The sequence below is a fragment of the Pleionea sp. CnH1-48 genome (assembly GCF_024124665.1).
GTDB lineage: Bacteria > Pseudomonadota > Gammaproteobacteria > Enterobacterales > Kangiellaceae > JAMXSB01.
Map to the genome: position 1 here is coordinate 115,343 of NZ_JAMXSB010000014.1, position 57,671 is coordinate 173,013.

Genomic DNA, 57,671 nt, shown 5'->3' on the forward strand with positions numbered 1-57,671 from the left:
GCCTTTAAAATGACCAGCGTCTAATACGCCATTAACAGTATGAGTAAAGTACAAAAAAGGTTTATCGAGTTTATCTTCCTCGATAACCATCATCAGCGAACCGGTTTTTTTGTCCTGATAAAAATCGACAAAACTATCGTAGGCTATTTTATCCTTGATAATTTCTTCATAAGTTTTGGGTTTAGATGGCTTATTCTTTTTGGCAGCAGCACTCACATCAGCACTGGCTACAGATGCCACAATGACACTCAAAGCGATTCCTTTAATAGAATCCGATAGCTTCATTCTTAGACTCCGCAATTAATAGAAAATAGAGATAATGGTAGTTTATAACCGTCTCGAGACTACAAAGACAACCTAAAAGGGTAACAAAGTATGACCTTTAGCAAACAATAGTTAAAAGGATAAGAATAGGTAGTTAAAAAAAGCCCCCTAAAAAAAGGGGGCTTTTGATACAAAAATGAGTCTACTAGAGATCTTCACTGATCCCCAGGTGGCTCAGAATGCCATCGAGCTCATCGAGGCTGTTATAGCTGATCTGCATTTTCCCTTTACCACGGGAAGAATGTTGCAGCACAACAGGCGCGCCGATTTTTTCTGAAACCTGTTGCTCCAATCTTTCTATATGGGGATCAATCGCTTTTACAGGATTTTTGAATTTTTCTGGCTCAAGGGTTTTTCTGACCAGTTTTTCGGTTTCACGAACAGTCATTTCTTTAGCCACAACAACTCTTGCTATCTCTGACTGCTGTTCTTTTTTGAGTCCAAGTAAAGCACGCGCATGGCCCATTTCCAGATCGCCTCGTTCTAGCAGAGTGCGGCAAGCTTCGCTCAATTGTTGTAGGCGCAGAAGATTGGTCACCGTGGTTCGGCTTTTTCCAACCGCATCGGCGGTTTGTTGGTGAGTTAAACCAAACTCATCCATCAAGCGTTGTAATGCCATGGACTCTTCGATGGCATTGAGGTCTTCACGCTGGATGTTTTCAATCAATGCCATGGCGATGGCAGCTTCGTCAGGGACTTCTTTTACCAACACAGGCACTTCAGGCAGCTGAGCGATCTGAGCTGCTCGCCAACGTCGCTCACCGGCAATAATTTCGTACTTTTTATCAGCGACACCGCGAACCACAATCGGCTGAATGATGCCTTGAGCCCGAATCGATTCGGCTAACTCTTCCAGAGCTTCATCCATCATGATTTTACGAGGCTGATACTGACCAGGCTGCAAAAACTCAATGGGTAATTTTCTTAATTCGCCTTTGACTGTGTCACCCGAACCAGAGCTGGTTACTTCGACTTTTTCTTCTTTATTTTCAGCTATTTTCTGGCTAATAAAAGCATCAAGACCGCGGCCTAATCGCTTTTTCATAAATGATTCCTGTGGTTCTTTATTAATTGACTTCTGCTACCGGTTGCACGTTTTGTTCTTCGCGTCGAATAATTTCGCCAGCTAATGCCAGGTAACATTTGGCTCCACGTGACAAACGATCATATTGTAGAGCAGGCATACCGTAGCTGGGTGCTTCTGCCAAACGGACGTTACGCGGAATAACGCTGCGATAGACCTTATCTCCAAAGTGTTCATGCAACTGATTAGATACCTCAGTTGCAAGACGATTACGAGGATCATACATGGTACGCAGAATACCTTCTATGTGCAGCGATGGATTAACTCGCTCAGAGATCTGATTAATGGTCTGAGTCAGCGCAGACAGTCCTTCTAGGGCATAGTATTCGCACTGCATCGGAATAATAATAGAACATGCCGCTACTAACGCATTGATCGTTAACATATTTAATGAAGGAGGGCAGTCGATAAAAATATAATCGTACTGATCTTTAACGGTATTAAGCGCGATACTCAGACGGTGCTCTTTCATATCCATTTGCAAGAGATGCACTTCGGCAGCTGAGAGGTCACCATTAGCAGGCAAGACATCAAATCCACCATGCTCAGACGCTACCAGCGCCTCTTCGACGGTTGCTTCTCCTGTTAGTACATCAAATACATTGGGCTCGGCCTCGTCTTTATCGATACCACTGCCACTGGTGGCATTGCCCTGTGGGTCCATATCGACCATTAAGACTCGACGTTTTGTCGCTACCAGAGAAGCAGCAAGATTAATACTGGTGGTTGTTTTACCAACCCCGCCTTTCTGGTTAGTTATTGCAATAATTTTTGCCACAATAAGCCTCAATATATTAGCTAGATGCTTTTTTCCTAAGAGTTACCAAGTGTCGCTCAGCGTTTAATTTTGGCACAGAAATCACGTCGACTTTTACCAATTCTACGTAATCAGGTAATGCAGCCAGTTCCTGTTCTGGATATTCACCCTTCATCGCTTGCCAGACGCCTGTTTCAGCCAACAAGTGGTGAGACAGAGAAACCATTTTTTCAAGAGAAGCAAAGGCACGGCTGACAATCACATCAAACAACGTATCAGGTTGCCACTCTTCGACTCTGGTGTCTACTACAGAAACCTGACTAAGCGACATATCATAGACTAGCTGCTTAAGATAACGGGTCTTTTTGCCATTGCTGTCTAATAAGGAATAGTCTCTTTTGGGCTCATAAATTGCCAAAGGTATACCCGGGAAGCCAGGCCCGGTGCCAATATCTAACAGACGGCCTTGAGCCATAAAAGGAGCGATCGCCAATGAATCCAGCAAGTGGGTAATGATCATTTGCTGAGGATCGCGTATGGCCGTTAAATTGTAGGCTTTATTCCATTTAATGAGTTGCTCAATGATACGTTCGAATTGCTGCAACTGCTCCTTGGTGACATCCAGTCCTAATTCTTGGATGCCACCCGAAATAGCTTGTGTTAATTCCATCAGGCGCTTTTTCTTAATAAGTTATGTTTTTTCATGTAAACCAAAATGAGTGAAATCGCTGCTGGAGTCACTCCAGAGATACGCGACGCCTGGCCAATGGTCTCGGGTCGGCTGTTTTTCAACTTCTGGGTAACTTCTGCTGATAACCCTTTGATATGTTCAAAGTCTAACTCCGCAGGTATACGGCTTTTTTCGTAGCGCTCAGTACGTGCAATCTCATCTTTCTGACGTTCAATATAGCCCGCATACTTGACCTGAACTTCAACCTGAAAAGCCACCTGCTCATCATCAATACCAGGGCCAATGCCGTCGATATCCATCAGGTTTTGGTAGGTCAACTCAGGACGCTTAAGCAAGTCTTTGAGGCTGGCTTCACGAGCCAGTGGACGCTCAAGTTTCGGCTCCAGCTGTTTGGCCTGTTCTGATCCTGCCTGAATAAACGTACGCTCAATACGCGCACTTTCCGCTTCGATGGTTTCCATTTTACGGCAAAAGTGCTCCCAGCGCTCATCGCTTATTAATCCAAGTTCTCGTGCTTGAGGTGTTAGTCGACGATCAGCATTATCCTCACGTAACAGCAGTCGGTACTCTGCGCGCGAGGTAAACATGCGATAAGGCTCTTTGGTACCGCTGGTGATTAAATCGTCCACCAAAACACCAATGTAAGCTTCATCACGACGAGGTGACCAGCTTTCCTTATCTTGCGCTCTTAATGCAGCATTGGTTCCTGCGAGCAAACCTTGCGCCGCAGCTTCTTCGTACCCGGTTGTGCCGTTAATTTGTCCAGCGAAATACAAGCCTTCAATAAATTGTGTCTCCAAAGAGCTCTTGAGATCACGAGGATCAAAGAAGTCGTATTCAATGGCATAACCAGGACGAGTTATATGAGCATTTTCGAACCCTTTAATGGATCGTACAAACTGCAACTGAACGTCAAACGGCAAGCTGGTTGAGATGCCATTAGGATAAATTTCGTGTGTATTAAGACCTTCTGGCTCAATAAAGATCTGATGCGATGACTTGTCGGCAAATCGCATGATCTTATCTTCAATCGAAGGGCAGTAACGCGGGCCAATCCCTTCAATCACTCCAGAATACATGGGGGACCGATCAAGTCCGCTGCGGATCAGATCATGGGTTTGTTCATTGGTATGAGTGATCCAGCAATTCACCTGTTGAGGATGATCCTCACGGCTACCCATAAACGAAAATACAGGGGTAGGGAAATCACCAGGCTGGGCTTCTAACTCACCAAAATCGATGGTTTTAGCATCAATGCGAGGAGGCGTTCCGGTTTTTAGGCGATCAACTCGGAAAGGCAACGCACGAAGGCGCTCGGCCAGAGCTATAGAAGGTGGATCTCCCGCTCGTCCACCAGAATAATTAGACAGACCGATATGAATTTGACCACCCAGGAAAGTCCCTGCGGTTAGCACAACCGTCTTAGCGGCAAATTCCAGTCCCATTTGGGTTTTTACACCAACGACCTTACCACCTTCAACGATAAGATCATCTGCTGCCTGCTGAAAAATACTGAGGTTTTGCTGGTTCTCGAGAGCCTCTCTAACGGCAGCTTTATATAAAGCACGATCCGCTTGTGCTCGAGTAGCCCGTACCGCCGGCCCTTTGCTGGCATTTAAAGTTCGAAACTGGATCCCACCTTTATCAATAGCCTGCGCCATGATGCCACCTAAGGCATCGACTTCTTTGACCAAATGACCTTTACCAATCCCGCCAATGGCTGGATTACAACTCATTTGTCCCAGAGTATCGATATTGTGAGTTAACAACAGGGTCTTCACGCCCATACGAGCCGCTGCAAGCGCAGCCTCGGTACCCGCGTGTCCACCACCAATCACTATTACGTCAAATTGCTCTGCAAACCGCATGTTCATCTATAACTTTTTTAAAAAAGGGCGCTGATCTTACCTGACTTTGCCTAAATTTTGAACGTCATCAATACAATTCCTCTATATATCTGCTATAAAGTGTTGTAAGTTATTGATATCTTCAAAAATTTATTGCGGATCAGGATCTATAAATATGGAACTGGTTCAGATAAAGAGACAATCAATCATCTATAATCCAGTGTCACTTTAAGGTAACAAGCAGAATATTATCATGGTCAGGAAGCTCTTTAGGTTATTTGTACTTTTACTTTTGCTGGTCGCGACCACTGCCTTTTATATTTGGTTCGAGCTGCAAAAAGGCATTTCGAAAGCAGTAGAAACGCTACCAGACAAGTATGTGCTTACTTATGACTATCATTATATCAACCATGAGGGGCAACTGATCATTGAGAGGCCTCGGCTTTTCCATCTCGACTTTGGCGATCTGGCTTACGCAAATCGTATGATCGTGCAGCTGGAACGGTGGCAGGATTACCATAAACTCGATGACAAGCTGACCTTGTTGCAGTATCCAGCCAAAGGAGAAATAAGCTTACAGCGTTTGGTGCTTCACGGCGATAAAATCAAACCTGCAACGGATTTTCTCTACTCTCTTAAACTATCCAAATTGATATTTCAGGGTTGCGAAAGCGTAAGCACCTTGACCGCTGCGGATTTCGAATCCCTCGATCTCTTGAGTATCGATTCCAACCTAACCCTCAATTATCACTACAATGTACTGGGGTCGTCACTGGAACTATCAAGTAAAGGCGAGTTTGATTCGTTATTCTCTTACGAATTCGATATTTCTTTAAGAGACATCCACCCAGGCGATCCTGTTTCTCCTTACTTGGTATCTTCTCAATGGGTCATGATCGATCCAGACATTCTTTCGAAACGCGATCAATTCTGTGCGCAAAAAACCGGAATGTCACCTCAAGACTTTGCTCAAAAACACCACAGTGATTTGTTGGAGCATTTAAAAGAGCAGGGAATTATCGTATCTGAACAATTTGTAAGTAGCTACAAAGCGTTTGCAGCTGACAAACAAAGTTTAGCCTTCACGGCAAAACCATCAACAGGTATTCGACTCTCCAGTTTTGCTAATAAAAGCTATTCCGAACTGCTCGACGCTCTCAATTTAACGGTGCACTTTAATGGTAAAGAAGTGACCCCCATTGTTGCTGCCATTGACTTTATGCAACAACCCAAAGTTAAAGAAGTCGATCCCAAAGAACAGCAACGACGAGCACTGGAGCGAAAACGAATACAACGTCCAAGTGTGAGTCGATTGCAGTCTTTTGTACAAAGAAAAGTTGAATTAATTCTGCAAAACGGCGACAGCTATAAAGGAACTATTTTGGAAGTTAATGGACGTAATTTGCGGCTTAAGATACGTATCAGGCGAGGCAATATAGAACGAAACTTCAAACCGGATGACATACGTTCCGTCTTATTGCTTGATTAATAAAAAGGCCAGCTTAGCCGCTGGCCTTTTTGATAGAGCTATTGATGCTTTACTGTTAAACATTGAAGAGAGTAATATCTTATCAACATTAAGGAAGCCATAAGCTACGTCAGAGATAACAAATATTATGAAATATCCACGCCCACTGGAAAAGGGCAGCCGCATTGCAGTCACCGCATTCTCTTCTGGAGTATGTGCGCCTTTTCATCAACGTTTAGACATAGTCAAAAGCCATCTTCTTAGCTTAGGTTTTGAGGTAGTTGAAGGTCAATGTTTACGTCACGATGCTGGCCATGTAAGCGCCTCGGCAGAACAGCGAGCACAAGAACTTATGCAGTTTTTGTGTGACGAAACAATTGCTGCAATCGCTCCCCCTTGGGGTGGGGAGTTTGCAATGGATGTTTTGCCATTACTGGATTATGAAAAATTAAAAACGGTAGAACCTAAGTGGTTGTTCGGCTTTTCTGACGTGAGTACTTTGTCCGTCGCTTTAACATCGAAGTTAGGTTGGTCGACCGCTCATAGTCCAAACCTTATGGAAATGCATCCCAGTGAAACCGACGCATTGACCGCAAAAACTCTGCATTGGTTAACACTGAGTGAAGGCTCTCACTTTTCTCAAAAGTCATCAGACTATTATCAACTGAGCGGTTCATCCTTTGCGACTCACCCCAACGCAACTTTGAATAAAACGGAGCCGAGTAGCTGGAAGATCCTAGGAACAGATAATGGATTAGTATTTAGCGGACGATTAGTTGGTGGATGCTTTGACACTTTGTTGCATCTTGTCGGTACAGACTATTTTGATATTGAAACATTGCGCAATCAGTATCGCGACGACGGGATCATTCTCTATCTTGAAAATGCAGAGATGTCGCCCACAGTACTCAAGCGTTCTTTACAAGGATTTAAAAACAAAGGCGTGTTTGATGACCTAAAGGGATTCTTGTTTGGCAGAAATGCCGTAACAGATAATTGCGGTAAAGACATCAGCTCAAGAGAAGCTTTTGTGGAAGTGGCCGAAAGCTTGAACATTCCAATCGTATATGATGTTGATATTGGCCATTTGCCACCCAATATGACACTGCTAAACGGGGCTTACGCCGAAGTAAGAGTGAATGCAGGGAAGGGGGAGATTAAACAAACTTTAAAGCCGTAAGCAAAGAGAGTGCGTATCTTGCTAAAAATACGCGCCTCTTACCGATTTTATTTTCCGATACAGAAACTGGAGAAAATTCTTCCAAGCAAATCGTCAGCGGTAAACTCTCCAGTAATTTCACTCAAGAAGTTTTGAGCCAAGCGTAACTCTTCAGCAACCAGCTCACCAGCGTTAAATTCTACCAACTGTTCCATTGCCTGCTTAACGTGATGCTTAGCCATCGCAATCGCCTCAATATGACGACGACGCGCCATAAAAACACCTTCATTACTGGACTGGTAGCCCATGCATTGTTTGAGATGTTCTTTAAGTAGCTCGACACCCTCACCACTTTTGGCACTGAGCTGTATTTGCAGATACTTCTGCTCAGACTGTTGAGGTGTAAGCCCTGCAATATCAGCTTTATTTTTAATAACCGTTACAGGAGGTAACTGACTAATAACCTGTCGCAAGGACTCAAGTACCTGCTCCTGCTGTTGTTCATGATCCGGTTCTGAGCTATCTGTTACCAAAAGAACTCGGTCAGCTTCTGATATTTCTTTCCACGCACGTTCAATGCCGATCTGCTCAACTTTGTCGCTGGCATCTCGTAATCCAGCCGTATCAATAATATGCAGTGGCATACCATCAATATGAATGTGCTCTTTTAAGATGTCTCGTGTTGTGCCAGGTATATCGGTCACAATGGCGCTGTCTTTACCTGCCAAGGCATTCATTAAACTCGACTTTCCAGCGTTAGGCTTTCCTGCCAGAACAACATTCATACCGTCCCGCAATATGGCACCCTGTTGAGCTTTTTTCTCTAGAGCGATAATACTTTGTTGAAGCTCTTGGAGATCCTTTTGCACTTTACCATCAGAGAGAAAGTCGATCTCTTCTTCCGGAAAATCGATTGCCGCTTCAACATATAAACGTAAGTGAATAAGTTCTTCTACCAAGCCATGAACCAGATCAGAAAACTCACCCTGCAGGCTTCTGAGCGCCGATTTTACCGCTTGCTCAGAAGAAGCATTAATCAAATCAGAAATCGCCTCTGCCTGAGCCAAATCCATCTTGTCATTTAGAAACGCCCGCTCACTGAACTCGCCAGGACGTGCTAATCGAGCACCCAGCTTTACCACTTCTTTAATTAAAATATCCAGCACAACAGGACCACCATGGCCTTGTAGCTCAACTACATCTTCACCAGTAAACGAATGAGGCGCTTTAAAATATATAGCGATGCCTTGATCGAGAGTCTGTTGCTCAGAAGAGTAAAAGGTAAGATAAGTAGCAAGTCGGGGAGCAAGGGAATGGTGGGTAATGGTTTGGCCAATAGATAAAGCGTCAGGCCCAGAAAGTCGAATAATCCCCACACCACCGCGACCCGGTGGTGTGGCTAAGGCTACAATCGTCTCGTTAGTAGCACTCATTGATTACTTCTTTTTGCTATTGTTTTTACCAGCAGCGTGTTCTTTCTCAATTTTCTTAGTAATGTAAACCTGTTGAGCAATCGACAATAGATTGTTCACTAACCAGTACAAAACCAGACCCGCAGGGAAGAAAATAAAGAACACAGTCATCATGACTGGCAACATCTGCATGATTTTAAGCTGCATAGGATCCATGGTAGGTGAGGTTGGCTGCATCTTCTGCATCAACCACATGCTGATCCCCATTAATATAGGCAGTACAAAATAAGGATCTTTTGCTGAAAGGTCTGTGATCCACAAGGCGAAGTCGGCCTGACGAATCTCGACACTTTCCATTAATACCCAATAGAGAGCCAGGAATACAGGCATCTGAATCAACAGCGGCAAACAACCACCCAGAGGATTCACTTTCTCTTTTTTGTACATCTCCATCATCGCTTGCGACATGCGCTGACGGTCTTCACCATAACGTTCTTTCAGCTGTTCTAACTTAGGTTGTAATAGGCGCATCTTAGCAAATGAACGGTATTGAGCATTTGCTAGAGGATAAAGAAATATCTTAACGGTTATGGTTACAAGAATAATGGCCACACCCCAGTTACTCACAAAACCCTGGAACATGGTTAGTAACCAGAAGATAGGCTGTCCTAACCACCAGAAAATACCGTAATCAACGGTCAGATCAAGCCCTGGAGCAAGAGAGGCCAACACATCCTGATCTTTAGGTCCCAAATACAATTTGGCATGAAACTCTTGAGTTTGACCTGCGGCAACCGCCAACTTATCTTGCTCGACGCCAACAATATAAACGCGTTTCGCTTTATCGTATTGAGTCGTAATTTTGTTAACACTTTCTTTGTTAGGTATCCAGGCAGAAATAAAGTAGTGCTGAATAAAAGAAATCCACCCACCCTGCGTAATAACTGCGAGCGGTGCGTCGTCCATATCATCAAAATCGTATTTTTCGAATTGAGACTCTTGAGTAGAGTAAGCCGCTCCAAGGTAGGTTTGCATACCAAAGCCGCTGGTGTCGGTGTCCAGCTCAATACGATCACGGATTAGCTGAGTAGTCAGCGTGTATTCGTGATTGGTGGCTGTCGTATTTTTTACTCGATAGAAGACATCAATATCGTATTGATTCTCATGCATCTTAAAGATCTTTTCGAATACGATGCCTTGCTCATTGGTCCACTCAAGAATCAGTTCAGGCTTGTCAGCCGTAGGTTTACTCGCCACACGATAGATCACCTGCTGCTTGGCATTTTCTGGAGCTCCAGCACCAGACAATTCACTGGCTGCAACATAAGTACGGTGCGCACGAGATGTTAATAACTGCACATGGTCATCGGGGTTTTCTTGAGTATTAGAAAACTGCGTTAGGATAGAGCTAACAACGGTCCCGCCCAATGTATTCACCTGTACGGTCAATACTTCATTGGATAAGGTGATAACCTCTGCAACAGTCGCATTGTTAGCAACAACGGCCTTGGAGTTATCAGCAGGTTGCTCTGTGACATTAGCAGCTACCGACTCATTGCTTTTAGGCTGCTCAACAATTTGCTCTGATGTAGTAGGCTGTGGCTTAGGGCCGTAATCTTCCTGCCATTTTTGAAACAGCAAGAAAGATATAAAAGCTAACGCTAAGACAAGAATACCTCTTGAAGACTCCATATAAATTTCTCTTTATTGGTGTATATCTATTAATGTTTGTGATTTGGCTGACAATTCCTACACTCAGGCACAGGATCAATCCCGCCCTCGTTTAAAGGATGGCACCGCCCAATTCGTTTGATAGCGAGCCAGCTTCCTTTGAGTGATCCATGCTTTAAAATAGCCTGTTCGGCATAAGCTGAGCAGGTAGGGTAGAAACGGCACTGGTTACCGATCAGATAACTCAAAGAGTTCTGATACAGTCGGATCATTAAAATCAGCAATCTTTGCATACTTTCTCTACTTTACGCCATATATGTGACAACGCTGATTCCATACTTTTTCTGTCCATCGAGTTAATGTCGCGACGAACCATAACAACGAAATCAAAGGATGGTAGAGTTGCCTGTCGGGTACGAAAAGATTCACGCAATTTGCGTTTAATGAGATTACGGTTAACCGCTAGTTTAACCTGCTTTTTTGCGATCGCAAGACCTAGTCGAGGAGATTGACTATGATTGGGAGTAGCCAGAATAGTAAAGGCTTTATTGGCGATTCTGACGGGTTTTTTGAAAACCTGAGCAAAATCTTTCGAGTCCAATAAACGAAGCTCCCGCGGAAACTTCGCGGGCGCTTTAGAAGCATCCGTTGTCATTTCAGCAAGAGCCTGTTTTTAAAAAGACGTTCGGCTGATTAAGCAGTAAGTTGCTTACGGCCTTTAGCGCGACGACGCTTAATGACCAGACGACCGTTTTTAGTAGCCATTCGAGCACGGAATCCGTGACGACGTTTACGCTTTAAGTTACTTGGTTGAAAAGTACGTTTCATTGCTCAAAACCCGCGATTAACTTTAGTAGAGTACAGCTTCAGCCCGCTACTAGCTGGGCAAAGGGTGCGAAATTCTAACTAATGAGCGCCCCGAGATCAATCATTAATCGAATAAAAAAGAGACAACCCCTCGGATTCTTTAATTTTTGTATTTTTCGATCACAAAATGATCTACTAGATATAGAAATGATCAGATCAGATCTCCACCAGATATAGTGATCACACCCGATCTTTGCTTGTGGAAAATTTTTTTTATTTTTTTTTAGATCATTTCTCAGAAAGTTACCGAAAACAGCGATATTTGCCTGTCTTAGCAAACATGCAGCAAAAAGGATAATCAAGTGATCTCAACAAAGTATTCACAAGACACATAATTTATATTTTTTAATAAAAATAAAAAGATCTTATAAGATCTATTATTAGATCCGTCGATCTTTGTGGATAAGTAGAAAAAGTTCTTATAAAACATAATTTAATAACATTTTTAACCCTGTTAATAACGTATTAAGATCTAGCTTATAATTAACGTATAAAACTTTGATAAAATGATCTCAGGATCTAAACTCAAATTTATACACAAGAAAAGAACAGTAAAGTGATCCAGATTGATCTAAATCGATCTAAAAAAGTTGAAAGCAGGCGACAAAATCATCAAGTACAAAAAATATCCAATGCGATCAAATTGGATCTCTAGATCTTTTTCTTGTGGAAAACTCTGGATCAATTTTTAGAATCGATCTAAAATTTTTAACCTTTCCATGAAGACAAAAAATAAATATTGGAGATATTTGGGTGGAAGAATCCTATTGGCGCTATTGCACCGATCGCTTGAGGGAAGAGCTGGCTCCAACTCAGTTTAATACCTGGATCCGACCCCTAAAAGTCGATGAAAGCCTCAATGAAATTGTTTTGGGAGCACCAAATCGATTCGTTCTTGATTGGGTTAGAGAAAATTATTTAAATAAAATTAACAAATTATTGGATGAAAATTCATCTGAAGGCAGTCGAAAAAAAGTCAGTTTGATCATCAACGACAACAAAAATCGACCTGCGTTTAGCAGCCCTAAGAACCAGCACCAACCACAAATGCCAGTCCGCCCACAGGTAGAAATGCCTCCTAAGGTGTTGCAGCCTCAAACTACTGCAAAAGTACAACCTGCGGTCTCCATTTCACATCGACCAAACTTAAACAGTTCATTTAGCTTTAACAAGTTCGTTGAAGGTAAGTCTAACCAGCTAGCAACAGCGGCAGCAAAGCAAGTAGCGGAAAATCCAGGTAAGGCTTACAACCCTTTGTTCATTTACGGTGGTGTGGGGCTTGGTAAAACCCACTTGATGCACGCTGTGGGTAATTTAATCCTTAAGAACAAGCCCAATGGTAAAGTCATTTACTTGCATTCTGAACGCTTTGTAGCGGATATGGTAAAGGCCCTTCAAACCAATACTATCGATGAATTTAAGCGGTTTTATCGGTCAGTTGATGCGTTGTTGATTGATGATATTCAGTTTTTTGCCAACAAAGAGCGTTCACAAGAAGAATTTTTTCACACATTTAATGCTTTATTAGAAGGTAATCAACAAGTTATATTAACTTGTGATCGATACCCCAAAGAAATCGATGGGGTAGAAGAACGATTAAAATCACGCTTTGGATGGGGATTGACCGTTGCAATCGAGCCTCCTGAGCTAGAAACGCGTGTTGCCATCTTGATCAGTAAAGCGGAAGAAACGGGGATCGACTTACCCAACGAAGTGGCGTTCTTTATCGCCAAGCGTATTCGCTCGAATGTTCGTGAATTAGAGGGGGCTTTAAAACGCGTTATAGCGAATGCTCAGTTCACAGGTAAGCCAATTACTATTGAGTTTGTGAAAGAAGCGTTGCGAGATTTGATTGCAGCACAAGACAAACAAATAAGTATCGATAATATTCAGAAAACCGTCGCCGAATATTATAAAATCAAAGTATCCGATTTATTGTCTAAGCGGAGAAGTCGATCAATAGCCAGACCTCGACAAATGGCCATGGCATTAGCTAAAGAGCTAACTAATCGAAGTTTACCTGAGATTGGTGATGCCTTTGGTGGGAAGGACCACACAACGGTTCTACATGCCTGTCGAAAGATTAAGGCCTTGAAAGAAGAAAATTTAGATATAGAAGAAGATTTTACTAACTTATTAAGAATATTAACTAGTTGATATTAAAGGGTTTTTTATGAAGCTGGCTATATCGCAGGATGACTTGATTGGTCCTCTGCAATTAGTAAGTGGAGCGGTGGAAAGAAGACAAACATTGCCTGTGTTGTCGAATATATTGATACAGGTTGATAACGGTCTTTTATCACTCACGGGAACAGATTTAGAAGTAGAAATGGTGGCTCGTATTCATTTAGAGGGTGAATATGAAAGCGGCGAAATTACTGTTCCAGCGAAAAAGTTTTTAGACATTTGTAAAAGTCTTGGTAGTGGTACTTTAATTCGCCTGGAGCAGGATGAAAATAAAGTTAAGTTAAAGACAAGTAAGAGCCGTTTTACATTATCTACACTGCCAGCTTCCGAGTTTCCTAATTTGGAGGAATCAGCTGGTCTGGTTGATATGCAGCTAAGTGTCGCCGCGTTAAAAGATTTGATCGATAAGACACAGTTTGCAATGGCTCAACAAGACGTACGTTATTATCTTAATGGTATGCTGTTTGAGTTTTCTCGCGAACGATTGAATTCTGTCGCGACAGATGGGCATCGTTTGGCGCTTTCGTCGACTCAGATTGAATCATCTTTTGAAGATAAGAACCAGGCCATAGTGCCGCGGAAGGGCGTATTAGAGCTAGCAAGATTTTTATCTACCGTTGGTGAGAATATCCATCTGCAGCTGAGCAGCAACCATGTGAGAGCTATTAGTGATCATTTTACTTTTACATCTAAGTTGGTTGATGGAAAGTATCCTGACTACGAAAAAGTATTACCGAAAGGTGGTGATAAGCTGGTTGTAGCAAATCGGGAAGTACTGAAAGAAGGCATGCAGAAGGCTGCTATTCTTTGTAATGAGAAGTTCCGCGGAGTTCGGGTGAACTTGGATAATGGTTCATTACGCATTAATTCAAACAACCCAGAGCAGGAGGAAGCTGAGGTTGAAATTGAAGTCGATTATATTGGTCCACATTTAGAGATCGGCTTTAATGTGAATTATATGTTAGATGTACTTAATACAGTGAAGTCAGAGAATGTGAAGCTTACTTTTTCAGATGCAAACAGCAGTTTGTTGATGGAAGAGGTCGATGGCTCAGACAGTATGTATGTGATTATGCCAATGCGCCTCTAGGCATTGGCATTTTATTTTTATGCTCTTCAAAGAAATTCGTCTTACGAATATCCGAAATATTCCCAGTGCAGTTTTACAACTTCGGTCCAAGTTGAATGTCGTTATCGGCGAAAACGGTGCCGGCAAGACGAGTCTGTTAGAGGGAATATCAGTTTTGGCCAATGGCCGATCCTTTCGCACCTCTAAGATCCCAAAGGTTATCACTCGCGATTCGGCGAATTTGACGGTGTTTGCTGAGGCGAATCAGCTTGATCAAACCTTTCGACTTGGACTGTTAAGGGATAGCCAAGGTAGTTTTCAGGCTAAGATTAACGGTCAGAAGTGTAATACGCTTTCCGAAATTTCGAAGATTCTTCCTGTTATTACGATAGCTCCTGGATATTACGACAATATTCTTACCCAAAGAAAAGAGCGATCTAAGCTGTTTGACTGGGGATTGTTCCACGTGGAACATTCCTTTCATCACTACTGGCTGCAGTACGGTAAGATTCTTAAACAACGAAATGCTTTGTTAAAGAAGATCAAGGATGCTCGTTTTACTGATAAAGCTCAGGAACCGGGGTTAATCAAACATCTAAGCCATTGGGATAGCCTTTTAGTCGACGCAGCAAAGCCGATTACGGAACAGCGCAAAAACTATGTGGCGCAGATGAATGAAATGCTAAGTGACTTCCAGCCGTTTCTAACTTCTCTCCAGGAGACTATTTCTCTTGTTTATCGAGATGGTTGGAGTTCCAAGAAGAGCTTGAAAGAGCATATTGAGAGTGGGCGAGAACGAGACATTCAGCTAGGTTATACCCGCTCGGGCCCTCATCGGTCCGATATCGATATATTGCTTGGAAATGAGCAAGCCGTTGAGATTGCATCGAGAGGCCAACAAAAGCTGATCGTCTCTACGCTTGTACTATCCATTATTAAGAAATTTATTAGCACCACTCAGAAGCATTGCTTTATAGCTATCGATGACTTACCTGCTGAGTTAGATAGCGTTAATCAAGCGACTTTAATTCGTCTCTTGATGTCTATGAAAAATGTACAAATTTTGTTAACTGCAATATCATTAGACTCCCTGAAAGAGGCCATTTCAGGGTATAATAGCCTAATGTTTCACGTGGAACATGGCCAATTTAGTCAGATGTCATTGGAATAAGAAAAGGTATTTATATGTCAGAAAACTCAGAATACGGCTCATCGAGCATTAAGGTTTTAAAAGGCCTGGATGCAGTAAGAAAGCGCCCTGGAATGTACATAGGCGATACTGATGATGGAACTGGGTTACATCACATGGTATTCGAAGTTGTCGATAACTCAATTGATGAGTCATTGGCTGGATATTGTAACGATATCAAAGTAACTATACATGCAGATAACTCCATAAGTGTCAGTGATGATGGCCGTGGTATTCCCGTCGATGTTCATGAAGAAGAAGGCGTATCGGCAGCAGAAGTTATTATGACGGTTCTTCATGCGGGCGGTAAGTTTGATGACAACTCTTATAAAGTTTCTGGTGGATTACACGGAGTAGGGGTGTCTGTTGTTAACGCTCTTTCCGATGAATTAAGGCTGACTATTCGACGCCAGGGCAAAATATATGAGCAGGTTTATCACTTAGGTGAACCGCAAAAACCATTAGAAGCGATCGGTGATTCTGAGACTACCGGTACTGAAATTCGCTTTAAGCCCAGTAAAGAAATCTTTTCTAACATCGAGTATCACTACGACATCTTGGCCAAACGTCTACGTGAACTGTCCTTTTTGAATTCTGGTGTTTCTATTCTACTGACAGATGAGAGAACAGGTAAGCATGACCACTTTAAATATGATGGTGGTATTCAGGCTTTTGTAGAATTCCTAAATCACAATAAAACACCTATCCATCAGCGTGTGTTCCATTTTGTTTATCATCGCGAAGAAGACGGCATCAGTGTAGAAGTATCGATGCAGTGGAATGATGGTTATCAAGAGAGCATCTATTGCTTCACTAACAATATTCCACAGCGCGACGGTGGTACTCACTTAGCGGGCTTCAGAGCAGCACTTACCCGAACTTTGAATAACTTCATGGAAAAAGAAGGGATGAATAAGTCAAAGGTAAATACCTCTGGTGATGATGCCCGTGAAGGTTTGACCGCTGTTGTATCGGTTAAAGTACCGGATCCTAAATTCTCTTCTCAAACCAAGGATAAGCTGGTTTCTTCTGAAGTAAAAAGCGCTGTAGAGACCGCCATGGGCGAAAAACTGGGTGAGTATCTTTTGGAGAATCCAGGTGAAGCAAAGACCATTGTTAATAAGATGGTTGATGCGGCTCGCGCAAGAGAAGCTGCGAGAAAAGCCCGTGAAATGACCCGCCGTAAAGGTGCCTTAGATATTGCTGGTCTGCCAGGTAAACTTGCTGACTGTCAGGAAAAAGATCCTGCTTTATCTGAACTTTACATAGTGGAGGGTGACTCTGCGGGTGGATCGGCTAAACAGGGTCGTAATCGTAAAAGCCAGGCGATTTTGCCTCTTAAAGGTAAGATCCTAAACGTAGAGAAAGCACGCTTTGATAAAATGCTTTCTTCGCAAGAAGTCGGCACACTGATTACCGCACTCGGTTGCGGTATTGGTCGAGATGAATTTGATCCAGAAAAGGTTCGCTATCACCGTATCATTATCATGACGGATGCGGACGTCGATGGTGCTCACATTCGTACACTGTTGCTGACTTTCTTCTATCGTCAAATGCCACAGCTAATAGAGAATGGCTATGTCTATATTGCTCAGCCGCCACTTTATAAACTGAAAAAAGGTAAACAAGAAACTTACCTTAAAGATGAAGCGGCACTGGAAGAATACCTAACAAGCCTTGCATTAGATGAAGCGTCTCTCTTTGTTAATCCTGATGCGCCTGCTTTATCGGGTGTTTCTCTTGAAGCTCTGGTATCTGAGCACCGAGAAGTGGTCTCAGTTATCCACAGGTTATCTAGAGTTTATCCATCAGAAATCCTCAACTCGATGATCTACCACGACAAACTTACGGTGGAGCAGCTGGCTGATGAGAGTGCTGTACAAAGCTGGGTTGATGGGCTTAACGAAAGCTTGAACGCCGAAGTAAAAGCCGGCTCAGTACGTTATGAATGCGTTGTAAAAGAAGACACTGAGCGCCATATCTATATTCCGGTAGTCAAAGTGATCAACCATGGATTAGAAAATGACTTTGTTCTGGATCATGAGTTCTTCTCCTCAAACGATTATCTAAAAATCGTTAATCTAGGTGCTCAGCTCACCGGTTTGATTGAAGAGGGTGCTTATATTAAGCGTGGAGAGCGTAAGCAAGAGGTCAGCAGCTTTGAAGAAGCGCTCAACTGGCTTATGGCTCAATCTAAACGTGGACTCAATACACAGCGTTACAAAGGTCTAGGCGAAATGAACCCTGAGCAGCTATGGGAAACGACTATGGACCCAGATACGCGTCGTATGCTGCGTGTAACGATTGAAGATGCTGTTGGTGCCGATCAGCTTTTCACTACGTTGATGGGTGATCATGTTGAGCCTCGACGTGAATTTATCGAAAGTAATGCTCTCGCTGTTGCGAATCTAGATGTATAGATAAAGCATACTGTGGGATCTCATAATTTATGCTCTGGCGTCTCATTTATGTGAACTGACGTCTCATAATTTATGAACTCAATTCATTAATTCGCATCATCGTTAAAATTTAAAGCAGGGTGTAGCAAATACAGCCTGCTTTTTTATGGGGTGTATTAGACATATAGTTGAGACCTGTAACTAATAAACCCGAGTTTAACTAATTTTCGGCCATTTAAGGAATTATGTTGAAGTGATTACTTACTTATTTTCTATTGATGAGTGGCTTGTTAACAAAGTAAAATTAGACTGCACAAAGTTATCTAGAAGAGAATTTTGATGGTATCTTTAAAAGGTATATTCAATACAGACGCTAACTATCCTGGTATTCAAATAAAAGTCGAGCTATCGGTAATTCAAAAATACCTGTCTTTAATTGAAACAGGTGTATCTTCTGTATGTAACAAGTATTTAAGAGAAGAAGAGAGCAAAATTGATGGGTTAGAGTATTCAGAGTTCAGTCATATCTATCAGATTGCTGAAGATGAAATTCCCAGACTAATTCGAACCCCCTACATAGTGACTATTTATACTCTATTTGAGAATTCTGTTACTCAGCTTCTCAATTATGCTCAGGAAAGAGAATGTAAATCGCTGGGACTAAAAGATATTAATGGAAAATCTTTGCAGTCGAAGTTTAATAAATATATGGCTCATATAGTACTTTATGAATTTGAATTCAATAACAATGAATAAGCTCTCAGAACTCACAAAACTAAGAAACTGTATCGCGCATGCAAATGGAAATTTAACCTCTTTGAGTGCAAGTAAAGCAAATGAAATAGTTGCTTTGACTAAAAAAAATCCAGATATAACTTTGAATATGAATCAGCTAGATGTTTCATATCAGTATCTTAATGAAACTATGAATTGTATATCTAGTGCGATTGAGGGGTTGATGTACTATATGGAAAAAAAGTATGGTTTCTATTGATACATGAATATCAAAATAATATTTAAAAAATCATTCATCTTCTAAACAATCTCTTGCTTCACTCCAACCTAATGGTGGGGAAGTTAATAAACCTTCAGAGTTTAAATCAATTGATTCTGAAGTATTTTCACTACACACTCTCTTAATTAATGAGTATTGCTCACTAGCGAACCATTTAGGCGACTGAAATTCACAAGCAATTCGTAGAAAGCTCAGTTCACTCACACGAAAAGTACCCTTCATTAAATCACTAGGATCAAGGCTTAGTTGAAATGAATGGTCACCATCCATTAAAGCTATAGGGTGCAATCCTAATTCATTGAAATGGTTTTTTATTACAGCTATATCAATCACAACAAGAAGTTGAATTTCTTCTTGTATAAATAACAAGGTATTTAATGGAGTCAAGGACAGCGTAAAGGGATAAAGTGGTAGATAGCTTGGTTCAGGAGTTAGAGTGACCATCATGCAAGTTTTAGAAGTTATGCTATTCACCTTTTTATTAAAACTATCTACGTTGGATGAATACCATTCTGAAGTAAGCGCTATGTACTTCAGGCCCTTCTCTGGTGAAACAGTAAAAAAGCCAAGTTGTATTGCTTGTCGAATGCATTCGTTTATTTCTGCAACATAGCAAACTTCTTCTCTTTCTAGACTAATCCTTTTCGTATTTACTGCTCCTCGAAAATTCCCTACATCATCATTTGTGAAGAATTTAGATAAAACTTCTAATTGTTCAAACTGTCGAGCGGTACGAGCATTGCGATTATTTGAAGATTTCATTTCAATAAGAAGAGGTTCTTCCGCTGCAAGGGCACAAAGATCCCCATGCCTTATTATGTTGGTTAGGTCTGACATTAATACGGGAACACCCATTCGAATACCAAGGACTAGAGCGCGAAATTCTTTACGAAAACCTAACTTATCGGAAATGAAACCGGAATCTTGCTTCGGTAAGTAATCAGAGTCGAAATATAGATGTTTTAAACTGTATTTTGATTGATAAATGTTGGCTATGCCGTCACCAATTGCCTTCCATAGAAAAAGTAGATGCTGACAGTTTTGGATTCTAGGCTGAACTTGCTTTAAAAGAATCTTTATGTCCCTTGCGGTATAACAAAGATTGTTCGGTCGAAACTTAGATTTTCTAGCTTTCAAGCGCTTCTTGATGAGCTTAAGTCGACGTATTCTCTGCTCAATTCTAACGATATTTCGAATTAGAAACTTTTGAAGTTCTAGCAGTTTTTTTTAAATCGTTAGAATCTTCTTTTATTAGATGTAAAAGTAATAGTGCTTGTGAATATCTAACTCTTTCTTCCGGGAACCTCATTTCGCGACCAATATGTTATTCAATAGGTACTGTCTGCCTGTTTTTAACGAGTCAGTTGATATCTTAGATCTTAAACAACTTACTATCTTGAGATAGTGAAATAACTTGATATTTATCTACATCAATATCTCTTGGTAACTTATCTTTTAATACCGGAAGAACGTACTGGCAATTAGTATTCTCAACTAGTTCAGTAAGAATGTTATTGATCTGATTGTCATGAATATTTTCTATCTGATCTTGTAAAATAAAATGAAGGCACTCGATTCCTATATCATCCGCAAACTTTATGTAAGATAAATCGAAAGCTGCCATTTCTCCTTTCTTTTTTCCTGTACCAGGATTACCCAATAATGTAGATATATTTAATTCATATCCCTTATCATTTTTGTCGGCACTTAATACGTATCTCTCTCCGTAAAGCTTATTTGAAACATCCGAAAAGTATATATTAAATGCAGACACACGTTCTTGAATTAAGTCATCCATTGAGTCTATACCTTCGTCTATTCCTTCAATATCTTCTTCAATAGACTCGAGCTTACCTAAACTGCTTTCCCAGAGCCGTTTCTGTTCTTCAAGTGTTCCTTTTGCTTCATGTGCTTGATTTAATGCTAAGACTATTCCTTGAAATTCGTCCATTGCTCCTGACTTGCTTATTTTACCTGTTAGCTCCTTTTCTTTATCAAGATATGACTTTAACTTTAAATTCAAGTCCTCTAGTTCAGTGTTAATTGATGGCAACTCACTAGTAATGAAGTTCTTTTTCTCTCTTACCATATTATTATGAAATTGTAGAGTTTCATCAAAAGTTCTTTGAATATCTGGTAAGAGCGCTTTCGCTTCTTCATAAAGTTTTCGTATTTTTTCTATACTTACGTTTGAATACTCTTCTTCTAGTTCTTGAATACTTTCTGTAATCAAATCTTTTCTAACTTCTAATCTTCCTATCTTTGTAGATGCTCTACTTATCTTAGATTTGATTTCATTTAAAGCATTAACATCTTCTTCATAGTCTTCGTTAATGTTAAAACTGTCTTTTTTAAGCTTTAGTTCTTCTATGTTATTTTCTACAAGTAACAGGGATTGTTTAACTTGAGATAAAGTATTCTCTTTAACTAATCTCTTCTGTAAATCTTCTTCTATCTTCTTTTCTCTGAATAGACGTTGTTTTCTGTCCGCAACATCTAGATCAACACCCAACCAAAATAGATATAGCGCTTCGTACTCTTCTTTAGTAGTCGAAGGGTGAAGAACTTTAACAGTATTTATTAGTCGACTTTTCTCATCTCTTACATTCTTGGAAACTATCTGTCTAAAGGTTGGTTTCTTGGGATTCGTATGAAAAATCAACTCCTTGAGATTTTCAGGGAAATCCTTAGACTTAACTTCAGTATCATTTACCTTAATAATTTTTTGTGATCTTTGTAGGAAGTTTCTTTTTATTACTATTTCTTTTGAATGTTCTACATCCAAATCTTCTTTTAGAGTCAAGGTAATTAGAACGTTGTTTTCAGTGAGAAATTTTTCAACAGTCAAATTGCTCTTATTCTTAAACTCAGGATCTACATATATATTCTTTCCACTGCTTCCGAGACAAAAATCAATCAATCTTAAAACAGTCGTTTTACCTACATTATTACCGGACTTTTTCTTGTCAGCTGTTTTTGTTTCATCAATAATTAAGTTAATTCCTTTCCTGAAAGAAATATCCCTGATTACTTGGGAACTATTTTCAATCTTTAAGTTTTTTAGAAACACTTTCTAATCTTCCCTTTATCATTATCGATAACACCTAAAATATACAACCAGTCTAAAGTAAGTGAAAAACTCTCTATTGAAATACCGTATTTTTCTTTGATATTCTCGTAGATGTTATAGTAATTATGATTGAGCTCCGTAGTATCATTTAAAAACTCAATAACCAGAGCACCCCAGTAGTACAATTTTTGTTCAGGATGAACATCCTTTCCCAGGATCATGACTTAGGGGGCTCCTCTAAAATTTTACAGCGCATGAAGGCATCGACCATTATAATTGATATTCCGAATGAAATATCTTCGTCGCACAAAGAATTATAAGAATCACAGGTATTTAGCAACTCTTCCTCTATATCTTCTATAATATTATCCGCATTTTTTTGTATATCAGAAAGTTGATTGTCGAAATTTGTAATGTATTTTCCTTTGACCTTTAAGTACAGACGTTCAATATTTCTTAAGAGTTTGTTCTTCCTAAAAGAACCGTTGGCCTCCAGCTCAGAATAGAGTGATGCTATTTTAATGTAGAATATTTTATATTCTTCAATTAGAGGTCGATTCCTAATTACAGAGTTGTATTGAATTTTATCTTCGATCTTAAAAGCAGCAATACTTTTGTTGTGACTCTCTTTTTCGGGAGATTCGCTTTCAAAATTGATCTCTGAAATAGCATTTATTGCGAGCTTTAAAAGAGAAGGTTTAGATTGAAGTCTAGATAAGATCTTTGCTTCATGCTCTTTCTTCCATTCCTGTAAAAGAGAAACAGGATACTTTTGTTCATTATCTAAATTGTCGATAATTTCATGGCATTCATCGCACATTAGTATGAGATTGTTGTAGTGCCGTCTCTCATCATCCGACATAGCTGGATTGAATCTCGGCCCATTTTTACTCGCTGCTTCTATATGGCATATTTTACTTATTATTGTTTCGCCATCACGAGCTATAAGTGCGCGAACACAATCTGGTGCAGCACATTCGTTTCCCGAAAGTGTATCCAACCTCCTTACATGGGAAGGTTTGTATTGCCTAGCTTTACTAGCCATAAATTCTCCCTCAGTTTCCTATTTTTTGCCTAACTGGATACATTTAGCTTTCATATATTATCTAACAAAAGATCTAAAATTCTGAGGGTTATACTACCTCATACACCGATATAAAGTCTCTACATATTAACAAAGGCAACTAATCCTATATTTAGTATTTTCTAGTTTGCATTGCACAATATGTAGTTCATCTTAAGAAAATCAATATATAGAGTAATTTGTATAAAACAAAGCTAGTAGAAATCAGATTTTTTCAAAATAAATTAGTATCCAGTAATTACTTATCTAAAAAGTTATGACTATCAAATTTTATACAGTTTTGTGTAAATACCAAACTTTTCCACAATTCCCTCAAAAGTAGTTATTGAACACCAAGCCACTCTGCCATATTTTGTAAAAAATAAATCCGTAATCGGTAACAATTTTATGACCCCGTTTGGACAATATCTCGAAGCATTACGAAGAAGTCGAAACTTGCAGCAGACTCAATTGGCCGATCTGTTAGGTGTTCATTCTTGTTACGTAAGTGCTATTGAAAATGGTAAGAAAGGTCCACCCACAAAGAAGGTCCTGGATAACCTAATAATATCTCTTCGACTTGATGAGAGCGAGCAGGTATTACTTTGGGATTACGTGGACCAATCGCAAAGAACTACGCGATTGCCAGATCATGCAACTGCTGATGAATACAGCATGATGCGGGACTTGAGGCAGTGTTTAGGTTCATTAAGCAGTGAACAAATAACAATCATTCGTAATGCTTTGAAGTTGGGAAACAAAAAACGATTGAAGCAAGGTCTTGATTTAAGAGGAATTTAGCTATGTAGAAAACAAAAACGGGAATTACCCAAGGGCTTTTCCCGCTCTGCTGCGTAAGATGATACCTACGACGTGACAATCAAAAGTATTACTTCTTCCTCAGAGCTAGTCAAGCCGACATTTCAAATATAACCATGAGCAGTAAATTTTATTACCGAAATTGGTAAGAGGTTTATATGTCTTCGAAAAATGTTGATGTATCTACAAGTAGTGGCGTGCAGGGGCGGTTATGCCTAAAAATTGCGCCTCAACCTGATGTAGTTAGAGCAAGAGAGCCGGTGCAAAGAACCAAGGGAAGAGTTGTTGGTTACTATCCGTCCGTGAAAAACAACAGGCAGATCGCGTGGGAATCTCAGTTAGAACAGAAAGCTTGTAATCTATTTGAGTTCTCATCAGTTGTAGCGAGTTATCGGGAGCAACCAATAACAATATATTTTCCAACAGGAAACGAGTTGTGCAAGTACACTCCTGACTTCGAATTAATCCTTACTAACGGACAAACGATATATGTAGAAGTTAAGCCGGCTGGAAAGTTAGCTAACAAACGAATCATAGAAAGACTTAAAGATATCTCCAATTTTTTGGAGAAAAAGAATCATAATTTTATTGTAATTACAGACGAAGAACTAAACCAACCAACTCGACAGAGAAACTTTAACCTTTTACGCCAATATCTTACTAAAGAAATAGAAGAGCAGTTCCAGCCTTTAATTCGACAAAAATACTCAAGTTGTTCTAAAGAAACTGTTGAGTCGCTGTCAAACTGCCTCGGATCTATAGGCCGAGTATATTCCTTGATGGCTAAAGGAATAATCACTTTTGATTTAGATACCCCCATCCAATTATCAACGCAATTGTATTTATCTGAGGAGAGTAAACATGAAACTTGCTTCTTTTCATACAGGGTTGCACCTAACTTTAAACGCCGTTCCCTATCGGATCGAACGAATCCTTGAAAATGGTGAATGTTACTTGGAACGATTAACTGACCTGGCAATTATTAAGCGAACCAAGTCTGACCTTTCAAAAGCTCTGACTGATGGAGAATTGATCTTACAAGGAAAAAATATCATAAATGAAAATAGTAACCATACCCCATCAGATTTATCGTCCTTTCCTGAAAAAGAACAGAAATCGATTATGCGAAAATACATCTATGTCGAGGAAGCATGTAAACAGTTAGGGAAAAATCCAACAAAGATCAACTTAGAGTGCGTAGTTAACTATGTAGCTAATTTAATTGAAGACAAACATAAGCCAAGCTTTCATAGTGTATATCGTTGGTGGAAGAAGTGGAAATTAGCGGAAAAGAATATTTCTGCATTAGCAGATAGAAAATCAGGTAAAAGAGGTTCAAAAAAATTCAAAGGGCATATACAGAGTGAGATCGATACGGTTATTGAACATGTGTTTTTAACTCGACAAAAAAACTCTATTCAATCTACATATGATGCTCTTTGTGCAAGAATAAATGAAATAAATATATTCAGAAATAACTCCTTACCAACTCCTAGCAGAGCAACGTTTTATCGAGTGATTGAAAAATTAAACAAATACGAAGTAATGCTTGCTCGTGAGGGAAAGCGTAAAGCAGATAACCATTTTTGTTCTTCAGGTAAAGGCCCCGATCCTCAATATATATTAGAACGAGTAGAAGTCGATCATACACCTCTCGATGTTATAGTTATTAATGAGATAACAGGACTGCCTGATGGTAGACCTAACTTAACAGTATTACTGGATATAAAATCAAGAATGCCGTTAGGGTTTGAAATCGGATTTGAGCCTCCATCAGAGCTTTCTGTCATGAGGGCTCTTCGTAACTCGATACTACACAAAGGTTATGTAGAAGAACTATACCCTGATATTAAAAATCAATGGCCAGCTTATGGCATTCTGAAAACACTGGTATGTGATAATGGATTGGAGTTTCACGCTCATCAATTGAGGAGGATGTGTGCGGAGCTCAACATCGAGTTACTTTTTTGTCCGAAGCAGCAACCGCAATATAAAGGTTCTGTTGAAAGATTTTTAGGGACTTTAAATCGACAAGTTTGTCATCGTCTTCCTGGAACAACGTTTTCAAATATTAAGCAACGAGGTGATTATAATTCCGAAGAACTTGCAAAATTGACTTTAAGCAAATTGAAGGAGCTGGTTCATGAATGGATAATTGACATTTACTCTCAAAGTACCCACCGTTCTACCCAAAGAACACCATCAAATTTATGGATAGAAGGCTTATCTCTAGTAGAGCCATTGTTACCAGAAAGTATCGACCATCTAAATTTAATATTAACTACCGAAAGTAAAAGAGTGCTAAGCCATAAGGGAATTGAGCTTGATGGTTTACTTTATAACAGCTCTGAACTTAATCTTTTGCGAATGAGGAGTAATGAAAACAAAATTACCAGGATACGTTTTGATAAAGAGTCAATTTCATACATTTGGGTATTTGATGAAATTAATGGAGATTATATACAAGTACCTTGTACAAACTTTGAGTATACAGAAGGACTTACAAGAAGGCAGCATTTAGACATTAGAAAAGATGCTAGAGCAAGAGGTGCAGGTGAATGTAGTAAAATTGAGTTATTAAAAAGTAAAGAACGATTCCGAAAGAAAATTGAAGAGTTAGGTAAGAATAAGTTTATAAGGGAGAGAAAGAAAGCTGCTCGTGACAGAAATGAGTGGGTAGATACCAAACAAAAGAATACTTGGTCTTCTAATAGCTTACCATCTAACAACAATAGTGATTTACAGAGTACGGTTGATTGGGACTTAGATGATATACCTGAATTCGAAACTTCTCATAAAAAGGTTTGCTAGTAATGAAAATAGCTCTTAACCAACAAAAAAAGATTGCTAGCGTTAGAAAACTGGTTATTAGTCATCCGCAATTTGAGTTAGCTTATCAAACTATCACTAATGCATATGAGCTAAATCGAAACGTTCGGGTTGCAGAAAACATTATTTGCGTGGGTATTTCGGGCACAGGTAAATCAACACTTAAGCAAAAAAAAAAGAAGAATATCCAAAAATTGAACACGATAACTTTACGGAAATACCGGTCTTAGTCGTTGATACACCACCTGTGCCAACCGTTAAAAACGTTGCTGAGGAAATGTTAGTTATCTTGGGAGATGAAAATTTTCATCGTGGTTCAGCTGTAGACAAAACTAATCGAATACTACATTTTATAAAGTCTTGTAAGGTAAAAATGCTTATCTTCGATGAATTACAGCATTTCATTGACCAGGGTAAAAAAAGAACACCCTATGAAGTATCTGATTGGTTGAAGACGATTATTGATAAAGCTAATGTTTCTACTGTTTTAATGGGATTAGAGCGAAGTGAACAAATATTGAGAATAAATGAACAATTACGACGTAGGTTTAGTAAAAGGATTAATATTGAGCCATTTGATATTGAAAATAAAAAGTCGCGAATAAACTTTATTGGTGTCGTAAAGAAAATTGATGAAAATTTGGACTTACCTTATAGATTGGATATTAAGGATAGAGAACTTATTTCGTCTTTGTTTTTTGCGACTAATGGAATAATTGACTATATGGTCAAACTGCTTATTGGAGCATATGAACAAACATGCATGTTAGAAAGAAAGTCAATAGACCGAGAGTGTTTAGAGTTAGCCTTTACTGAAAATATTTGGATTGAAGGGGTAGATAAATGGAATCCATTCAATAAAAAGTTTTGTTGGCAAAAGCTTGATAAACCAGGTATGCCATTTAACCAAATTGACGGACTTTCGACGGAGCGATTATCACGATGATACGTAACCAATATGAGTTGATTAAGCCACTAATTCGCCCAAACATATATGATGATGAAGCGCCTATTTCTTACATCATCAGATTGGCGGACTCTAACAAATACAAAAGTTTCAGATGGCTATTTAAATCGAAAACTAGAAGTGTATCGACTTTAAACCACAAAATATCCGAATTATTAAAAGCCAACAATTGGAGCGGATATCGTCCAGGCGAAGGAGATGCAAAGAAGTATAGGGATATTTCAGCCTTACACTTCATCTCAAATAAATCGCGATTTTGTCCACAATGCTTGGATGAGAATGGTTACTTTAAACATGTATGGCAATTAAAAGTAAGCTCATGTTGTAAAACTCATAATGTTTGGCTATTGGATAAGTGCAGTAGCTGCGGCGAAGAAGTGAGATTTAGTAGGAGTAAGTTACTTGAGTGTAAGTGTGGAGCTGACTTTCGAACTATGAAGTCAGAAGAGCCGTCTAAAAAAGTATTGATTATGCAGAGCTTCTTAGAAAACGAGATAGATAAGATATGGAGTGCTAATCAATTACTACCTAAAAATCATAACTTAAACTTAGATAATCGAATAAAATTAATAAGTATGTTTTCCGGATGGCTATCTAATAGAAAGTTAAGCCGTTCTGGACCTAGCGTTTCATTGTCTAATATGTCCTCAGCCAAGCTTTGTTTTAATAATATAGCGGAGGCAGTTTTTGGAGAAGAAACTGGTTTTAAAAATTTCTTATCAAACTTACAGAATGAGAAAGTCACTTCTAATAGCAAAGATAATCAATTAAAAAAGTTTTATCGGATATTTTACAATCGGTTTACTGATAAAGTTTATGATGAGTTTAAAGTTGCCTTAGAAAACTACTTGCACAAATCATGGAGGCAATCCTTAACTAGAAAAAACAAGCTGTTCAAATCTTCAACTATAGAGTCACATCCTTGGATACCATTCGAAAAAGCATGCAGAGACTTTGGCGTAAATAAAAGTGTTTTGAATAGATTGATAAGAAATAATGAAATACATTTTCATAGGGAATACAAAACACATAGAATTTTTGTCAATGTATATAAACCTGACTTGATAGAAAGACTTGATCATATTCAAGACATAATAACCGCTAAAGAAGCCGCTAATATTTTGGGACTAACGAAGGCTCAATTTAGTCAATTAAGAAAGTTTATTAAACTTAAAACAGCAATTGAACCGTGTGTTAGCTGCCAAACATGGATTTTTTCAAAAGTAGAAATTACTAATTATATAAACAACTATCTGGAAAAACTTAAAGAGGAAAGTATTGAACGTGCAAAAATATCTTTCTCCAGCATTCTTAAATACTATGGTGGTAATATTAGGAATCCATTAAAAACAGTTATTGAGGCTATAGACTCTAATGAGCTCAAACCTATAGCCAAAAAGAAAGGTTACGATGGCTTTAAGTCACTAATTTTCGAGAAGGATGATTTTCTAAATTGGTACAGCATAATACGAAAACGAGATAAATACATGTCTATTCCAGAAACAGCAAAGTTGCTGGGTATAAGCCAGGAGTTTACTTATCAATTGGTCAATAACTCAATATTAACAGTTTCTAGAAGAGGTAATGGACGTTGTATAGCTGAGAGCAATTTAAATAAATTTAAAAAAGAGTATGTAGTGCTTTCCAAGCTGGCTAAAGAATGTAAGATAGACTCTAAAACTTTGATTCGTTACCTGTCAGATAATGATATTTCCCCAGTTGATCAGGATTGGAAGAAAAAGATGCATCAAAAGGTGTATAGAAGAAGAGAGTTAAAATCTGTTTCAATATTAGAAGGTTTGATTTAAAAATAGCATTATGAGGTTTGTATGAAGTTATACGAAAACATAGTGATCGGCAACTTTCTTTATGCATTAGGATTTTGTATAAGATCAAAAAGCCACCTTGATGTTCAGCCTGGAATAATAAATCTACTTCAGCAGTCGCCAGCTGATACTTTGCTAGGTGATTTATTGGTAGAGTTCCAAGGAACAACGAAGCTCATAGAGTTTAAACAGATTTCAAATAAAAGTAAGAAAGAGCGAGAAAAACACCGAAAGATTAGAGGGGCTATTGTTGGAAGTGAAGCTCTTGAAGAAATATCTAGAGATATACATTGGTTTGTAGAAACATCGCCTGTTAATGATTCATTTACTTCCAGAATTGTTCCTTACCTAGATGCCTATCCCGAAGAGGAAACGATGTTTGAATTTCCAGAATTCGTAGAGCACATTGCTGATAGAGCAGTTGATGAAAACAATCAGTTTAGCGAAGATCAGTTGAAAAAATATTTGGATGTTATAAAGAATTTGAATGGACCAGATGATATAGGTACTGGTGGATTGTTGGTTCACATTGATAAAAAGGGGAACATTCGATATATGGAATTAGTAGATATGACTCAGCTTAGATTAACTCATAAGCTTTATTTAAGTGAAATGAAACTTTGGTATGAAAAAAAATATAGTTTAAATAAGGAGTTATCTTTAAATAAAGGAAAAAGTTTAGGTTTTAGCATGGGGTTATAAGATGAGTGATAAAGATTTTCAAATGATTTTTGACTGTTTAGGTCGACTCCTTAAAGTAGCTGATAGAGATCAGTCTACAGCAACAGAATTGCTTAAAAAACTAGACTTTCAAGTTAGAGAATACGAACTAAATCAACAAAGGTGTCAGAAAGCAATTGAACAAACAATCTATTCAACGATAAATACCTCTATCCAAAATGAAGTTAATCAAATATCGGCAAGTTTTAATGATGCTCAAAAACAAGCTGATGCCGCAGCTAAAAGATATGAAAAGTCATCGAACTGGGCCATATGGAAAGTCGCCGTGACTGGAGTCTTAATTGCTATCATCACTTTAAGTGTGTTCGTGGCCGCAGTATACATGGTAGTCCCTTCTTATGAAGAGATAACCGCTCGCATTTCTAAAATGAACGAGTTAGATAGTGCTATAAGAGATTTGGAAAGTCGAGGTGCGTTAGCTAAAACTAGCTATTGTGGTCAAGAGAGTCGTTTTTGTGTTCGCGTCGATGGCAAATTAGATTTCTATGGTGATGAAAAAGAAAAGTATATGATTATTCATGGGTACTAATAATAGTAGTTAAATGTTATGTATATTATTGCATTGACCTAGCTAAAACGAATAGAGAACATTGCTGGAGTAAATAGGTATGTCTTGCTTTGATCAGGTTTCATCTGAAGCAAAAGAGTTGCTTGTAACTTCATTCTACCAAGAGGAAGTATTCTTTTGGATCGGTTCTGGATTTTCCAGAAATTTTGGATGCCCAAGCTGGGCAGATGTCCTTAATGGTGTTGCAGAAGAGATTAGTTACGATGAAGAAATTAACACCGATGCGCCACTAAGAGCTGCTGAATTGCTATTTTCTTATTCAGTAATCGAGCATGGTTATGATGAATATCAATTTAACTCCCTTGTTTTGAAGGTGCTTCAAAATAAAACAACAAAAGTAGAGTGGCCTGACTGGGTTGATAATTTCAAAAAGATCTCCCCCAAATTAATTGTTACTACAAATTGGGATACTGTGCTTGAGGAGTTATTTGAATTTCTCCCAAACGTTGTTGTTCGAGGAGAAAAGAAGCCTAGAGTTTCAACAAATAGAAAAAATATTTTGAAAATTCATGGTGGAGCAGGAAGGCCAGAATCTGTAGTAATAACTAACTCCCAGTATAATTTCTTCCAGAGAGAAGATACTTATCTAAACAGGAAGTTATACACGCTTTTCACTGAAGGTATGCCCATTTTTATAGGGTATAGTTTGACAGATCCGAATATTGGTTTTCTATATGAGGAAGTATATGCTCACATTGGTGAGGAAAAATCACCTGCTTTTATGATTGTACGTCCTTCTGTAGATGAAGCTCAGTTCAAGGAAACTAAATTACTATTTTCTAATAAACAAGTGTATTTAATAAAAGCAGAAATAGGAGAGTTTGTATCTGATCTAATTGATGAAATTGAACAGTTTATAGAAGACAATAGGCAGTTTTGGATCGATCATGAAAACATAAAAGACAAAATCTACGAAATCGTAAGTAAAATAACCGATGGAGAAAGATTATCTGATAAGAAACTAATTAAGAAGTTTCCGGGGAGGGAATCTGGTCATCAAGCTATAGAGGCTTTAGTTAGTTTGATGGAGATGCCAAATTTGTATCAAGATGCTGGCGGAAACTTACTTTCACCTGATGGTCGTATTTCATATACAGAAACTAACAATCTTATACAGACTTTGATTAAGCTGCTAAATGAATACTCGTCTCCATCAGTTGATGTACGAAACAGATTCCACGCTTGCGTAGTAGATAACTCTACTACTGGACCAGGTATTTGGGATTTTTATCAAGCGAAGGTGCCTTTTGAAAATATCCTAGCTATTCATCCTAATAAAAAATCTAAATATTTTCTTTCAAGACTCAGGCATATAAGAGATGTTTTACAGTGGTCATCACCGACTCAGGTTGGAAAGTGTTGGTCAACTTGGAGTGTTTTTAAGAAGCGACTCGACTGGTTTAACTACGATGAAATATTTGCTTTAGTGAAGATGGTTGAAGATGAAGAGGATGGTCTAGTATCTAAAGATGATGTCCGTTGGATGAAAGCGATAAAGTCTGCATCAGCAATCACTGATGAAATTAAAGAAAAAATAGATGAAATAATCGCATGACTTTCCTATTTTACAAATATAGTAATTGGATTGGCCCTTCTTGAAATAGATTTATTTAAATGGGGTATGCTTCTTTGGATACTTTATTGACTCGAGTATTAAATTGATACCAATATGAGGATCGATATCTAATGCCTCGCAATAATCTACGAACTCTAGCAAATCTATCTTCCGACGACCGTCTTCAATTTTTCCTACAACCGAGTGGTGAACACCTAGCTTTGAGGCCAAAGCACGAATGGATAGATCCGCTTCATGGCGTTGCTTTTTCAGCCATTCACGTATCACTTCATACTGTGTGGAGTTTATCGAATACCTCATTGTCTCTATTTTAGAGACGCAATATAATGTCGCTAAATTCGAGACAAAAGCTCATATAGAGCCCTTACATGAGGAATAAGATAATGAAAATAATGGTGTTTTTGTTAGCCTGTTTTTATATAAGTAGCATATTGGCGATGGATAATAATTTAGGTGAAAGTAAAGCTGAGTATGAATTTAGTCTTACTAAAATAATCTCAAACCCAAAAGCTATTGATAAGGCAATCATTAGAACTTGGGGGGTACTCCAGGATCATGGTGCTTTTATGAAGCTTTATCTTGATAGGAGTTCTGCGAAACATTGGATATCGGCTAATTCCTTATTGATACGCAAAGGTGACTTCACAAGAAAGCATGAAAAAGAGCTTGAGTCTTTCGATGGAAAGTATGTGTTGTTAGAGTGTTTATATGACCCCAGTTTTAAAACTAACTTCTTATCAAAGAAAGAAGGCAAACCTTTAGTTGCGAATCCATCATGTAAAGAGCTAACGAGAGTTATGCTTTTAAAAAACTATCAGTAAGTTCTCTTTGAAGCTATCCTACTGATTTTAAAGAAAAATCAAGATAAATGAGATTTTAAGGGGCTGAGAGCATCAGTGATGAGATTTTCAACACAGCTCAAATTCTCACAATCCTTGCTCCGGCCAGTATTTATGGGGTATCTTCGAAGCATGCTTAATGAGATCCCACACATACGGGGTATCTATAAAAAGCTGGCTGTATTTATACCGCCAGCTTTTTTATGGGCGCTCTAAAAGTTAGCCCCTTTAATGCCAATGTCACAGTCATCAATCTAGTAGTAAGGAAAGCTATATATCGAGTACTAAGGAATAGGTACTTCCAATATAAAAAAATTCAAACTGGATGATTTATGAAAAAATTAATCGGATTTATTTTAGTGTTATGTTTATCTGGTCTTGCTGATGCGGCGAATGGTGATGCACCTGGAGGTAAAGTTGTCTCTATAAAGTCAGATGATGTAAATATATTTGGCATTCTATATGATGAAAGCAATAACAAAGAAAAGAAGAAACCTGCGCTGATATTTCTGCACGGGTGGGCACCTCAGAACGTCAGGGCAGGTGAGAGAGGAACCTACACGGCTAAAAAGTTCTCCAAATCAGGCTACATATCATTAGCTGTGACGATGAGAGGATGGCCTGATACGGGTGGATATAATCTTTGTGGCTGGAAGCAGCCGCAGGACATTTCTCGTGTTGTTGACTGGCTTAAGCATCAGAAAGGTGTTGATCCTGAGCGGATAGGCATTGTTGGTCATTCTCAGGGAGGGCAGGTTGCTTTGTTAACTGCGGCTACGAATCCATCAGTAAAAAGTGTTGTGGCTTATTACCCAGTCACTGACATCGCTTTATGGGCTGAAGCCACGGATCTGCCGAAGGAGGCCATTGAGGGATACATCAATGGTGTTTGTGCCTATAAAGCGTCGCAAAAGACGCGCTCTCCAGTGTTTAAAGCAAAAGAAATACAGGCCAATGTGTTATTGCTGCATGGAGATGATGATAAACGCGTACCCATTAAACACAGCGAAATAATGTTAAAAGCGCTTCTCGACAGTGATAAGGACGCAAGTTTGCACCGAGTTAAAAATGGGCATCATGGAGCTTACGGTAAGGTCTGGGAAGGTTCTGAACAACGTGTTCTAGATTATCTAAAAAAGAATCTGTGATAAATATTGGATACTAGCTGCCGCCTGCTAAGGAATTGCTTGGGTTAACTCCTGGCGATGCAGGGCGGCTAGCTAAACTGCTATCAGAACAACAGCGAATGCTATTCAGGCATAGCGGAGGAGTGGTGCTCAATGATAAGCCACTTCTCGCCGTTCCATTGATAAACAAAAGTATATCTAGCTTTTACAGTAGAACCGTCGTTAAAGCTGAAGTTGTATACGCCAGAGTTGATCGCAATCTTATTAAAAATACGAACATTAGGAGCTTCTAACTCGCCTTTTGGACCTTTTGCCAAAAATTGAACAAAATAGTCGGCTCTTTCTTCTTGAGTACGGCGGACTTGGTTCGAAATGGTTGGAAGCAAAATGGCGTTTTCGTCATACAAAGCCACTACTTTCTGTGGATCGCCTGTTTGTAGTGCCTGATTCCAATCGTCGAAAAGGCTTATAATTTCATTGTCGGTCACGCTGATCTCCTAAATCGGGTCGATACTTTTGGCGCACATTTTATAGTGATCGTAACGATATTTCTTTACCTTTTTGCTTATCGAGTAGATGTAAGACCATTAACCTCACAAATAACAAAAATTGTTGCTTATAGTCCGGGATCATACTTTCTTAATGAGTTGTTTTTATTTATTCTGTTTGTCTGAAAGACTAGCTAAATACATATATAGTTAGTAAGCACATACTATATTGGCACGATGAGCAAAATATCATAATAATGCGTTTTCAGGTGTATCACCTGTCGTATGGAGTGAGTATTTACTTATTATTAATTTAAGAAATTTATAAATATGCTTAATTTTAGATTTTCGCTCCGTCTGTTTGCGAATCTTGTTTTCTTATCTATCTGCTTATTTTCAACCCGAAATGTCGATGCAAGTTATCCTGACTATCGGTTTGAAACAATACAAGTCAATGGTGAAGCCTTCGACCTCGCCGTTAAAGCGATCATAACGGATCGCCATGGCTTTATTTGGTTAGCCACGACAAAAGGCTTAATGCGGTACGATGGATATTCAGTTAAAGAGTTTCGATATGATCCGAATGATCAAAACTCTATTTCCAGTAACTTCACAACAAGCATATTAGAAGACACCAACGGAATGCTATGGGTTGGCACCGCTGGTTCTGGTCTTAATCGGTTCGATCCTACAACAGAAATATCCGTCCGTTTTAAACCTATCGAAGACGACAGCAGTAGCCTCAGCCATAATGATGTTGAACATATTTATGAAGACAGCCAGGGCACGATATGGGTTTCTACCAGTGGTGGTGGTCTTAATAGGTATGACGCCAAAGGTAACCGGTTTAAGCGATACCTGCCCGACAAAAATAACCCGTTAAGTATTAGCCACTCTTATGTTAGAAAAATCATTGAAGATCCATCCGGCAACTTATGGATCGCTACTAATAATGGACTCAACTATTTTTATAGAGATGAAGAACGTTTTATCCACTTTGTCCATAACAAAGCGATACCATCGTCTTTGAGCAACAGTATTGTTCGTGATATTTTTTATGACAAAAAGGGAAATCTTTGGATCGCTACTTCAAATGGACTGAACCGTTTTATCTCGTTTAATGAAGGTTTTGTACATTACTATCCAAACGAAAGAGATAAACACCGACGTGTCGACGATAATGTCATTAGCTCTATTTATGAAGACAAATTGGATCGTCTTTGGCTCGGCACGAAAGGCGGTGGAGTAAAAGTATTCAACAGACAGAATAAAACGTTTTGGCACTACCGTAATGAACCCAATCGACCTTACAGCCTAGCGCATAACAAAATCAAAAAGTACGGTTTCTATGAAGACTCTCAGGGTCTGTTATGGATTTTAACGGGCAGCGGGCTTAATCGAGTCAATCCCATGGCTTCAACATTCAATCATCATCGCTATGCCAGTCACCATGATGGTGGCCTGATTGGAAATAGAGTTTGGGCGATATTTGAAGATGAACAAGAGCGCTTATGGATTGGAACGGATAAGCAGGGTATCAACATACTCGATCCTGTATCACAGAAGTTTACTCAACTAAAGCATGATCCCTCCCAGCCTAATGGTTTAAATAGCAACCGTATCTTTTCCATTCTCGTAGATAAAGAAGAAACTCTATGGATTGCCACCGACAAGGGGCTTAATAAGAGGGAGAAAGGACAAACTGATTTTACTCACTATCAGCATAATCCTGGCGATGCGAATACACCTAATAGCAACTTTATTTTCGAGTTACTGGAAGATCATCAAGGTAATATTATTCTAGGTACTGATGCAGGTATTGCCAAATATAACAAAGGCACCGACAAAATAGAAAGGTACAACGTTAGCAATCGCAGTCAAAGCGTGTTTGACTTTGTAAGCTTACAGGAGCTCTATGAAGACAAGCTTGGTCGACTTTGGGTTGCTACAACAGAAGGGATTATTATATTTGATGCCAATGGTAATTCCGTTGATCTCATCAATAAGAAACCCAGTTCGAAGTATCAACTGAGTGACAATGATGTTCATGCAATCTATGAGTCTGATGATGGTTATCTATGGATAGGCACTCGTGGTGGTGGCCTAAATCGATTCGACGTCGAGACCGGAGAAGCCAGATACTACCGTGAAAAAGACGGACTAGTCGATGACGTCGTTCTAGAAATTGCCGATGATAAACAGGGTAACTTATGGTTAGCAACAAGTAATGGATTAGCTCGTTTTAATATTGAGCAAGAGACTTTCCAGCACTATAGCGAAATTGATGGCGTTTATAAGCGAGTCGGTCAATGGGAAGGGATACAACGAAAAAATGGTGATATTGTCCTCAGTGGCCCAGATGGTTTTAATCTGTTTAATCCGGCTGAAATCAATATTACTTCTATAGCGCCCAAAGTTAGCTTTACTGGTATGTTGTTATTTAATCAACAGGTGCCTCTAAAAACGACAAGACCTAATGATGCTCCCTTACAAACCGATAACAATATTCATCAAACATCGGTCAGCAACTTTAAGCTAGAACAACCTATTCATTTAACAAAAGCCATAACATTAACCCATCAGGAAAGCCTGGTTTCATTTGAGTTTTCTGCACTTGACTACATTGAGCCCAAAAAGAATCTGTATGCTTACAAACTTGAAGGCTGGGATAAACACTGGATACACACAAACTATCAAAATCGAAGAGCGACTTATACCAATCTTCCTGCTGGTAATTACACGTTAAAAGTGATTGGCAGCAATCGACACGGAGTGTGGAACAAACAGGGAGCATCCATTGATATCACTGTTTTGCCACCAATTTGGAAAACCTGGTGGGCATATATCCTATACTGGGTGTCAGGGTTAGGGATTATGTCTCTGATAGGCTATTTGATCTATCATCGTCGAATGTCAGAAAAAGACAAAGAATCTGCACTCGCCATAGCCAATGCAAAAGAACAACTGTTTGCCAATATTTCTCATGAGTTTAGAACGCCACTAACATTAATTCTTGGGCCTGTTGAGCAGCTCGCTGAACATGAAGAAAGTAGCAGAAATAAAGAGAAGCTTAATGTCATTAAGCGAAACGGACAAAGATTATTGGGTTTAATTGACCAAATATTGGATCTGGCAAAACTCCGTGGCGAAAAAGATATTGAGCGAGTACCTCAGGAAATTAACGAGACATTGAAGTTTATTTGCCATTCTTTCGAATCCATTGCACACGCAAATAATATAGAGCTAACTTTCTCTATTAAGAATGACAAACAACTATGGGTCAATATGGTGCCCGATGCTTTGCTTAAACTGTTACTTAACATCATATCCAATGCGTTTAAATATACTGAAGAGAATGGAAAAATTCATTGTTCTATCGTTACTAACAATGAGCAAACTGTTGAGTTGATGATAGAAGACACTGGATGTGGGATCAGTGAAGAAGAACTGCCTCATATCTTTGATCGTTTTACCCGTCTTAAGGATACCGAACAAAAAGTTTCGGGTACGGGTATCGGATTAGCGTTGGTCAAAGAAATTGTTGACTCCCATGGAGGCAAAGTTGTCGTAAAAAGTCAGCTAGACGTTGGCAGTTGTTTTACTATAACGCTTCCTTTGTATTCGTATTCTGGGCAACATCCATTGCCTGAAGAACTAAGAAGCACAAATTACATCAACGAAGTTGTTGATACCATCAGCTTACAAGAGCTCGAAAGCTATGAGCTGGATAATTTCTCTGACGAGAATAACCTACCATCAGTTCTCATCATCGATGACAACCAAGATATGAGGCAGTACCTAACCAGTGTGTTGTCTCCGTTCTTTAGCTGCACTATCGCCGTTGATGGAAAAGATGGGATTAACAAGGCAGAAGAGATTATTCCAGATGTTGTTATCAGTGATTTGATGATGCCAAAGGTGAATGGATATGAAGTCGCTAATCATTTGAAATCCAACGCAACGACGAGCCATATCCCTATTGTCTTGTTAACGGCGAAAGGTGACAAAAAGGATAGGATCCGCGGATGGCAAGAAAATATTGATGAATATCTAGTCAAACCTTTCGATCCCGAAGAACTGATATCACGAATCAAGAATTTGATATCTATCAGAGAATTGTTGCAGCATCGTATTAAAGAAAACACCGCAGGTATAGTCTCCATGCGCAACGAGCCTGTACCAGAGGATGATGAGTGGATCTCAAAGGAACAACAATTTATTGAAAAGCTGGATCACTTTTTAGTTGAGAATATGGCCGATTCCGATCTTAAAGTCGCAGCCATTGCTCAGGCATTATTTGTCAGCGAACGACAATTGCATCGAAAACTAAAAGCACTGCTTAATACGACGCCAAGTAACTATTTGCGCAATTACCGATTAAAGAAAGCGCTTGAGCTACTAAAGCAAGGAAAAGGCATTGGCGAAGTGGCTGGTGAGGTTGGCTTTTCATCTCATAGTAACTTTAGTCGTTGTTTTAAAGTTAAATATGGGTATTCACCTAAACAATATGCCGAAATGAAAACACTGGAAACCGAAAATTAGGGGTATTTAACGTTTTATGTTAGGCAAATTGAATGAGATCTTTCACTCAACAAAAGTCCAGCTAACTAGAGTGGACTTTTGCTACCAATTAAAACTAATTGGTAGTGGTCAGTTCTTCACTTTGCTCACCACTACGTTGATACTCTTTTGCCGTCATCCCAAATTGTGCCTTAAAGCACTTTGAGAAATAGGCCTGTGAGCTAAAGCCTACATTAAATGCAACTTCACTGATCCGTAGCCCTTTACCAAGTTCTTCTTTAGCTTTCATGAGTCGGTAAGAACGCAAATAGTCATTAGGTGAGCGGTCAACCAGTGCTTTCAATTTACGTTGAAGTTGTCTGTCGCTCATGGCCAAATTAGCAGCCATTGATAGGGTGTCAAAATCAGGATTCGAGAAGTTTTCTTCGCAGTGTTTATTTAACTTTTCAATAAACTCCTGATCCTTTTCACACAGACCTGTGGTTTTTAGTTGGCTCGAGTTTTTAGAATTTTGAATAATTTCCTGGCTAAATCGAGAACGCAAAATATCTCTTATTGAAAGCAGGCTTTCTACTCTTATATTAAGCTCATCGTGATCAAAAGGTTTCGTTAGATACTCATCGGCGTGTTCTTTCCAACCTTTGAGGCGACTTTCTCTATCGCCTCGAGCGGTTAGCAAAATAACAGGAATATGAGAGGTCTTTTCATCTTGCTTAACCAGCTTGCTAACCTCATAACCGCTCATTTCTGGCATCATAACATCACTGATAATCAGATCGGGTATCGACTTAACCGCCATCGCCACGCCTTCTCTACCATTCGAAGCTTGCAAGCAGATATAGTGATTACTTAGGCACTCGATAATGTACTCTCTCATATCAGGGTTATCTTCTATCACTAGAAGTGTGCTTCGACTATCATCACTTGGCGTATCAATCGTCTCGGCTTGCTGCGTTGGCGGTGTTAGATCGCTATGTTGTTCTCGAATACTTTCCAGTTCCAGATTGAGCAGCTCTGTATTAATGCTTCTATCTTCGATATTTTGAGATTGCTCTAAAGACTGTAAAAAAGAAACTTTAAATGTCGATCCTTTATCGGGTGAGCTAGATACTGAGATCGAGCCTTGATGAGCATCGACGATTTCTTTGACTAAAGCTAGACCTATTCCAGCACCGGTAATTTGTTCGCTGTAAGAATCCAACACTCGGTTGTATCGTTCAAATATCTGTTTGTGCATGTCTTCCGGTATGCCAACGCCAGTATCTTGAACTTTAATAATTACTTCGCTACTGGATTGTCTATAGATAGATACAGTAACTTTTCCACCGGACGGAGTATATTTGATTGCATTAGACAATAAATTAAGTAATATTTTTTCAAAGGCATCTTCTGTCAGATAAAGATTAATATCTTCAATTTTTTCTACAATCAGCTGAACGCCTTTTTCTTCAGCGAGATCTTTAAACGACTGGGTGATCAGAGATGCAATAGGTTTGATTGCAACTAACTTGTTTTTAACAATATGTTCTACGTGAAACTTTTCCATGTGAAGCAGTTGGTCTACCATCCGTAAAACACGAAACCCGTTGCGTTTAGCCATCTCGAGTTTATTTCGTGTTGTGCTCCTAATATTTGAGCGTAATAAGTTTTGAATCGGGCCTAGTATCAGAGTCAGCGGCGTTCTAAATTCATGAGACAGATTGGCAAATTCATTACGCTTATTGGTAAGTAACTTTTCAACAAGATTCTTTTCTTTCTCTAACTCCCAGGTTCTCTGGTCAACCATCTCTTTTAATTGTTTCGCTCGCTTAGTGATGGCTTTGGTTCTTAAGTGAAAGACAAGCAGAGTCGTGAGAATGATTGCCAGAACATAAATGAGTTGTGCCCACCAGGTGAGCCAAAAGGGTGGGGCGATGGTTAGAGTGATCCTTGCTGGCAGGCTCCCCCAGACACCGTCTGCATTGCTGCCTAAAACTTCAAACTCAAATGTTCCGCTGGGCAGGTAGTCCAGTGTGATGCTTTTGGATTGTGCCGGAAGTTCGATCCAGCCTTTACTTAGGTTTTTAACCTGATATTTAAATCGATTCGATTGCGAGTCGGTGAAGCTCAATGAAGAAAAGTTGATGGTTACTGGACCTTCATTGTGCTTGAGCTTCAAATGATGTAACGAGTCTGGAGAGTTACTGTTGGGATTGGCTTGTTCTGCAATTTTTATTGGCAGCAATTGGTCTTTTACATGAATACTAGAAATGACCGTATTCGCAGGAGTTGGATTGATCAGTTCGACCTCATTGGATATATGCAAAAGGCCATCATAGCCAGAGAAGAGCAACTCTCCGTTCATCTGATGACAAAAACGACCAGTAAGTCCATTGGAGGTTACGCCCTCACTTTTCCGCATGGCTATCAAAGACTGTGATTTAGGCTCCCACCTAAACAGGCCGCCCTTTAACTTGGCTAACCAGAGTACATCATCATCGGATTGTAAAAAGCATCCAATGTTTTCCAATGGCAGCTCGATGGAACTGCTTTCCATCGTTACAGGATCAATAACCTGAACCTTTCTATCGCCGTTAAATAGATAGAGCTTTCCATCTTCTGACTGATACATATTGACGTAGCTTCTTACACTTTCTGAGTTAGGCACTTTAGAAAGCAGCTGTTTTTCAATATCGTATTTATAAAGTCCTTTGTTCTCGTATAAGATGAAAACAGACTTTCTATCTTGAGAGATCTCTATAAAAGTTGCTGTAGGAGAAAAGTCTCCAATCATCATCTTTTGCTGCTGGAAAAAAGGATGGGACTTTTTTGACGTATTGTGAATAACAACACCTCTTTCTCCTGCCATTAGCCAAACGTTTGAATGCATATCAACAACGGCTTTGTCTGTAGGCAGTTTCGTGTTGGTTGGATAATCTTGAATCGAACCATCCAAACCAATAACGGAAAAACCAGAGGATCTGCCAACATAAACTTTGCCATCTTGTGCTTTATGAAGCGAGTAATAGCGTCCGAGCTGGGTTTTTTCGCCATTCGTTTGTATAACAGAGGAGGTGCGGTTGGTTTTTTTTGAAATCTTAACGAGTTGCCGTTCTGTGGCTACCCATAGTGCATCATCAGACTCCATTAAGCCGTTAATTGTTGTGTGGTTGTTTTGTTTTGTATGCGAATCGAGTTTTACTCGTCGGATTCTTTTGGAGTCATTACTGATGTAGTGAACTCCACCATCTTGAAAAGACGTCCAAATGTTATTTTCTTTATCAACCAGAAGGGCCATAGGAGCAGGGTTACGCTGGGTATTTGTAGTGCTATTGTCCATACCAAAGCGCTCGATAGTCGTTAGATTGTTCGAAAGGCGCAATAGTTCATCATCGGTCACTGCCCACCAGTTACCATCATTATCTTTTTCTAAGCGTATGACCGAATCAGGGATATCGAGTTCGAAAATTCGTCGAGCATTGCCACTATGGCTGTCAAATTCGTAGAGTCCGCTGCCTGTTCCTACCAGAAGTTTTCCGGGAGATTTTGAGCGAATCACATTAATAAAGTCAGCTGGAAACTGGTTGGGGTTATCTTTATGATTAGAATAGTGTGTAAAGGTATTCTGGCTGTGATCAAACTGAACCAGTCCACCAGCAGAGGTACCAACCCAAATAACGCCTTGCGCGTCTTCAAAAACCGTATAGGCCCAGATACTCAGTTTTTTGTATGAGTACTCATCATGCCAGGGGCGCAATGACGAAAAACTATCGTTTGTTCGATCATAAAGATAGAGAGCGGATGCTGCCGTTACCCAGACCCGGTTTTTACTATCAACAAAAACATCATAAATTCTATTATTGACATACTTTGAACCGGAAGTGGGTCGGATTAAGTAGGATGTAAAATGCTCACTCTTTTTATCAAAGCGATTGACCCCTTCTCTTGTTGCTATCCATAAATAGCCACTTTTGTCTTCAGCGACGGCCGATACATGATTATTAGATATTGAATTAGGGCTACTGGTACTACTGGAGTAAAGGTTGGTCGTGTTGCCGTTATAGTTTAAAAGTCCTTTTTCTGTTGCAAACCATAAACTACCCATCGAATCTTGATAGATCGTTTTGACCTCTTCAACAGGTGAAATATTAGGCACATCGACTTTAAGAAACTGCCGTTTTATCGTAGGTAACGCATGGGCGAAATTGTTAAGGGAAAAAAATGACAATCCGATAACAGCGATCAGTTTAATAATAAAAGTAAGCCCATGGTTGTGCATTGTATTCAATCATTTTGTCTTAAAATATTTCTTATTTTGAGACTTTATTGAAATCAATAACCCAGTGCAAACAAATTTACTATTAAGATATTTAAAGCGTCTCAATTAGAGATTTTGCTGTTGGTATGGAGAAGCCTTTAACAAAATCTCTAATGTGAGGTTAGTGAGTTTATTTATCAGAAATAATGTGGGGAGGACGACATGCTTTGCAGGCGCAACCCAATCCGTGGGGAACTGAGTCGTCTCGATTTTCTATTTTTCCGCCTGAGATAAATTCGATTTCTTCAAATGATAATTCTCTGATTGCGACTTTAACAGGTTGCTTTTGGCTATTGTTGTTCATTGTTATTACCTCAAATTTAATCAAGTGTGTTAAGCAAAGTGTTTTTCAAGTTGAGCAACGTTTGTTCACTGTTAGGTGAGCATGGCAGCGAAATAAAAGATCATCCTGATGCAATTATTTCGCTGCACGTTGCTTCACTTGATTTGTCTCCAGCTTTCCATTCGCTGAAGACGAGTCCATTATGCTGAGTTTGAGGTAAAAGTTTTATGACTCTGGCGTCAAAATTATTAACTCCAGCGACATTTTATAATACGTTGAAATAATTTTTTAAAATCAGTGGTTTAGAGGTTTTGGGTAACTTTTTTGTCGGTTTTAACCAATGAATTTAGCACTGTTAATGCGCTAAATTCATCAGAAAAGTGATGTGCCTGCGGCTTTCAAAGGCAAAGCCTTGATTCCTGTGTGGACACTAAAGCAGACTGGATTGCAATAACACGTCCTTATCAACTTCTACCAACACGCCTCGATTTAGAGAAACCACTTTATCGGCTGAACGAATGGTCTCTGGTCGATGGGCGATAATAATACGAGTAATGTTTAAGTTCTTTACCGCCTCGTTGACGACGGACTCTAATTTCGTATCGAGATTAGAAGTCGCCTCATCCATGAACAGAATTTTCGGCTGACTATAAAGTGCTCTGGCTAAAAGCAGTCGTTGCCTTTGTCCTCCAGAAAGTGTTGTACCCATATCACCAATCAAGGTGTTGTAGCCCATAGGCATGGATTCTATATCACTATCAATGGAAGCAAGCTTTGCACATTCAATGGCACGCTCTTCATCAACGTCGGCATCAAAAAGCGAGATATTATCCATTAGAGAACCTGATAGTAATTGGTCATCTTGCATCACAGCACCAATATGGCTTCGATAATTATTCAAACCAAACTTTTTAATCTCTATACCATCGACCATGATTTGACCCGAGGTCGGATCGAGCAAACCCAGTAGGTTTTTCATTAGTGTGGTTTTTCCACCACCAGAAGGACCCACGATAGCGACGGACTCTCCTGGATTAAATGTATAAGAGACATTTCTGAACACCTGTGGTTCGGCGTCCGAATATTGGAAAGATAAGTTATCAACCGTTAGTTTACCTTTCACTTCTTCTTGTTTAGTGCCCATTCCTTTTGGACCCAGATCTTCTTCTGGTGTTAGAGCAATATCGGCAATTCGGCTAAGGTGCAAACTGATCATTCTAAACTCAATGAGTTTTTCGATAACCTTTGCGGCCTTGCCTGTGAACTGGCTTTTGTAAGCGGTAAAAGCAAACAGCATACCCACAGAAAACAATCCCTCCAGAACCAGTGTCGCACCAAAATAGATGACTGCAATGTTTTCGATACCAAATAGCAGATCGTTGATGGCTTTGTAGCTGATCTTCAGCTTGTTAATTTTAATATCCGCATTCATGGCATCGGCATAGTGGTTATGCCACAGGGTCTGGCGCTGAGCTTCACGGCCAAAGATTTTGATACTTTGAGCGGCTCGAACGGTTTCCATAAAGTTGGTATTTTCTTTGGCATTGGCAACGATGGATTCTTCACTCAGTTTTCTAAAAGGTTGATACATTGCCACGCGAAGGAGCGCATACAGAGCGACGACAGAAAGTACGATGCAAGCTAACAGAGGGCTATAAACAAACATCATGATCAGTGTCGTGATGATCATGATGCCATCGACCAAGGTTTCTATCAGTCCGGTGGTCATCAAATTTTTGATGTTATCCATTGAGCTAAAGCGAGAAACGATATCGCCAATATGCCTTTTCTCAAAAAATGACAGCGGCAAGTGAACCAGATGTCTGAACAGGTTGGCCGCCATCTGAATACTGAGCTGATTGCTCAAATACATGATGATATAACCTCGCAGAGCATCCGTTCCTACACTAATGAGTGCCAGCAGTAAAAAGCCCAAAGCCAGTACCACCAGTAACTTTAAGTCTTGGCCGACGACCACATTATCGACCACTAACTGCATATAAAAAGGACTTACCAGGGTAAATACCTGAAGCAATAAAGATAAAAAGAAGATCTGAATAAGAATTCTCTTGAGCCCGGTAATATTGGACCAAAGATCCGACATTCTCATTCGAGTCTCATCATTTTTTACTTCAAACTGCTGTGTTGGTGTTAGCTCAAGGGCAACACCGGTAAAGTGTTGAGACGCTTCACTAAACGTGAGTGTACGAATGCCTCGAGCAGGATCATGGATGGTGACGCGATCTTTTTTGACCTGCTTTAACACGACAAAGTGGTTGAGATCCCAATGCAGGATTGCTGGTGCTTTCAAGTTGATAAGGTTATCCATATCTAACCGAACAGCTCGAGTCGAAAACTTCAAGTGATCGGCGGTCATCATCAGGCTTTTTAGTGTGGCGCCTTTTAATGAAACAGGATAACTGCGTCGCAAAGTGTTTAGATCGATTTTGTGTCCATAATAAGAAGAGATCATCGATAAACAAGCCAGTCCACACTCAGCCATCTCGGTTTGCAGAATGATGGGCAGGCGTTTTTCGCTCTTAAATGACAGTAAGCTAACAGGGTTTTCCATCATAATCTTCCTTTTAGGCTATACAGAGGATCAAGAATCCAATCGATCAAAGTCAGGTTTTCTAGAATGATGTCGGCTTCTAGCAACATGCCAGATTGTAGGGGTAATGTTTGTCCATAGGCTCTTACATGTTGTTCGTTCAGCTCAACGGTGACGCGGTAAACAGGTTCACTTAATGTGACAGGTACAGGCAGCTCATCGGGCCTTAAAATCACTTCAGAAATTTTGGCAACCGCACCTTCGTAGAGGCCATAACGCTGATAAGGAAAAGCGGCATAGCGGATCATGGTTTTTTGGTCGGGTTCAATAAATCCGATGGCGCGAGTAGGAACGAAGAGTTGAGCTTCAAACTTTGCTCCTTCTGGTAAGATCGCCAGTACGGGCATATTGCTTTTTACGGTTTGGCCTTCGTATACCTGAAGAGCGGTTACACGGCCATCAGCAGGAGCGTGCAGAGTAAAACTTCGCTGTCCTTCGATATTCAGCCGTTTTTGTGCGATGTCAGAAATTCGCTGGCGCAGATCCGACAGGCGAATAGATAGCTTTGCCGGTACCTGAGCCAGATCAAACTTGGCTTCCTCAAGGCGGTTTCTTTGTGCGGTGAGCATTCTTTCGGCTTCATCAGTGATCAGTTTGTTATCCAATAATTGCTCATAGTGTTGTTCGAGCTGATTTTCTGATATGTGGCCTTTCTTCTTCAGTCGCTCGAATCCTTCGATACGTTTGGCAGACATCTCATATCGGGCTTTTGTGCTTTCTAATTTTTGCTCTAGCTGTTTGATTTCCAGATTGAGTCCGTTAATGCGAGATCGAAGTTTCTGACTCTCTATTCGACTTAACTCTTCTTCTTCAAGGATCTTTTTATGAAGATCAGATTCTGTGCGTTTTAATTCTTTGATGATATCGGCATCGATGTCGCTGGTATCTTCAGTTGCTCTGTGAGTCGATACGCTGATAAGGCGTTCGCCAGACTTCACCACTTGCCCTTCTTGAACATGAAGGTGCGAAACAATACCGGCATTTTTTGCGTAGACTTTTGCCAATCCGGTATTGGGAACCAGATAACCGTTTACGGTTTCTTTTCGAGCGTAGTTGCCCCATAGCAATAGGCAAACTAACAAAGCTGCAACAATCGTAATTGCGATTGATATTAGAGTGAAAGAAAGGGGCTGCATTATGATGACATTTCCCCAGAGTCTTTCTCTGCTATGTTCTATAACTTCTTTGCGAAATAGATCATTGCTCATTTTATATTCTCTTTTTATTCTATTTAAAATACGAACTGGGCTTATCTTTCAACAGTAAAATAACGAGATCAAGATGAGCCAGGTAAATATTCTGCATACATTACCTGGCTGTAAGGTGAAAGATTAAGCGGGCTGCTGATTCTCGTCAGAATTTAACAGCTCATCCAACATAAAGAACTTGTTGCCAGAGTGTGTGTTAAATCGATTCAAGAACAAGGCGACACCGGCAGAGCCATCGAATAAGTCAGCACTTATTTTAGAACGGTTAGCATCTGGGAAAGCACTGCCATCTTTTCTCTGAATTTCAAACATTCTTAATCCAGATACAGCGTTGGTAGCCATCGTCAGGTAGGACTCGTCTTGCAAGAAGTCATAAGCGTCCAGTAGGTAGTTGCCTAGACCTGCCAGTCCTGTTGATAGTCCTGAATTAATGGTGTACTTATGGCATATATCCCGTGTCAGTTCATTAACAAGTTCCAAATATTGTTCGTCTTTTGTTACGGCATAGTAGCGAAGTGCAACGGTTGCAACACCAGCGCTTCCATAGGCGACATAAGGGTAAACGATGTTGTCTTTTGAATTGCGAGGGAATCCAATAGAGCCTCTGGCATCTTTCTTAAATGATAAGTCGTAGGCTAGTGCTTTTTGTCCTGCTGTTAAGTAATTATCATTTTGGGTCGCGCTGTAAGCGTACAGCAAAAACAGTGCGATTCCGCTAGAGCCTTCTAACAGCCCAATTCCTGTACCTTGTTCGCTCTCAGCATCTTCCCAAACCAGACCTTCTTCGTGTTCGAAAGCGTTTTCGCAAAGAATATCGGCTATCTTAATGGCTTGATTTAAGTTGTCTTCATTCTTTGTCTCGGACCACAAGTGAAGATTCGCTAAACCAAACCCAGCAGCGCCGTAACCCAGATTCATTTTTTGATAGAGATTGCTATGATGTCCTGCCGATCTTAGAAGCTTTTTGGCATCGTCTTCTAGTCCTAAGTTTTGTAAAACCCATGCACTCCCACTAAGTCCGTTCATTAAACCGGGCAATTTATCTTTTAGGTTATTGGAATAAGTATTTTTTACCCATGCTGTCAAATTGTCTGGGACGCTGCCTTCAATGATCTGCCAAGCATAAACAGCGCCTAAAATGCCTTTGTCCAAAGCCATCGGATCTTCCATTTTAGAAGCGACGGGCAAAACGTATTCACGTCGTTTAGTATCAAGAACATTATGGTTGTACTGTGCAACTCTTTTTACCGTAGTCAGGCTATATTCTTTTAGGTCATCCTTGTGGGCTTCTGTGTCATAAGAAAAAGCATGCAGATCGGTAATGTCTATGGATTTCATCAAGTCAATGCAATGCTGTAAGTCTGCTTCTTCATTCGTTAGAAGATACTGAACCACTTCGATATATTGTGAAGGGATCCCATAGTCTTTCTGCATTTCGCGCAAAAAAGTTTCGTCATAGCTAGAGTTTAATTGAAGCAGGCTGGTGTTAGGAAGCAACATCGAGAGAAAGGTGCAACCTAGCGCGTAGAAGTCATCGCGGAACTCTGCTTCTTTGCGATCCCATCGCTCAAACGTTGCGAAGCCAGGAGTGAAAATATTGATTGGGTGGTCGACACCTATTTCGTAGGCTCCTTCAAAGTCAATCAAACGAGTTTCAAAAGTGTCTTCGTCCACCATGATGTTATTGGTAGATAAGTCACCAAAAACAATGTTTTCATTGTGTAAGCTTTTAATATCTTCTAATACATTGATGGCAATAGTCGTTAATTTTTGAACCCACTCTTGAATATCTTGATCCGTTGATTGAGAGTGTGTCATTCGATTGATTCTTGGCTGGATTTCTCTTAATGTGCAGCCTCCAATCATTTCTTGTGCCAGGAACATGTGCTTCCACTCTTTAAACAAGCCATAAACTTTGGGAGCAATATTTAAATGTTCTACCTTGGATAACAAACGATGTTCTTTTTTAAGTTGATCGATGATATCTAAACCATCTTTATTAAGGCCGACAAAAGGGCGCGCTTCTTTTAATAAAACGTCATCATCATTATGTATGTTCTTCGCTATGTAAACACCGCCCGCATTGGATGCTTTAATAACCGAAGTGACTTCGTATTTTCCATCAAAATAGTTGGCAGTATTCTGCTCTTCTGTCTCAGAGTTATCTTGGTCAACTGAGGTGGCTTGTCCCGTTAATAATGCGAATTCTTGTTCGGCAAATTCAGGAAGGTGAAAGCTAGCTTGACGAACATCTTCTATATAAGTGTGCTTGTCATCTAATATGTAAGCAGTTTTCTCTCCGTTAACATCGGTTTGAGAGAAGCTTTTAAAACCACCATAGCGGTAGAATACAACTTTAGAATCTTTGTATTGTCGATCAGACAGAATGTAAGGGCCTTCTTCATCTTTTAATGCCGCATGTAATTTTTCTAGCATCGATTGGAATGTTGCAAAATCTCTTGGATAGATCGTGACGAACTTTCCAGCTGCCGAGCGCGAGCAGTTCTTACTCATAAGTTGTCTAAGTATTTGATAATCACTCGCAAACTTAAATTCGGTTTCAAACTCGACACAGACTTTAATCACTTGAGTCAAGGTGTTCAAAGCACGCTCAGGAAGCGTTGAAACATGGATTTTCCAGCCCTGTACTACCTGACTAACTTCTCTTGGATGAACATAAGTCCAAAAATAGTCTTGAGATACACGCCAAATTTTAGGCAGAAGAGAGGAGGCGTGATCAAAGTAAGTGTTTTTGGGTTTGCGCGCTTCAAATGGCACAAAATAGTCGGGGTGTACGTTGAGATCTCTAGCAAAATTTTCCATGATTGACTCCTATAGATTTTCTCATCGCACATTGACGGACGAGAAGCGAGTATAAGTTAGTTAATTAAAAAAGAGTTGGCTTTTACTCGACTTCAAGTCGTTATTTGGAGTTGTAGCTTTGTGGAACTCCAAATAGCGACTTGAAGTCTTGTCTGTTGTAATGCGAATAAAACTTAGGCTCTCACCAGATCATCGATTCGACAATCTAGACTGCTGGTGCTCCACTCATTTGTATCGAGACCACCACAATCGATACTACTGACACTCCATTCTGATTGTTGGCCGCCTGATACAGCAGTCAGTTCTTGCAGGTTTAATACTTTGATCTGGTCATTGTTAATTGAGTTGTTATCGTTGTTCATTGGTTTTTCCTCTTTTAGTACATTTTCGTTTAGGTTTGGTGTCGGAAAGTTATCGCTCAGTGGGCGAGGTTTCACCCAGAGAGCAATAGCTTTCGATTCAATAACTAGAGAGCTTACTTAGCTTCAATTCGGTCAAGAGTACGGCAACCGCGGCTTAATGTGCTCCACTCGTTCGATTGAACGGTGCCACAATCGATGCTGTCGGTACTCCAGTCAGCGGCACGGCCACCCGCTACTTGTGCTAGCTCTTGTAAACCCAATACTTTCATCTGGTCGTTGTTGATAGCGTTATCTTTTTTGTTGTTCATGATGTTTTCCTATTTATTAGTTAAAAAGTTGTTGGTTAAATGAACTAAAAATTACTTAGCTTCAATTCGGTCAAGAGTACGGCAACCGCGGCTCAGTGTGCTCCACTCGTTTGATTGAACAGTGCCACAATCGATGCTGTCGGTGCTCCAGTCTGCCGCACGGCCACCGGCTACTTGTGCTAATTCTTGTAAGCCCAATACTTTCATCTGGTCGTTGTTAATTGCGTTGTCTTTTTTGTTGTTCATGATGTTTTCCTATTTATTAGTTAAAAAGTTGATGGTTCAGTGGACTAAAATTACTTGGCTTCAATTCGGTCAAGAGTACGGCAGCCACGGCTTAATGTGCTCCATTCATTAGATTGAACGGTGCCACAATCGATGCTGTCGGTACTCCAGTCAGCGGCACGGCCACCCGCTACTTGTGCTAATTCTTGTAAGCCCAATACTTTCATCTGGTCGTTGTTAATTGCTGCTGTTTCGTTGTTCTTTTTCATAATGTGTTTTCCTTATATGTCGGTGCGAAATCGCACATCTAAGTAAGTTTTGTTTGTTGTCTGTGTTGACGAGATGAATGTTACGAGCTGGCAGAAAATACGTCTTTCACAGCATCGACAAAGGCGATAGCCGGAGCGACAGAGGCAGAATTTGTTAGCAAAATACGTTCAAAAAAAGTAACCAGAACGACAAAAAACACGACGACTAAAGACTATTTTTTCTCTAACTATTTGATTATTAAAGAGAATACATTTTCTTGGTGAGTGTCTATTAAATGACCAGAAGCTAGCCCTAAAAAAGATGAGATTTGATGAGTTTTGCTAAAATAATTATTTGGCTTAAGCGTTTTTATACTGAGCGTGTCGTTATATTTAAACTGCGCAAGCGGCTTGATTCACTTTATTGATGATAGAAAGAGTGGGGCGGAGTTCGCTTATCTTTTAATCACAGATTTTTTCATCTGATCCAACAATCAGAGAGGCAATAGAATGGAGTTTTATGACTTTTTTCAGAACTTTCGAATGAAAGAAAATAAGGAAAAAATTCGTGCGGTGAGTATGAAATCATCGATCAACGAGTCGGATCTTAAAGTTTTGCAAGATAAGGTTGATCATCTTTCTCTTGTTTGTCAGGCGATGTGCGAATTGTTAGAGCAGGTGGGGTTTGATAAAACCATGCTCGCCAAGAAGATACAAGAAATTGACTTACGAGATGGCAAGCTGGATGGTAAGTTTTCGCAAAAGAAAACCTGCCCGCAGTGTGAGCGAGTGGTTGCTGCTCGTCATATAAGGTGTCTGTTCTGTGGAACTGAGACACCCTAGCCAACGGTTGGATCTATACTTCGTGGATAACTGAAAAGCGGGGGAGCTATATGACTTTTGAATCTGAAAAACTGGCACGAGCCTGGATTGACGGGTGGAATGCAGGGAAGCCAGAGACTTTGCCTTTGGCTGAGAACTTTACCCATACCAGCCCACTAGGAGTATTAAGTGGGCGCAAAAAGTATCTCGATAAGATTATCCCTATGGCGGCTAAGAATGTAACCACACTCAAGATCATCAGAATGCTAAGTCGAGAAGGCGAGACTGCCATGATCTTTGAGATGGGAACACCTAATGGCCCTGTGCAGGTAAGTGAATGGATAAAAACTCATAAGGGTGAAATCACAGAGATCACTTCATTTTATGATACCTATCACTTACCCCATAGAGAGACCTATTAAAGCCTTGATAATAAGGGTCATTTTTCCAGATAAAATAACTCTTCTACTGTCACTTCAAATGCTTCAGCAAGCTTGAGGGCCAGAATAGTCGACGGGATAAAGACTTTATTTTCTATCGTATTGATCGTTTTACGTGTCACGCCGATGCGCTCTGCCAGGTCGGCCTGAGTGTATTTTTTTTGTGCTCGATATTCTTTAAGGCGGTTACCTAGAAGCTGATCGGCCATTAATTTGCCCCCCAGTCATTCTTTAACTCAAGCGCAGCAAAGTAACCAATAGGAATGATGGCACCGAGCGTTCCGACAACCTGTAAAGCAGAAGCGATATTAAAAGACCAAAGATCGGTGGCCAGATAAAGCAGCCAAACTAAGATAAATAAGCACGTGAATCCTACACTAAATGCTTTCGCTCTATTCTTCTCAGTCAGCTCGTCATTGAGCGGATCAATGGCTTTAGCCCGCTTAACTTTTCGCGAAAAAGCAAAAATAAAATAACTGGCGATAATCCAACACAGGCCTCCTATCATCTTTAGGCCGATGAAGAGATGAGTCATTCCTTCCTTGTTGGTTTGGAGGGTATTTTCCAAAACGCTTGCAAACTGCCATAAGCCAAATGAAAAAGCGGCAAATATCAGCATTCGTACTCGATCTCTTACTAATTTATCAACGTCATTCATGTTTAATATCTCCTTTAAGTCACCTACAGGTTACATTTTATGTAACCTGTAGGTGACTTGTCAATATGAGTGAATGACGAGCTGGTGATAAAAGCACACGATTAGCAATTAAATATATCAAAAGAGAATAAATTTCTGTTAAGCTAGCAGCTTGGAATGAAGGGACAATAGTGTAAATGGATATTTTGTTGCGAGATATTTGGTGTATTCCTGAGCATTTAATCTATGTATCATAGCGTCCCTTTTTTATACCTGGCTTAGACCACTAAAAACGTACTGATAGGTAAGTGACATTGCAAGGCGATATGGCAGAGAGTTTCCACTGTCTTTTTCAGTTGATCGAAGATTGCATTTACATTCATGATCTGGATGGACATTTTATTGCCGTTAATAAAGCGGTAGAAAAAATGTATGGCTACTCACCTGAACATTACATTGGCAAAACACCAGCAGACTTTGCGGCACCTGGCCTCAATGATTTAGACAAAATAAAGCTGCATTGGCAAAAATGCCTGGAGGGGGAAGCCCAGCGATTTGAGTTTTGGACACAAACCGCCAACGGTCATGTTTACCCAAAAGAGGTGATTATTAATCCGGGAGTTTACTCCGGTGAGCAGGTGATCATTGCGGTATCCAGAGACATTACCAACCACAAGCGTTTAGAAGAAAAACTCAGAGACTTGGCAGATAAGGATCCATTAACTGGACTGTATAATCGCCGAGTGTTTTTTGAGTTGGCAAATAAGTCTCTGCAATTTAGTCAGCGTTACCAACAACCTATCTCATTAGTCATGATCGATATCGATCACTTCAAGAAGATCAACGATACCTTTGGTCATCCCATTGGCGATAAAGTTCTGGTTGAGTTCAGTGATCTCTTATCGTCCAGCGCCAGAAAGTCCGATATTCTGGCACGTTTTGGTGGCGAAGAGTTTGTTGTATTGATGCCCAATACGGCTCAGGATAATGCCGTTTATTGGGTTAAAAATTTTCGTCAGGAATTAGATGCTTTTTGCATTGATGCCGAGTTGAGTCCCATTAATATAACAGTGAGCGTTGGGATTGCCACTAACCAGGAAGGTGGTCATCTTGATGAGCTAATCAGAATTGCAGACAGCGCACTTTACCACTCTAAAAATAGCGGCAGAAACAAATTTTCTCTGGCCTGATCAGGTTCCAGCCACTTTGATTATCTCATTAATGGCTCTTAATTAAAGGGTTTGTCCATATAAAAACTCTGGCATTTTGGGTTTGAGCGATAGGGACGCTGATTGTTTTTTATTAAGCCAAACTAAGAAAAATGGGTTATTTATAGCCATTTCTTGCTACTTTTTAAGCAAAATACGCTTTTTGGCAGGATATTTCACAAATCTGGCGTGATTTTACTAACGGACTTTTCTTTCTATTCCCTAATATTTACCTCTCATATCGTCTTCGAAGTAACACCTGAAGTACGAAGGCAACAAGCTTATGATTCATTAGTAGAAGGAGAAGTGTGATGATGTCATTGGCAGAGAGTAAAGCGACCACAGCGTGGGAGTTTTTAAGAAGGAATGAAGGCTACCAAAAGGATTGGGAAGATAATGGGTGTGCTAAGCGCTCAATTGTGTCGGAATTTCCATTTCCTGTTATTCAACAAACGGAAGAAGATCTAAAAGCGGAACAGTGGGGGATCCTGGCCTACAAAGATCCAGCGGATACCTGTGTTGATCACCTGTTTTGGGATGGAGAGCGCTCTGGTCGATGCTTACATTCTTATGAAGGCAATAGCGCAGACAATTGCGAGTTTGATCTAACAAAGGTCGACGGGAAGATTTCGGGCATTTTGCTCATTAATGGAAAATTATGCATCAATATAGACAATGGATTTGAATTTGTTCAGCTGCTTATTCATCGGCCTCAGTCATTTGATATACAAAAGCCTATCGGTTTGAGTTTTCCGATGAGTGCCAATGCCACTAAATCGATTTCGCTGGTTAATCTGGCTAATCGGGTTTTGTTAGGCAAATCAACGGCGCGTTCCACCTATAGCAGCAAATACATTGAGTACCTGAATTATCTAAAATTATATCAGGAAGGAAAAAGTCATCGAGAGATAGCTCATGCATTTTATGACCGTGAGCAAGTTGATTATGAGTGGACCCCTGATAGCCGCTTGCGTGCCAAAGTTCGCTACTGCATTTCGAAGGCTAAGCGGTTATCCAACAAGAACTATCACAGCATTATTAATCTATAACAGCGAGTGATTATTTCTCCAGCTTGACTTGATTTCGACCATTCTGTTTAGCCCGATAAAGGGCTTTGTCTGAACGATCAAACAGGCTATGAAAGTTGTCCTGCACTTTAAACTCAGATAGGCCAAATGACATAGTAATACCGGAGATAGGTTTGTTGGTGGATTTGTTGATAAAGTTAAGCTGCGCAATTTTCTGGCGAATATTATCCATCAGTTTTAACGCATCTGTATCTCGAGTTGAGGGAAGAATAACAACGTATTCTTCTCCTCCGTAACGGCTGACGACATCGGTTCCTTTAAGATGGGTAGTTAAAGTATTGGCAACCAGTTTGATGACTTTATCGCCAATAGAATGACCATATTGATCATTAAAGTTCTTAAAGTGATCGATGTCGGTCACTACCATGGTTAATGGGTAGTTTTCTTCTTTTTCTAACAGTGACTTAAACTTCAGTTGTAATGCGCTACGATTGAGTAATCCTGTTAGCTGATCATGGTTGGCTTGTCGCTCAAGTAGCGTGAATTTCTTTTGCAAAACACGGACATCGGCCATGGTTTCGCTTAGCTGATCTTCAAGAGTCGTGAGAGAAGTGACAACGTTTTCGGAGCGCTCCATGAGTTTGAGCACCAGATCGACCGCTGCGTCAGTGTCTAGCTCGTGAATTTTCAGTTTGGCTTCTATCAGAAAGGTTTGAAATGCTTTTAGGTGAGAATGGGTTTCGTTGATGGCTGAGTGAGTGCTATCAACGATGCCAGTGACTGAGCGATTAAATCGATCAACATCAATATATTCGGCGAGGATGAACTCTTTGAAAAGAAGGTTAATAGCATCTTCGTCTAGTTGGTACTTACTTTCGAGGTAATCGATTCGTTCAACCAACATTTCGAGCTGCTGCTTTTTGTATTCATAAGCAACAGAATAGGCGACGGGTATAGCGGGTAATTGTCTATCCCGAAGCCAGGTTAATGCTTGCAGTGAAAAACGACCGACAGCCTTATTGTCCATGTAGACACTCGAAGATTAAGCTCATCCAGTATTTCTTGGTAAATAACCTTATAAGGAAACAATAGCTTAAAGTAGTGGGCTTTTCACTGTCTTATTTCTAATAGCCAGTCTACAAAGGCGGCCAGGTCTTTAAACACCGGGATGTTCGAGTCTGGGCTGAGTTTGGCCTGTGTTCGCTCGCCTTTGCCTGTCAGTACCAGAGCGGGCTTGCATCCAGCGTTGAGTGCGCAGTCCAAATCACTTTTGGAGTCACCGACAAACCAGGTTTGAGCCGGATCGGCGGCAAATTGCTGCAACAGAGATGCGGCCATTCCAGGCGCAGGTTTGCGTCTATGAGTGGCTTGATCTGGGTGATCTGGACAGTACTCTAATGCATCGATATGAGCACCGTGTTGAGCCAGAGCCTGCTCCATCTTTTTGTGCATCATGGCCAGTGTGGCGTGATCAAAATAGCCTCGGCCAATGCCTGACTGATTGGTAGCAATTCCAATTTTGTAACCTGCCTGATTAAGCCGAGCAATGGCTTTGAGGCTGCTGTCGATAGCAATCCATTCGTCAGGTGATTTGATAT

The 57,671-nt window shown here is 40.0% G+C and carries 51 protein-coding genes (2 of these 51 running past the window's edge); 22 read left to right on the top strand and 29 right to left on the bottom strand.

From position 1 onward, the window contains the following. From NH399_RS20205 to mnmG, 5 genes are all read right to left on the bottom strand, one after another. Positions 1-285 carry the start of a zinc-dependent metalloprotease gene (locus NH399_RS20205; RefSeq protein ID WP_253043006.1) on the bottom strand. It extends 2,277 nt beyond the left edge of the window, so 285 of the gene's 2,562 nt are visible here — the first part of the coding sequence; its start codon is at positions 283-285; its stop codon lies beyond the left edge, outside the window. Positions 286-469: 184 nt separating this feature from the next. Next, on the bottom strand, positions 470-1,369 hold the full coding sequence (locus NH399_RS20210; RefSeq protein ID WP_253043007.1) for a ParB/RepB/Spo0J family partition protein: 900 nt from the start codon (positions 1,367-1,369) through the stop codon (positions 470-472). A gap of 22 nt (positions 1,370-1,391) precedes the next feature. Further along, positions 1,392-2,186 carry an AAA family ATPase gene (locus NH399_RS20215; RefSeq protein ID WP_253043008.1) on the bottom strand — a complete coding sequence of 265 codons (795 nt, stop codon included), beginning with the start codon at positions 2,184-2,186 and terminating at the stop codon, positions 1,392-1,394. Positions 2,187-2,202: 16 nt separating this feature from the next. Further along, complete coding sequence (gene rsmG, locus NH399_RS20220; protein WP_253043009.1) at positions 2,203-2,835, bottom strand: 16S rRNA (guanine(527)-N(7))-methyltransferase RsmG; 633 nt, start codon at positions 2,833-2,835, stop codon at positions 2,203-2,205. Then, complete coding sequence (mnmG, locus tag NH399_RS20225) at positions 2,835-4,724, bottom strand: tRNA uridine-5-carboxymethylaminomethyl(34) synthesis enzyme MnmG (protein ID WP_253043075.1); 1,890 nt, start codon at positions 4,722-4,724, stop codon at positions 2,835-2,837. Before mnmG ends, rsmG begins: the two co-directional genes overlap by 1 nt. Positions 4,725-4,956: 232 nt before the next feature. Here mnmG and NH399_RS20230 point away from each other — a divergent pair, with 232 nt between their 5' ends. Together NH399_RS20230 and NH399_RS20235 are read left to right on the top strand one after the other, a co-directional pair. Beyond that, positions 4,957-6,192 (top strand): hypothetical protein, encoded by a 1,236-nt coding sequence (locus tag NH399_RS20230; protein ID WP_253043010.1) that lies wholly within the window; start codon positions 4,957-4,959, stop codon positions 6,190-6,192. Between the two features lie 127 nt (positions 6,193-6,319). Continuing rightward, positions 6,320-7,351 carry a S66 peptidase family protein gene (locus NH399_RS20235; RefSeq protein WP_253043011.1) on the top strand — a complete coding sequence of 344 codons (1,032 nt, stop codon included), beginning with the start codon at positions 6,320-6,322 and terminating at the stop codon, positions 7,349-7,351. 47 nt (positions 7,352-7,398) lie between these two features. Here the strand turns inward: NH399_RS20235 and mnmE are convergent, their stop codons facing one another. From mnmE to rpmH, 5 genes are read right to left on the bottom strand one after another with little or no spacing between them, the layout of a single operon-like run. After that, on the bottom strand, positions 7,399-8,763 hold the full coding sequence (mnmE, locus tag NH399_RS20240; RefSeq protein WP_253043012.1) for a tRNA uridine-5-carboxymethylaminomethyl(34) synthesis GTPase MnmE: 1,365 nt from the start codon (positions 8,761-8,763) through the stop codon (positions 7,399-7,401). 3 nt (positions 8,764-8,766) lie between these two features. After that, on the bottom strand, positions 8,767-10,434 hold the full coding sequence (gene yidC, locus NH399_RS20245; RefSeq protein WP_253043013.1) for a membrane protein insertase YidC: 1,668 nt from the start codon (positions 10,432-10,434) through the stop codon (positions 8,767-8,769). Between the two features lie 29 nt (positions 10,435-10,463). Then, complete coding sequence (gene yidD / locus NH399_RS20250) at positions 10,464-10,706, bottom strand: membrane protein insertion efficiency factor YidD (RefSeq protein WP_253043014.1); 243 nt, start codon at positions 10,704-10,706, stop codon at positions 10,464-10,466. Beyond that, a complete protein-coding gene (gene rnpA / locus NH399_RS20255) occupies positions 10,691-11,068 on the bottom strand; it encodes a ribonuclease P protein component (RefSeq protein ID WP_253043015.1) in 378 nt (125 codons plus the stop codon). Before rnpA ends, yidD begins: the two co-directional genes overlap by 16 nt. Before the next feature lie 38 nt (positions 11,069-11,106). Further along, the gene (gene rpmH / locus NH399_RS20260) at positions 11,107-11,241 is read right to left on the bottom strand and encodes a 50S ribosomal protein L34 (protein WP_253043016.1); all 135 of its coding nucleotides are present in this window, start codon (positions 11,239-11,241) and stop codon (positions 11,107-11,109) included. 792 nt (positions 11,242-12,033) lie between these two features. On the opposite strand from rpmH, the gene dnaA reads away from it, so the two are divergent. The 5 genes from dnaA (at position 12,034) to NH399_RS20285 (ending at position 18,880) form a co-directional block, all read left to right on the top strand. Further along, positions 12,034-13,437 (top strand): chromosomal replication initiator protein DnaA, encoded by a 1,404-nt coding sequence (dnaA, locus tag NH399_RS20265; RefSeq protein ID WP_253043017.1) that lies wholly within the window; start codon positions 12,034-12,036, stop codon positions 13,435-13,437. A 16-nt stretch (positions 13,438-13,453) separates the two neighbouring features. Next, positions 13,454-14,557 carry a DNA polymerase III subunit beta gene (dnaN, locus tag NH399_RS20270; protein WP_253043018.1) on the top strand — a complete coding sequence of 368 codons (1,104 nt, stop codon included), beginning with the start codon at positions 13,454-13,456 and terminating at the stop codon, positions 14,555-14,557. A 19-nt stretch (positions 14,558-14,576) separates the two neighbouring features. Further along, positions 14,577-15,707: a DNA replication/repair protein RecF gene (gene recF / locus NH399_RS20275; RefSeq protein WP_253043019.1), complete on the top strand. Its 1,131-nt coding sequence runs from the start codon at positions 14,577-14,579 to the stop codon at positions 15,705-15,707. A gap of 14 nt (positions 15,708-15,721) precedes the next feature. Further along, positions 15,722-18,145: a DNA topoisomerase (ATP-hydrolyzing) subunit B gene (gene gyrB / locus NH399_RS20280; protein WP_253043020.1), complete on the top strand. Its 2,424-nt coding sequence runs from the start codon at positions 15,722-15,724 to the stop codon at positions 18,143-18,145. 318 nt (positions 18,146-18,463) lie between these two features. Beyond that, positions 18,464-18,880 (top strand): hypothetical protein, encoded by a 417-nt coding sequence (locus NH399_RS20285; protein ID WP_253043021.1) that lies wholly within the window; start codon positions 18,464-18,466, stop codon positions 18,878-18,880. A 268-nt stretch (positions 18,881-19,148) separates the two neighbouring features. Here NH399_RS20285 and NH399_RS20290 read toward each other — a convergent pair whose 3' ends face one another. The 4 genes from NH399_RS20290 to NH399_RS20305 all read right to left on the bottom strand — a co-directional run bounded on the left by NH399_RS20290 (position 19,149) and on the right by NH399_RS20305 (position 23,254). Beyond that, the gene (locus tag NH399_RS20290; protein WP_253043022.1) at positions 19,149-19,994 is read right to left on the bottom strand and encodes a hypothetical protein; all 846 of its coding nucleotides are present in this window, start codon (positions 19,992-19,994) and stop codon (positions 19,149-19,151) included. A gap of 517 nt (positions 19,995-20,511) precedes the next feature. After that, positions 20,512-22,209 carry a DUF2326 domain-containing protein gene (locus NH399_RS26020; protein WP_253043023.1) on the bottom strand — a complete coding sequence of 566 codons (1,698 nt, stop codon included), beginning with the start codon at positions 22,207-22,209 and terminating at the stop codon, positions 20,512-20,514. Further along, positions 22,200-22,430: an ABC-three component system middle component 6 gene (locus NH399_RS20300; protein WP_253043024.1), complete on the bottom strand. Its 231-nt coding sequence runs from the start codon at positions 22,428-22,430 to the stop codon at positions 22,200-22,202. Before NH399_RS20300 ends, NH399_RS26020 begins: the two co-directional genes overlap by 10 nt. Next, positions 22,427-23,254 (bottom strand): ABC-three component system protein, encoded by an 828-nt coding sequence (locus NH399_RS20305; protein ID WP_253043025.1) that lies wholly within the window; start codon positions 23,252-23,254, stop codon positions 22,427-22,429. Before NH399_RS20305 ends, NH399_RS20300 begins: the two co-directional genes overlap by 4 nt. A 426-nt stretch (positions 23,255-23,680) precedes the next feature. Between NH399_RS20305 and NH399_RS20310 the strand changes: the two genes are divergently transcribed. From NH399_RS20310 to NH399_RS20345, 8 genes are all read left to right on the top strand, one after another. Next, entirely contained in the window at positions 23,681-24,073 is a 393-nt protein-coding gene (locus tag NH399_RS20310; protein ID WP_253043026.1) for a helix-turn-helix domain-containing protein, read from the top strand. Between the two features lie 176 nt (positions 24,074-24,249). Further along, positions 24,250-25,029, top strand: coding sequence for a TnsA endonuclease N-terminal domain-containing protein (locus tag NH399_RS20315; protein ID WP_253043027.1), 780 nt, complete (start codon positions 24,250-24,252; stop codon positions 25,027-25,029). After that, positions 24,953-26,902 carry a Mu transposase C-terminal domain-containing protein gene (locus NH399_RS20320; protein WP_253043028.1) on the top strand — a complete coding sequence of 650 codons (1,950 nt, stop codon included), beginning with the start codon at positions 24,953-24,955 and terminating at the stop codon, positions 26,900-26,902. Before NH399_RS20315 ends, NH399_RS20320 begins: the two co-directional genes overlap by 77 nt. Positions 26,903-27,137: 235 nt before the next feature. Then, the gene (locus NH399_RS20325; RefSeq protein ID WP_253043076.1) at positions 27,138-27,866 is read left to right on the top strand and encodes a TniB family NTP-binding protein; all 729 of its coding nucleotides are present in this window, start codon (positions 27,138-27,140) and stop codon (positions 27,864-27,866) included. After that, complete coding sequence (locus NH399_RS20330) at positions 27,863-29,695, top strand: TniQ family protein (protein WP_253043029.1); 1,833 nt, start codon at positions 27,863-27,865, stop codon at positions 29,693-29,695. The genes NH399_RS20325 and NH399_RS20330 overlap by 4 nt, the downstream gene beginning before the upstream one ends. 21 nt (positions 29,696-29,716) lie before the next feature. Next, the gene (locus NH399_RS20335) at positions 29,717-30,415 is read left to right on the top strand and encodes a hypothetical protein (RefSeq protein WP_253043030.1); all 699 of its coding nucleotides are present in this window, start codon (positions 29,717-29,719) and stop codon (positions 30,413-30,415) included. Position 30,416: 1 nt separating this feature from the next. Further along, positions 30,417-30,983: a hypothetical protein gene (locus tag NH399_RS20340; RefSeq protein ID WP_253043031.1), complete on the top strand. Its 567-nt coding sequence runs from the start codon at positions 30,417-30,419 to the stop codon at positions 30,981-30,983. Between the two features lie 79 nt (positions 30,984-31,062). Next, complete coding sequence (locus NH399_RS20345; RefSeq protein WP_253043032.1) at positions 31,063-32,577, top strand: SIR2 family protein; 1,515 nt, start codon at positions 31,063-31,065, stop codon at positions 32,575-32,577. Between the two features lie 51 nt (positions 32,578-32,628). Here the strand turns inward: NH399_RS20345 and NH399_RS20350 are convergent, their stop codons facing one another. Continuing rightward, positions 32,629-32,898: a helix-turn-helix domain-containing protein gene (locus NH399_RS20350; protein ID WP_253043033.1), complete on the bottom strand. Its 270-nt coding sequence runs from the start codon at positions 32,896-32,898 to the stop codon at positions 32,629-32,631. Positions 32,899-32,981: 83 nt separating this feature from the next. On the opposite strand from NH399_RS20350, the gene NH399_RS20355 reads away from it, so the two are divergent. After that, the gene (locus tag NH399_RS20355) at positions 32,982-33,419 is read left to right on the top strand and encodes a hypothetical protein (protein WP_253043034.1); all 438 of its coding nucleotides are present in this window, start codon (positions 32,982-32,984) and stop codon (positions 33,417-33,419) included. Between the two features lie 350 nt (positions 33,420-33,769). Further along, on the top strand, positions 33,770-34,585 hold the full coding sequence (locus NH399_RS20360) for a S9 family peptidase (RefSeq protein WP_253043035.1): 816 nt from the start codon (positions 33,770-33,772) through the stop codon (positions 34,583-34,585). Between the two features lie 101 nt (positions 34,586-34,686). On the opposite strand, the gene NH399_RS20365 is transcribed toward NH399_RS20360, so the two are convergent. Next, the gene (locus NH399_RS20365; RefSeq protein ID WP_253043036.1) at positions 34,687-35,052 is read right to left on the bottom strand and encodes an SgcJ/EcaC family oxidoreductase; all 366 of its coding nucleotides are present in this window, start codon (positions 35,050-35,052) and stop codon (positions 34,687-34,689) included. A 330-nt stretch (positions 35,053-35,382) separates the two neighbouring features. Here NH399_RS20365 and NH399_RS20370 point away from each other — a divergent pair, with 330 nt between their 5' ends. Then, positions 35,383-39,594 (top strand): two-component regulator propeller domain-containing protein, encoded by a 4,212-nt coding sequence (locus NH399_RS20370; RefSeq protein WP_253043037.1) that lies wholly within the window; start codon positions 35,383-35,385, stop codon positions 39,592-39,594. Between the two features lie 94 nt (positions 39,595-39,688). Here NH399_RS20370 and NH399_RS20375 read toward each other — a convergent pair whose 3' ends face one another. The 9 genes from NH399_RS20375 to NH399_RS20415 form a co-directional block, all read right to left on the bottom strand. Then, a complete protein-coding gene (locus NH399_RS20375) occupies positions 39,689-43,831 on the bottom strand; it encodes an ATP-binding protein (RefSeq protein ID WP_253043077.1) in 4,143 nt (1,380 codons plus the stop codon). Between the two features lie 169 nt (positions 43,832-44,000). Continuing rightward, a complete protein-coding gene (locus tag NH399_RS20380; protein ID WP_253043038.1) occupies positions 44,001-44,174 on the bottom strand; it encodes a hypothetical protein in 174 nt (57 codons plus the stop codon). A 409-nt stretch (positions 44,175-44,583) separates the two neighbouring features. Further along, complete coding sequence (locus NH399_RS20385) at positions 44,584-46,728, bottom strand: peptidase domain-containing ABC transporter (protein ID WP_253043039.1); 2,145 nt, start codon at positions 46,726-46,728, stop codon at positions 44,584-44,586. Beyond that, positions 46,725-47,972, bottom strand: coding sequence for an HlyD family secretion protein (locus NH399_RS20390; RefSeq protein WP_253043040.1), 1,248 nt, complete (start codon positions 47,970-47,972; stop codon positions 46,725-46,727). Before NH399_RS20390 ends, NH399_RS20385 begins: the two co-directional genes overlap by 4 nt. Positions 47,973-48,095: 123 nt before the next feature. Further along, positions 48,096-50,795, bottom strand: coding sequence for a class III lanthionine synthetase LanKC (lanKC, locus tag NH399_RS20395; protein WP_253043041.1), 2,700 nt, complete (start codon positions 50,793-50,795; stop codon positions 48,096-48,098). 173 nt (positions 50,796-50,968) lie between these two features. Beyond that, the gene (locus NH399_RS20400) at positions 50,969-51,157 is read right to left on the bottom strand and encodes a hypothetical protein (protein ID WP_253043042.1); all 189 of its coding nucleotides are present in this window, start codon (positions 51,155-51,157) and stop codon (positions 50,969-50,971) included. Between the two features lie 113 nt (positions 51,158-51,270). Further along, the gene (locus NH399_RS20405; RefSeq protein WP_253043043.1) at positions 51,271-51,465 is read right to left on the bottom strand and encodes a hypothetical protein; all 195 of its coding nucleotides are present in this window, start codon (positions 51,463-51,465) and stop codon (positions 51,271-51,273) included. 51 nt (positions 51,466-51,516) lie between these two features. After that, entirely contained in the window at positions 51,517-51,711 is a 195-nt protein-coding gene (locus NH399_RS20410) for a hypothetical protein (protein ID WP_253043043.1), read from the bottom strand. 50 nt (positions 51,712-51,761) lie between these two features. Next, entirely contained in the window at positions 51,762-51,959 is a 198-nt protein-coding gene (locus NH399_RS20415; protein WP_253043044.1) for a hypothetical protein, read from the bottom strand. A gap of 522 nt (positions 51,960-52,481) precedes the next feature. Here NH399_RS20415 and NH399_RS20420 point away from each other — a divergent pair. Together NH399_RS20420 and NH399_RS20425 are read left to right on the top strand one after the other, a co-directional pair. Beyond that, entirely contained in the window at positions 52,482-52,781 is a 300-nt protein-coding gene (locus tag NH399_RS20420; protein WP_253043045.1) for a hypothetical protein, read from the top strand. 50 nt (positions 52,782-52,831) lie between these two features. Next, on the top strand, positions 52,832-53,182 hold the full coding sequence (locus NH399_RS20425) for a nuclear transport factor 2 family protein (protein WP_253043046.1): 351 nt from the start codon (positions 52,832-52,834) through the stop codon (positions 53,180-53,182). A gap of 17 nt (positions 53,183-53,199) precedes the next feature. Here the strand turns inward: NH399_RS20425 and NH399_RS20430 are convergent, their stop codons facing one another. Then, positions 53,200-53,409: a helix-turn-helix transcriptional regulator gene (locus NH399_RS20430; protein WP_253043047.1), complete on the bottom strand. Its 210-nt coding sequence runs from the start codon at positions 53,407-53,409 to the stop codon at positions 53,200-53,202. Further along, positions 53,409-53,858, bottom strand: coding sequence for a hypothetical protein (locus NH399_RS20435; protein WP_253043048.1), 450 nt, complete (start codon positions 53,856-53,858; stop codon positions 53,409-53,411). The genes NH399_RS20430 and NH399_RS20435 overlap by 1 nt, the downstream gene beginning before the upstream one ends. Before the next feature lie 305 nt (positions 53,859-54,163). On the opposite strand from NH399_RS20435, the gene NH399_RS20440 reads away from it, so the two are divergent. Further along, positions 54,164-55,027, top strand: a complete 864-nt coding sequence (locus NH399_RS20440) for a GGDEF domain-containing protein (RefSeq protein ID WP_253043049.1) — start codon at positions 54,164-54,166, stop codon at positions 55,025-55,027. 329 nt (positions 55,028-55,356) lie between these two features. After that, complete coding sequence (locus tag NH399_RS20445) at positions 55,357-56,094, top strand: DNA -binding domain-containing protein (protein ID WP_253043050.1); 738 nt, start codon at positions 55,357-55,359, stop codon at positions 56,092-56,094. Positions 56,095-56,104: 10 nt separating this feature from the next. On the opposite strand, the gene NH399_RS20450 is transcribed toward NH399_RS20445, so the two are convergent. Next, complete coding sequence (locus tag NH399_RS20450; protein WP_253043051.1) at positions 56,105-57,100, bottom strand: GGDEF domain-containing protein; 996 nt, start codon at positions 57,098-57,100, stop codon at positions 56,105-56,107. 83 nt (positions 57,101-57,183) lie between these two features. Next, positions 57,184-57,671 carry the 3' portion of a D-glycero-beta-D-manno-heptose 1,7-bisphosphate 7-phosphatase gene (gene gmhB, locus NH399_RS20455; protein WP_253043052.1) on the bottom strand. It continues 67 nt past the right edge of the window, so only the last 488 of its 555 coding nucleotides appear in the window; its start codon lies beyond the right edge, outside the window; it ends in the stop codon at positions 57,184-57,186.

Bases quoted from the DNA above. Each gene is read 5' to 3' on its own strand.
- dnaN (WP_253043018.1), top strand. From the start codon at position 13,454: ATGAAGCTGGCTATATCGCAGGATGACTTGATTGGTCCTCTGCAATTA.
- NH399_RS20375 (WP_253043077.1), bottom strand. From the start codon at position 43,831: ATGCACAACCATGGGCTTACTTTTATTATTAAACTGATCGCTGTTATC.
- NH399_RS20435 (WP_253043048.1), bottom strand. From the start codon at position 53,858: ATGAATGACGTTGATAAATTAGTAAGAGATCGAGTACGAATGCTGATA.
- NH399_RS20370 (WP_253043037.1), top strand. From the start codon at position 35,383: ATGCTTAATTTTAGATTTTCGCTCCGTCTGTTTGCGAATCTTGTTTTC.
- recF (WP_253043019.1), top strand. From the start codon at position 14,577: ATGCTCTTCAAAGAAATTCGTCTTACGAATATCCGAAATATTCCCAGT.
- NH399_RS20410 (WP_253043043.1), bottom strand. From the start codon at position 51,711: ATGAACAACAAAAAAGACAACGCAATTAACAACGACCAGATGAAAGTA.
- mnmE (WP_253043012.1), bottom strand. From the start codon at position 8,763: ATGAGTGCTACTAACGAGACGATTGTAGCCTTAGCCACACCACCGGGT.
- NH399_RS20450 (WP_253043051.1), bottom strand. From the start codon at position 57,100: ATGGACAATAAGGCTGTCGGTCGTTTTTCACTGCAAGCATTAACCTGG.
- yidC (WP_253043013.1), bottom strand. From the start codon at position 10,434: ATGGAGTCTTCAAGAGGTATTCTTGTCTTAGCGTTAGCTTTTATATCT.
- NH399_RS20390 (WP_253043040.1), bottom strand. From the start codon at position 47,972: ATGAGCAATGATCTATTTCGCAAAGAAGTTATAGAACATAGCAGAGAA.
- NH399_RS20210 (WP_253043007.1), bottom strand. From the start codon at position 1,369: ATGAAAAAGCGATTAGGCCGCGGTCTTGATGCTTTTATTAGCCAGAAA.
- NH399_RS20315 (WP_253043027.1), top strand. From the start codon at position 24,250: ATGTCTTCGAAAAATGTTGATGTATCTACAAGTAGTGGCGTGCAGGGG.
- rpmH (WP_253043016.1), bottom strand. From the start codon at position 11,241: ATGAAACGTACTTTTCAACCAAGTAACTTAAAGCGTAAACGTCGTCAC.
- NH399_RS20305 (WP_253043025.1), bottom strand. From the start codon at position 23,254: ATGGCTAGTAAAGCTAGGCAATACAAACCTTCCCATGTAAGGAGGTTG.
- NH399_RS20415 (WP_253043044.1), bottom strand. From the start codon at position 51,959: ATGAAAAAGAACAACGAAACAGCAGCAATTAACAACGACCAGATGAAA.
- NH399_RS20420 (WP_253043045.1), top strand. From the start codon at position 52,482: ATGAAAGAAAATAAGGAAAAAATTCGTGCGGTGAGTATGAAATCATCG.
- NH399_RS20330 (WP_253043029.1), top strand. From the start codon at position 27,863: ATGATACGTAACCAATATGAGTTGATTAAGCCACTAATTCGCCCAAAC.
- yidD (WP_253043014.1), bottom strand. From the start codon at position 10,706: ATGCAAAGATTGCTGATTTTAATGATCCGACTGTATCAGAACTCTTTG.
- NH399_RS20405 (WP_253043043.1), bottom strand. From the start codon at position 51,465: ATGAACAACAAAAAAGATAACGCTATCAACAACGACCAGATGAAAGTA.
- NH399_RS20355 (WP_253043034.1), top strand. From the start codon at position 32,982: ATGAAAATAATGGTGTTTTTGTTAGCCTGTTTTTATATAAGTAGCATA.
- NH399_RS20320 (WP_253043028.1), top strand. From the start codon at position 24,953: ATGAAACTTGCTTCTTTTCATACAGGGTTGCACCTAACTTTAAACGCC.
- NH399_RS20350 (WP_253043033.1), bottom strand. From the start codon at position 32,898: ATGAGGTATTCGATAAACTCCACACAGTATGAAGTGATACGTGAATGG.
- NH399_RS20380 (WP_253043038.1), bottom strand. From the start codon at position 44,174: ATGAACAACAATAGCCAAAAGCAACCTGTTAAAGTCGCAATCAGAGAA.
- NH399_RS20235 (WP_253043011.1), top strand. From the start codon at position 6,320: ATGAAATATCCACGCCCACTGGAAAAGGGCAGCCGCATTGCAGTCACC.
- NH399_RS20310 (WP_253043026.1), top strand. From the start codon at position 23,681: ATGACCCCGTTTGGACAATATCTCGAAGCATTACGAAGAAGTCGAAAC.
- NH399_RS20300 (WP_253043024.1), bottom strand. From the start codon at position 22,430: ATGATCCTGGGAAAGGATGTTCATCCTGAACAAAAATTGTACTACTGG.
- NH399_RS20440 (WP_253043049.1), top strand. From the start codon at position 54,164: ATGGCAGAGAGTTTCCACTGTCTTTTTCAGTTGATCGAAGATTGCATT.
- NH399_RS20400 (WP_253043042.1), bottom strand. From the start codon at position 51,157: ATGAACAACGATAACAACTCAATTAACAATGACCAGATCAAAGTATTA.
- NH399_RS20360 (WP_253043035.1), top strand. From the start codon at position 33,770: ATGAAAAAATTAATCGGATTTATTTTAGTGTTATGTTTATCTGGTCTT.
- NH399_RS20445 (WP_253043050.1), top strand. From the start codon at position 55,357: ATGATGTCATTGGCAGAGAGTAAAGCGACCACAGCGTGGGAGTTTTTA.
- gyrB (WP_253043020.1), top strand. From the start codon at position 15,722: ATGTCAGAAAACTCAGAATACGGCTCATCGAGCATTAAGGTTTTAAAA.
- NH399_RS20430 (WP_253043047.1), bottom strand. From the start codon at position 53,409: ATGGCCGATCAGCTTCTAGGTAACCGCCTTAAAGAATATCGAGCACAA.
- NH399_RS20290 (WP_253043022.1), bottom strand. From the start codon at position 19,994: ATGGGTGTTCCCGTATTAATGTCAGACCTAACCAACATAATAAGGCAT.
- NH399_RS20335 (WP_253043030.1), top strand. From the start codon at position 29,717: ATGAAGTTATACGAAAACATAGTGATCGGCAACTTTCTTTATGCATTA.
- NH399_RS20340 (WP_253043031.1), top strand. From the start codon at position 30,417: ATGAGTGATAAAGATTTTCAAATGATTTTTGACTGTTTAGGTCGACTC.
- NH399_RS20385 (WP_253043039.1), bottom strand. From the start codon at position 46,728: ATGATGGAAAACCCTGTTAGCTTACTGTCATTTAAGAGCGAAAAACGC.
- NH399_RS20285 (WP_253043021.1), top strand. From the start codon at position 18,464: ATGGTATCTTTAAAAGGTATATTCAATACAGACGCTAACTATCCTGGT.
- rnpA (WP_253043015.1), bottom strand. From the start codon at position 11,068: ATGACAACGGATGCTTCTAAAGCGCCCGCGAAGTTTCCGCGGGAGCTT.
- lanKC (WP_253043041.1), bottom strand. From the start codon at position 50,795: ATGGAAAATTTTGCTAGAGATCTCAACGTACACCCCGACTATTTTGTG.
- NH399_RS20425 (WP_253043046.1), top strand. From the start codon at position 52,832: ATGACTTTTGAATCTGAAAAACTGGCACGAGCCTGGATTGACGGGTGG.
- mnmG (WP_253043075.1), bottom strand. From the start codon at position 4,724: ATGCGGTTTGCAGAGCAATTTGACGTAATAGTGATTGGTGGTGGACAC.
- NH399_RS20230 (WP_253043010.1), top strand. From the start codon at position 4,957: ATGGTCAGGAAGCTCTTTAGGTTATTTGTACTTTTACTTTTGCTGGTC.
- NH399_RS20345 (WP_253043032.1), top strand. From the start codon at position 31,063: ATGTCTTGCTTTGATCAGGTTTCATCTGAAGCAAAAGAGTTGCTTGTA.
- rsmG (WP_253043009.1), bottom strand. From the start codon at position 2,835: ATGGAATTAACACAAGCTATTTCGGGTGGCATCCAAGAATTAGGACTG.